The sequence below is a fragment of the Paenibacillus sp. LC231 genome, from assembly GCF_001860525.1.
Lineage (GTDB): Bacteria > Bacillota > Bacilli > Paenibacillales > Paenibacillaceae > Paenibacillus_AQ.
Window position 1 is genome coordinate 57,252 of sequence record NZ_JFOM01000015.1, and the last position, 56,111, is coordinate 113,362.

General features: G+C 47.9%; 71 protein-coding genes and 1 pseudogene (1 of these 72 only partly in view). 59 read left to right on the forward strand and 13 right to left on the reverse strand.

Features of this window, described 5'->3' with window-relative positions; genetic code table 11:
* The 11 genes from AK95_RS10290 to AK95_RS10340 all read left to right on the forward strand — a co-directional run.
* Nucleotides 1-1,056: the 3' portion of a LamG-like jellyroll fold domain-containing protein gene (locus AK95_RS10290; RefSeq protein WP_235613078.1), read on the forward strand. The gene continues 237 nt to the left of window position 1, outside the view; 1,056 of the gene's 1,293 nt are visible here — the last part of the coding sequence; the start codon falls outside the window, past its left edge; it ends in the stop codon at nt 1,054-1,056.
* A gap of 148 nt (nt 1,057-1,204) precedes the next feature.
* On the forward strand, nt 1,205-1,693 hold the full coding sequence (locus tag AK95_RS10295; RefSeq protein ID WP_071220464.1) for an NUDIX hydrolase: 489 nt from the start codon (nt 1,205-1,207) through the stop codon (nt 1,691-1,693).
* 83 nt (nt 1,694-1,776) lie between these two features.
* Entirely contained in the window at nt 1,777-2,316 is a 540-nt protein-coding gene (locus AK95_RS10300) for a YfiT family bacillithiol transferase (protein ID WP_235613079.1), read from the forward strand.
* 136 nt (nt 2,317-2,452) lie between these two features.
* Nucleotides 2,453-2,920, forward strand: coding sequence for an NUDIX domain-containing protein (locus AK95_RS10305; RefSeq protein WP_071219883.1), 468 nt, complete (start codon nt 2,453-2,455; stop codon nt 2,918-2,920).
* 61 nt (nt 2,921-2,981) lie between these two features.
* Nucleotides 2,982-3,569: a hypothetical protein gene (locus AK95_RS10310; RefSeq protein ID WP_071219884.1), complete on the forward strand. Its 588-nt coding sequence runs from the start codon at nt 2,982-2,984 to the stop codon at nt 3,567-3,569.
* 40 nt (nt 3,570-3,609) lie between these two features.
* The gene (locus AK95_RS10315) at nt 3,610-4,290 is read left to right on the forward strand and encodes an HAD family hydrolase (protein ID WP_071219885.1); all 681 of its coding nucleotides are present in this window, start codon (nt 3,610-3,612) and stop codon (nt 4,288-4,290) included.
* Nucleotides 4,291-4,334: 44 nt separating this feature from the next.
* Entirely contained in the window at nt 4,335-5,216 is an 882-nt protein-coding gene (locus AK95_RS10320; protein ID WP_071219886.1) for an alpha/beta fold hydrolase, read from the forward strand.
* A 17-nt stretch (nt 5,217-5,233) separates the two neighbouring features.
* Entirely contained in the window at nt 5,234-5,746 is a 513-nt protein-coding gene (locus tag AK95_RS10325) for a hypothetical protein (protein WP_071219887.1), read from the forward strand.
* A 33-nt stretch (nt 5,747-5,779) separates the two neighbouring features.
* Nucleotides 5,780-6,466, forward strand: a complete 687-nt coding sequence (locus AK95_RS10330) for a class I SAM-dependent methyltransferase (RefSeq protein ID WP_071219888.1) — start codon at nt 5,780-5,782, stop codon at nt 6,464-6,466.
* A gap of 103 nt (nt 6,467-6,569) precedes the next feature.
* The gene (locus AK95_RS10335) at nt 6,570-6,755 is read left to right on the forward strand and encodes a hypothetical protein (protein ID WP_235613080.1); all 186 of its coding nucleotides are present in this window, start codon (nt 6,570-6,572) and stop codon (nt 6,753-6,755) included.
* Nucleotides 6,756-6,916: 161 nt separating this feature from the next.
* Entirely contained in the window at nt 6,917-7,393 is a 477-nt protein-coding gene (locus tag AK95_RS10340; protein ID WP_071219890.1) for a GNAT family N-acetyltransferase, read from the forward strand.
* Between the two features lie 156 nt (nt 7,394-7,549).
* Here the strand turns inward: AK95_RS10340 and AK95_RS10345 are convergent, their stop codons facing one another.
* From AK95_RS10345 to AK95_RS10355, 3 genes are all read right to left on the reverse strand, one after another.
* Nucleotides 7,550-7,948, reverse strand: a complete 399-nt coding sequence (locus AK95_RS10345; protein ID WP_071219891.1) for an SRPBCC family protein — start codon at nt 7,946-7,948, stop codon at nt 7,550-7,552.
* On the reverse strand, nt 7,945-8,274 hold the full coding sequence (locus AK95_RS10350) for an ArsR/SmtB family transcription factor (protein WP_071219892.1): 330 nt from the start codon (nt 8,272-8,274) through the stop codon (nt 7,945-7,947). Before AK95_RS10350 ends, AK95_RS10345 begins: the two co-directional genes overlap by 4 nt.
* Nucleotides 8,275-8,449: 175 nt before the next feature.
* Nucleotides 8,450-9,157, reverse strand: coding sequence for an FAD-dependent oxidoreductase (locus tag AK95_RS10355; RefSeq protein ID WP_071219893.1), 708 nt, complete (start codon nt 9,155-9,157; stop codon nt 8,450-8,452).
* Between the two features lie 248 nt (nt 9,158-9,405).
* On the opposite strand from AK95_RS10355, the gene AK95_RS10360 reads away from it, so the two are divergent.
* On the forward strand, nt 9,406-9,600 hold the full coding sequence (locus tag AK95_RS10360) for a hypothetical protein (protein ID WP_071219894.1): 195 nt from the start codon (nt 9,406-9,408) through the stop codon (nt 9,598-9,600).
* A 22-nt stretch (nt 9,601-9,622) separates the two neighbouring features.
* Here AK95_RS10360 and AK95_RS10365 read toward each other — a convergent pair whose 3' ends face one another.
* The gene (locus AK95_RS10365; protein ID WP_071219895.1) at nt 9,623-10,372 is read right to left on the reverse strand and encodes an MBL fold metallo-hydrolase; all 750 of its coding nucleotides are present in this window, start codon (nt 10,370-10,372) and stop codon (nt 9,623-9,625) included.
* 333 nt (nt 10,373-10,705) lie between these two features.
* Between AK95_RS10365 and AK95_RS10370 the strand changes: the two genes are divergently transcribed.
* From AK95_RS10370 to AK95_RS10440, 15 genes are all read left to right on the forward strand, one after another.
* Nucleotides 10,706-11,491, forward strand: coding sequence for an ABC transporter ATP-binding protein (locus AK95_RS10370; protein WP_071220465.1), 786 nt, complete (start codon nt 10,706-10,708; stop codon nt 11,489-11,491).
* A 51-nt stretch (nt 11,492-11,542) separates the two neighbouring features.
* Entirely contained in the window at nt 11,543-12,622 is a 1,080-nt protein-coding gene (locus tag AK95_RS10375; RefSeq protein ID WP_071219896.1) for a winged helix DNA-binding domain-containing protein, read from the forward strand.
* A 20-nt stretch (nt 12,623-12,642) separates the two neighbouring features.
* On the forward strand, nt 12,643-13,086 hold the full coding sequence (locus AK95_RS10380) for a DinB family protein (protein WP_071219897.1): 444 nt from the start codon (nt 12,643-12,645) through the stop codon (nt 13,084-13,086).
* Nucleotides 13,087-13,135: 49 nt separating this feature from the next.
* Nucleotides 13,136-13,474 carry a YrdB family protein gene (locus AK95_RS10385; RefSeq protein WP_071219898.1) on the forward strand — a complete coding sequence of 113 codons (339 nt, stop codon included), beginning with the start codon at nt 13,136-13,138 and terminating at the stop codon, nt 13,472-13,474.
* Between the two features lie 38 nt (nt 13,475-13,512).
* Nucleotides 13,513-14,094, forward strand: a complete 582-nt coding sequence (locus AK95_RS10390; protein ID WP_071219899.1) for a histidine phosphatase family protein — start codon at nt 13,513-13,515, stop codon at nt 14,092-14,094.
* A 230-nt stretch (nt 14,095-14,324) separates the two neighbouring features.
* A complete protein-coding gene (locus AK95_RS10395) occupies nt 14,325-15,245 on the forward strand; it encodes a Gfo/Idh/MocA family protein (RefSeq protein WP_071219900.1) in 921 nt (306 codons plus the stop codon).
* Nucleotides 15,246-15,434: 189 nt separating this feature from the next.
* Nucleotides 15,435-15,911, forward strand: a complete 477-nt coding sequence (locus AK95_RS10400; RefSeq protein ID WP_071219901.1) for an NUDIX domain-containing protein — start codon at nt 15,435-15,437, stop codon at nt 15,909-15,911.
* Between the two features lie 23 nt (nt 15,912-15,934).
* On the forward strand, nt 15,935-16,354 hold the full coding sequence (locus tag AK95_RS10405) for a VanZ family protein (protein ID WP_071219902.1): 420 nt from the start codon (nt 15,935-15,937) through the stop codon (nt 16,352-16,354).
* 244 nt (nt 16,355-16,598) lie between these two features.
* The gene (yqeK, locus tag AK95_RS10410; RefSeq protein ID WP_071219903.1) at nt 16,599-17,222 is read left to right on the forward strand and encodes a bis(5'-nucleosyl)-tetraphosphatase (symmetrical) YqeK; all 624 of its coding nucleotides are present in this window, start codon (nt 16,599-16,601) and stop codon (nt 17,220-17,222) included.
* A 51-nt stretch (nt 17,223-17,273) separates the two neighbouring features.
* Nucleotides 17,274-17,522: a hypothetical protein gene (locus AK95_RS10415; RefSeq protein ID WP_071219904.1), complete on the forward strand. Its 249-nt coding sequence runs from the start codon at nt 17,274-17,276 to the stop codon at nt 17,520-17,522.
* A 178-nt stretch (nt 17,523-17,700) separates the two neighbouring features.
* Entirely contained in the window at nt 17,701-18,324 is a 624-nt protein-coding gene (gene yqeK, locus AK95_RS10420) for a bis(5'-nucleosyl)-tetraphosphatase (symmetrical) YqeK (RefSeq protein WP_071219903.1), read from the forward strand.
* A 51-nt stretch (nt 18,325-18,375) separates the two neighbouring features.
* The gene (locus AK95_RS10425; protein ID WP_071219905.1) at nt 18,376-18,663 is read left to right on the forward strand and encodes a hypothetical protein; all 288 of its coding nucleotides are present in this window, start codon (nt 18,376-18,378) and stop codon (nt 18,661-18,663) included.
* Between the two features lie 35 nt (nt 18,664-18,698).
* The gene (locus tag AK95_RS10430; RefSeq protein ID WP_071219906.1) at nt 18,699-19,103 is read left to right on the forward strand and encodes an RDD family protein; all 405 of its coding nucleotides are present in this window, start codon (nt 18,699-18,701) and stop codon (nt 19,101-19,103) included.
* Nucleotides 19,104-19,203: 100 nt separating this feature from the next.
* Nucleotides 19,204-19,848, forward strand: a complete 645-nt coding sequence (locus AK95_RS10435) for an HAD family hydrolase (RefSeq protein ID WP_268801966.1) — start codon at nt 19,204-19,206, stop codon at nt 19,846-19,848.
* A gap of 195 nt (nt 19,849-20,043) precedes the next feature.
* Nucleotides 20,044-20,325, forward strand: coding sequence for a hypothetical protein (locus tag AK95_RS10440; RefSeq protein WP_071219908.1), 282 nt, complete (start codon nt 20,044-20,046; stop codon nt 20,323-20,325).
* A gap of 34 nt (nt 20,326-20,359) precedes the next feature.
* Here AK95_RS10440 and AK95_RS10445 read toward each other — a convergent pair whose 3' ends face one another.
* The gene (locus AK95_RS10445; protein ID WP_071219909.1) at nt 20,360-20,953 is read right to left on the reverse strand and encodes a TetR/AcrR family transcriptional regulator; all 594 of its coding nucleotides are present in this window, start codon (nt 20,951-20,953) and stop codon (nt 20,360-20,362) included.
* A gap of 154 nt (nt 20,954-21,107) precedes the next feature.
* On the opposite strand from AK95_RS10445, the gene AK95_RS10450 reads away from it, so the two are divergent.
* From AK95_RS10450 to AK95_RS10465, 4 genes are all read left to right on the forward strand, one after another.
* On the forward strand, nt 21,108-21,542 hold the full coding sequence (locus tag AK95_RS10450; protein WP_071219910.1) for a DUF6526 family protein: 435 nt from the start codon (nt 21,108-21,110) through the stop codon (nt 21,540-21,542).
* A gap of 32 nt (nt 21,543-21,574) precedes the next feature.
* On the forward strand, nt 21,575-22,072 hold the full coding sequence (locus tag AK95_RS10455; protein WP_071219911.1) for a DUF6022 family protein: 498 nt from the start codon (nt 21,575-21,577) through the stop codon (nt 22,070-22,072).
* On the forward strand, nt 22,065-22,457 hold the full coding sequence (locus AK95_RS10460) for a DUF6220 domain-containing protein (protein ID WP_083397585.1): 393 nt from the start codon (nt 22,065-22,067) through the stop codon (nt 22,455-22,457). Before AK95_RS10455 ends, AK95_RS10460 begins: the two co-directional genes overlap by 8 nt.
* Nucleotides 22,458-22,609: 152 nt before the next feature.
* Nucleotides 22,610-23,488 (forward strand): HAD-IIB family hydrolase, encoded by an 879-nt coding sequence (locus AK95_RS10465; RefSeq protein WP_071219913.1) that lies wholly within the window; start codon nt 22,610-22,612, stop codon nt 23,486-23,488.
* Nucleotides 23,489-23,512: 24 nt separating this feature from the next.
* On the opposite strand, the gene AK95_RS10470 is transcribed toward AK95_RS10465, so the two are convergent.
* On the reverse strand, nt 23,513-24,382 hold the full coding sequence (locus AK95_RS10470) for a LysR family transcriptional regulator (RefSeq protein ID WP_071219914.1): 870 nt from the start codon (nt 24,380-24,382) through the stop codon (nt 23,513-23,515).
* Between the two features lie 146 nt (nt 24,383-24,528).
* Between AK95_RS10470 and AK95_RS10475 the strand changes: the two genes are divergently transcribed.
* From AK95_RS10475 to AK95_RS10510, 8 genes are all read left to right on the forward strand, one after another.
* Nucleotides 24,529-24,876, forward strand: coding sequence for a DMT family transporter (locus tag AK95_RS10475; RefSeq protein ID WP_071219915.1), 348 nt, complete (start codon nt 24,529-24,531; stop codon nt 24,874-24,876).
* Nucleotides 24,876-25,190 (forward strand): DMT family transporter, encoded by a 315-nt coding sequence (locus AK95_RS10480; RefSeq protein ID WP_071219916.1) that lies wholly within the window; start codon nt 24,876-24,878, stop codon nt 25,188-25,190. The genes AK95_RS10475 and AK95_RS10480 overlap by 1 nt, the downstream gene beginning before the upstream one ends.
* Before the next feature lie 142 nt (nt 25,191-25,332).
* Complete coding sequence (locus tag AK95_RS10485; RefSeq protein WP_071219917.1) at nt 25,333-27,027, forward strand: M3 family oligoendopeptidase; 1,695 nt, start codon at nt 25,333-25,335, stop codon at nt 27,025-27,027.
* A gap of 136 nt (nt 27,028-27,163) precedes the next feature.
* A complete protein-coding gene (locus AK95_RS10490) occupies nt 27,164-28,045 on the forward strand; it encodes a GNAT family N-acetyltransferase (RefSeq protein WP_071219918.1) in 882 nt (293 codons plus the stop codon).
* A gap of 38 nt (nt 28,046-28,083) precedes the next feature.
* The gene (locus AK95_RS10495) at nt 28,084-28,650 is read left to right on the forward strand and encodes an NUDIX hydrolase (protein WP_071219919.1); all 567 of its coding nucleotides are present in this window, start codon (nt 28,084-28,086) and stop codon (nt 28,648-28,650) included.
* A gap of 42 nt (nt 28,651-28,692) precedes the next feature.
* Nucleotides 28,693-29,703 (forward strand): phosphotransferase enzyme family protein, encoded by a 1,011-nt coding sequence (locus AK95_RS10500; RefSeq protein ID WP_071219920.1) that lies wholly within the window; start codon nt 28,693-28,695, stop codon nt 29,701-29,703.
* 39 nt (nt 29,704-29,742) lie between these two features.
* Nucleotides 29,743-29,955, forward strand: a complete 213-nt coding sequence (locus tag AK95_RS10505) for a hypothetical protein (RefSeq protein ID WP_071219921.1) — start codon at nt 29,743-29,745, stop codon at nt 29,953-29,955.
* Between the two features lie 12 nt (nt 29,956-29,967).
* Nucleotides 29,968-30,666, forward strand: a complete 699-nt coding sequence (locus tag AK95_RS10510; RefSeq protein ID WP_071219922.1) for a cyanophycinase — start codon at nt 29,968-29,970, stop codon at nt 30,664-30,666.
* Between the two features lie 107 nt (nt 30,667-30,773).
* Here AK95_RS10510 and AK95_RS35310 read toward each other — a convergent pair whose 3' ends face one another.
* Entirely contained in the window at nt 30,774-30,944 is a 171-nt protein-coding gene (locus AK95_RS35310) for a transposase (RefSeq protein WP_481855830.1), read from the reverse strand.
* A gap of 435 nt (nt 30,945-31,379) precedes the next feature.
* Between AK95_RS35310 and AK95_RS10525 the strand changes: the two genes are divergently transcribed.
* The 3 genes from AK95_RS10525 to AK95_RS10535 are packed head-to-tail and all read left to right on the forward strand — an operon-like array spanning nt 31,380 to nt 33,005.
* On the forward strand, nt 31,380-31,733 hold the full coding sequence (locus AK95_RS10525) for a DUF952 domain-containing protein (protein ID WP_071219925.1): 354 nt from the start codon (nt 31,380-31,382) through the stop codon (nt 31,731-31,733).
* Nucleotides 31,734-31,775: 42 nt separating this feature from the next.
* Nucleotides 31,776-32,072 (forward strand): antibiotic biosynthesis monooxygenase family protein, encoded by a 297-nt coding sequence (locus AK95_RS10530; protein WP_071219926.1) that lies wholly within the window; start codon nt 31,776-31,778, stop codon nt 32,070-32,072.
* Between the two features lie 21 nt (nt 32,073-32,093).
* Nucleotides 32,094-33,005, forward strand: coding sequence for a phosphotransferase family protein (locus AK95_RS10535; protein ID WP_071219927.1), 912 nt, complete (start codon nt 32,094-32,096; stop codon nt 33,003-33,005).
* A 30-nt stretch (nt 33,006-33,035) separates the two neighbouring features.
* On the opposite strand, the gene AK95_RS10540 is transcribed toward AK95_RS10535, so the two are convergent.
* Complete coding sequence (locus AK95_RS10540; RefSeq protein WP_071219928.1) at nt 33,036-33,251, reverse strand: hypothetical protein; 216 nt, start codon at nt 33,249-33,251, stop codon at nt 33,036-33,038.
* A 71-nt stretch (nt 33,252-33,322) separates the two neighbouring features.
* A complete protein-coding gene (gene clpP, locus AK95_RS10545) occupies nt 33,323-33,919 on the reverse strand; it encodes an ATP-dependent Clp endopeptidase proteolytic subunit ClpP (protein ID WP_074961827.1) in 597 nt (198 codons plus the stop codon).
* Nucleotides 33,920-34,083: 164 nt separating this feature from the next.
* Here clpP and AK95_RS10550 point away from each other — a divergent pair, with 164 nt between their 5' ends.
* From AK95_RS10550 to AK95_RS10575, 6 genes and pseudogenes are all read left to right on the forward strand, one after another.
* Nucleotides 34,084-34,818: a sigma-70 family RNA polymerase sigma factor gene (locus tag AK95_RS10550; RefSeq protein ID WP_071219930.1), complete on the forward strand. Its 735-nt coding sequence runs from the start codon at nt 34,084-34,086 to the stop codon at nt 34,816-34,818.
* 223 nt (nt 34,819-35,041) lie between these two features.
* Nucleotides 35,042-35,521, forward strand: a complete 480-nt coding sequence (locus AK95_RS10555; RefSeq protein WP_071220466.1) for an 8-oxo-dGTP diphosphatase — start codon at nt 35,042-35,044, stop codon at nt 35,519-35,521.
* Nucleotides 35,522-35,541: 20 nt separating this feature from the next.
* Nucleotides 35,542-36,252 carry an HAD family hydrolase gene (locus tag AK95_RS10560; protein ID WP_071219931.1) on the forward strand — a complete coding sequence of 237 codons (711 nt, stop codon included), beginning with the start codon at nt 35,542-35,544 and terminating at the stop codon, nt 36,250-36,252.
* Nucleotides 36,233-36,658 carry a metallothiol transferase FosB gene (gene fosB, locus AK95_RS10565; protein ID WP_071219932.1) on the forward strand — a complete coding sequence of 142 codons (426 nt, stop codon included), beginning with the start codon at nt 36,233-36,235 and terminating at the stop codon, nt 36,656-36,658. Before AK95_RS10560 ends, fosB begins: the two co-directional genes overlap by 20 nt.
* A 45-nt stretch (nt 36,659-36,703) precedes the next feature.
* Nucleotides 36,704-37,289, forward strand: a pseudogene (gene pgsA, locus AK95_RS10570) (CDP-diacylglycerol--glycerol-3-phosphate 3-phosphatidyltransferase).
* A 210-nt stretch (nt 37,290-37,499) separates the two neighbouring features.
* Nucleotides 37,500-39,635 carry an Ig-like domain-containing protein gene (locus tag AK95_RS10575; RefSeq protein ID WP_071219933.1) on the forward strand — a complete coding sequence of 712 codons (2,136 nt, stop codon included), beginning with the start codon at nt 37,500-37,502 and terminating at the stop codon, nt 39,633-39,635.
* Nucleotides 39,636-39,731: 96 nt separating this feature from the next.
* On the opposite strand, the gene AK95_RS10580 is transcribed toward AK95_RS10575, so the two are convergent.
* The 4 genes from AK95_RS10580 to AK95_RS10595 are packed head-to-tail and all read right to left on the reverse strand — an operon-like array spanning nt 39,732 to nt 44,782.
* Nucleotides 39,732-41,180: a methyltransferase domain-containing protein gene (locus AK95_RS10580; RefSeq protein ID WP_071219934.1), complete on the reverse strand. Its 1,449-nt coding sequence runs from the start codon at nt 41,178-41,180 to the stop codon at nt 39,732-39,734.
* A 1-nt stretch (nt 41,181) separates the two neighbouring features.
* Nucleotides 41,182-42,072: a glycosyltransferase family protein gene (locus AK95_RS10585; RefSeq protein WP_235613081.1), complete on the reverse strand. Its 891-nt coding sequence runs from the start codon at nt 42,070-42,072 to the stop codon at nt 41,182-41,184.
* A complete protein-coding gene (locus tag AK95_RS10590; protein WP_071219935.1) occupies nt 42,069-43,676 on the reverse strand; it encodes a glycosyltransferase in 1,608 nt (535 codons plus the stop codon). Before AK95_RS10590 ends, AK95_RS10585 begins: the two co-directional genes overlap by 4 nt.
* Complete coding sequence (locus AK95_RS10595) at nt 43,673-44,782, reverse strand: glycosyltransferase (protein WP_162487564.1); 1,110 nt, start codon at nt 44,780-44,782, stop codon at nt 43,673-43,675. Before AK95_RS10595 ends, AK95_RS10590 begins: the two co-directional genes overlap by 4 nt.
* Before the next feature lie 225 nt (nt 44,783-45,007).
* Between AK95_RS10595 and AK95_RS10600 the strand changes: the two genes are divergently transcribed.
* The 11 genes from AK95_RS10600 (at nt 45,008) to AK95_RS10650 (ending at nt 56,080) form a co-directional block, all read left to right on the forward strand.
* Complete coding sequence (locus AK95_RS10600) at nt 45,008-45,334, forward strand: alpha-helical endospore appendage domain-containing protein (protein WP_071219936.1); 327 nt, start codon at nt 45,008-45,010, stop codon at nt 45,332-45,334.
* A 455-nt stretch (nt 45,335-45,789) separates the two neighbouring features.
* Entirely contained in the window at nt 45,790-46,122 is a 333-nt protein-coding gene (locus AK95_RS10610; protein ID WP_071219938.1) for an alpha-helical endospore appendage domain-containing protein, read from the forward strand.
* Between the two features lie 38 nt (nt 46,123-46,160).
* Nucleotides 46,161-49,502: a beta strand repeat-containing protein gene (locus AK95_RS10615; protein ID WP_083397586.1), complete on the forward strand. Its 3,342-nt coding sequence runs from the start codon at nt 46,161-46,163 to the stop codon at nt 49,500-49,502.
* A 211-nt stretch (nt 49,503-49,713) separates the two neighbouring features.
* Nucleotides 49,714-50,601, forward strand: coding sequence for a PhzF family phenazine biosynthesis isomerase (locus AK95_RS10620; protein ID WP_071219939.1), 888 nt, complete (start codon nt 49,714-49,716; stop codon nt 50,599-50,601).
* 61 nt (nt 50,602-50,662) lie between these two features.
* Nucleotides 50,663-51,208, forward strand: coding sequence for an STM3941 family protein (locus AK95_RS10625; RefSeq protein ID WP_071219940.1), 546 nt, complete (start codon nt 50,663-50,665; stop codon nt 51,206-51,208).
* Nucleotides 51,205-52,134: a phosphotransferase family protein gene (locus AK95_RS10630; RefSeq protein ID WP_071219941.1), complete on the forward strand. Its 930-nt coding sequence runs from the start codon at nt 51,205-51,207 to the stop codon at nt 52,132-52,134. The genes AK95_RS10625 and AK95_RS10630 overlap by 4 nt, the downstream gene beginning before the upstream one ends.
* A 119-nt stretch (nt 52,135-52,253) precedes the next feature.
* The gene (locus tag AK95_RS10635) at nt 52,254-52,865 is read left to right on the forward strand and encodes a hypothetical protein (protein WP_071219942.1); all 612 of its coding nucleotides are present in this window, start codon (nt 52,254-52,256) and stop codon (nt 52,863-52,865) included.
* Nucleotides 52,866-52,924: 59 nt separating this feature from the next.
* Entirely contained in the window at nt 52,925-54,139 is a 1,215-nt protein-coding gene (locus AK95_RS10640; RefSeq protein WP_071219943.1) for a glycosyltransferase family 4 protein, read from the forward strand.
* Nucleotides 54,140-54,161: 22 nt separating this feature from the next.
* Nucleotides 54,162-54,335 (forward strand): hypothetical protein, encoded by a 174-nt coding sequence (locus AK95_RS34110; RefSeq protein WP_162487565.1) that lies wholly within the window; start codon nt 54,162-54,164, stop codon nt 54,333-54,335.
* A 23-nt stretch (nt 54,336-54,358) separates the two neighbouring features.
* Nucleotides 54,359-54,928 (forward strand): methyltransferase domain-containing protein, encoded by a 570-nt coding sequence (locus tag AK95_RS10645; RefSeq protein WP_071219944.1) that lies wholly within the window; start codon nt 54,359-54,361, stop codon nt 54,926-54,928.
* A 21-nt stretch (nt 54,929-54,949) separates the two neighbouring features.
* Nucleotides 54,950-56,080 carry a class I SAM-dependent methyltransferase gene (locus AK95_RS10650; RefSeq protein WP_071219945.1) on the forward strand — a complete coding sequence of 377 codons (1,131 nt, stop codon included), beginning with the start codon at nt 54,950-54,952 and terminating at the stop codon, nt 56,078-56,080.
* Nucleotides 56,081-56,111: the final 31 nt, after the last annotated feature.

The window sequence follows — 56,111 nt, forward strand, 5'->3', positions numbered from 1 at the left end:
CATAACATCGATTTACGAAAAGGACTCGTACTTGAGTATTTGTTCGACGGCAATGTGAGAGATACCAGTGGGGAGGGACATCATGGGCGACTAGAAGGCGGGAATTATGGCGAAGACCGCTTTGGCCGAAAGGGCGGGGCTTTAGTGTTGGATGGCGGAAGTCATTATGTCCGGATCGATCAACCGCCCATTCTTGTGAATGATGCTTTTTCAGTATCCGTATGGTGTTATTATGATGCACACAAGATCCTCCGTGGATGGAATAGCGCGATTGTCTCGCAAGATGGCCATCACCAGAACCGGGCGATGCAGCTTAGCACGAAGGATGAGTATATTACGTTCCATGGTTTCCTTAGAGAACCGGATCTATCGATGAACACCAAGATCGTGAAGGAGCACTGGTATCATGTGGTTATAACCTATGAGGAATCCCGTTACCGTATGGTTGTCAATGGCCGTCTCGTTGCTGAGCGTACAGGCAGTTTTACACCCTATAATAAAGAACCGATGTATGTAGGTAGAAAATCAACCGATGAACCGTATTTCTTTTTCCAAGGGCGTATCGACGACCTGCGGATCTATAATCGTGCCATGCAGGACCGTGAGATCGAAGCCCTCTATCTTGAAAGTGGTTATAAGCCTGCCCCAATGCCGCATGTGGAGTCTGCGGAGGAGCCCATTCCGGTTCTTGAGGGATTGGACGACATCCGTATGATATTTACAAAAGATACCATTGACTCAGCGGCTGACTGGTATACCCGAAATTTAGGATTCAACATATTGATGCAGGAAGAAAGCTTCTTTATCTTAACGTTGTACAACAGCCCGAATATGATATTGGAATGCGTGAAAGCAAGGGAGCTGGAGTCTGGACATGAGGCCTCATTTATATTCAAAACCAATCGGGATATCGTAGAACTGAGCTCTTATTTATCTGCCGCTGGTGCGAGAATTGAGCAAATTCGGGACGAAGGCTTCGCATGGTTTCTGGATTTTATGGATCCTTATGGACAAGCTTGGATCATTATGCGCGAGAAGGGGAGTCATTTGAGTTGAAGTTGTAATAACGTCGTGCGATTGCGCGTTATGCCCGTTAACGGTAGAATGATGTTAAGTAGTTGATATTTCATCCAAGAACCCTCCTCATGGTTAACACCAAAGGTGGGTTTTGTTTATTTATGATCAAGTGCAGAGGAATGAGGATATGACGGAAAATGGAATTGTGCTCGTGGTTAGCGTGACCCTTGTTCAAGGGGATCAAGTGCTTATCATTCAAGAAAATAAACCTTCGGTGCGGGATACCTGGAACTTCCCGGGAGGGCGCATCGAGCCTGGGGAAGCTATGCATGAGGCGGCTATAAGAGAAGTGAAGGAAGAGACGGGATATGATGTCCATTTGACAGGAACCACAGGCGTGTATCCATTCATAAGCAGTTTGAATCACCCTGTGATCATGTTCCATTTTACCGGAAAAGTGGTGGGAGGCTCGCTACATTTGGGAGCAGGCGAGATTAAGGATGCCCGGTGGGTCACACTGCCTGACATCTTAGCTGATCACAGCATGAAGATCAGGGATGTCGAAGTCATGAGACAGATCGTTGAGAATCTCAGGAATGGCGTCCACCACTCGCTTGAATTGTTTCATCCGTCTTTGCTTCTAACTTCGAGGTCATCGCATATTCATAATGCTTAGCGGATTATTTCGTATTATTTTTTGCTGTGGAACACAGTTCTTTCGTATGGGAAGATACGATGATGTATCAAGGAGGTAAGGAAGTGGCCAGCATCCGTTTTCCCCTGGGTTCCTTTGAGCCAAAGGTGGAGCCGACATTGGAGGAGAGGCAGAGGTTTATACAACAGATACCTTCAATCGTACCAACGCTCCGGCAAATCATAATGAAATGCCCCCTTTCCCAGCTGCATATGCCTTATCGTGAAGAGGGCTGGAGTATTCAGCAAATCGTGCACCATCTGGCTGATAACGACATGAACGCATACTTGCGATTTAAACGTGCATTGACCGAGGATGAGCCGATGGCAAACTCGTACCGAGAGGATTTATGGGCTGAACTGAGTGATTACACGGAGGTTCCCATTGAGAACTCGCTTACGCTTCTGGAAACACTTCATTTTCGTTTTCTTATACTGCTTAAGGACTTACGGCCCGAGGATTTCAAAAGAACCATGAGAACTCAACTGCTCGGCAGCATTACACTGGATATCGCGTTGCAGCGATTTGTGTGGCACAACCAGCATCATATCGCGCAGATAACATCCATATTGAACCGTGAAAACGCGAAGTTACATAAGGAGTGAGCCCAATTGAGCTGGAGATCCAAGTATGCTTATGGAGGCATTGTGTTCAATCAGAATCAAGAGGTCCTCATGAGAAGTCCGCGCGGCCATTGGGGCGGCTATTATTTTATTAGAAATCCAAAGGAGCTATCAAATCATGGGAATGTCAGATTACTATAAGGATCTAAGAGAAAAGATCGGAGACCAGCTAATATTCATGCCGTCCGTTGCGGGCATTATCCGTAATGATCAGGATTTTGTTTTATTTGGAAGAAAGCATCACGAAGATGTATGGGGACTTGTGGCCGGTGCCATCGAGCTGGGAGAATCCCCGGCAGAGGCGATGGTTCGCGAAGCGAAGGAAGAAACTGGGCTAGATGTCGTACCTGAACGAATCATTGGGGTATATGGCGGAAAAGAACGCCGATATACGTACAGCAACGGACATCAAGTGGAGTACCTCACGATTGTGTTTGATTGCCGCATCATTTCGGGTAAGTTGGATCGTGAGAATAACGAGTTTGCTGAACTCGTGTTCTTTCCGGAGGATCAGCTGCCACCCACGGCTTTAAAATATCCGGAGCATATTTTCTTCAAAGCGAATGGAGAGCGGGCTCATTTCTGATAGAAAGCATAACAGATTGAAATCTAAAACGTACGCATGAACTTCCTGGGAGGTGGCGTCTGTGTCGGAGAGAATGGAAACAAGATGGAATCCGCATGCTGCCGTTCTTGGTTTAATCGTAGGCATATACGTTGTGATTTACGCCGGAGTAATCATCCGGTTGATTTACCACTATCATGTTGTGTTGTCTTTCGTATCGGTCGTTCTGGTTTCTTTGCCTGTGCTGTTGCTGCTGTTCATTCTGTACCTGATATTCAAAGCATCGAGGAGCAAGTTACATTCCATGCATTATTGGTCGACTGGCATTATCGGGGTACTTCTTCTATCTTTTTCAATCTACGCCCTAAGTTACAACCAATCACAACACTACTTCGATTACAACCGTTGGGTTGGTTATCCCGAACAAAGATCGATGATGGTGGACGATTTTTTACAGAAACATGATTTGATCGGTTTAACTCAGGGGGAAGTGTTGGACCGTCTGGGTGCAAACGACAATGCCAAATGGAATGCCGCTGACGATAAAGCCGTGTATGATCTTGGAGCACTGCGAAGGGCCGATTACAAGAGTGAGGGTCTCTTTATATACTTTGATGATCGTGGCTATGTCAAAAGCTATGAGATCTTACCGGATAGGAAATACAGATGATTTCCCTTCCCTGGACAAGACAATAGAAAGCAGGTCCCCTATGACGTTAAAAGCGATAATCTTTGATTTGGATGAGACACTAACGGACAGAAGGTCGGCGATTGACTCGTTTATTGAGCGATTGATTGCCAGGTATTTCCCGGACTCCGATGAAGATGCTCAGTTTAGGATAGCCAAGCGATTTAAGGAAGCCGATCAGAACGGCTACCGGGATAAGCGTGAAGTGTATAAGATGCTGGTCGAGCATCTTCCGTGGGAGAATCCGCCTACGGTCGATGAATACCTGACATTTTTCAGGGAAGCTATCCCGCTTTGTATCCAGCCGATGGATCAGCTGTTTCCTGTACTTCGTCATTTGAAGTCTAAGGGGCTGAGGCTTGGCATCATTTCGAATGGAACCGCCCAAGTTCAAGAGGGGAAGATCCGTCAATTGGGTATACGCGAGTACTTCGATTCCATCGTGATTTCCGAAGAGGCTGGCGTCAAAAAACCGGATCCCAGGATCTATAGGAAGGCTTTAGATTTGTTAAACGTACGGCCATCAGAGACGTGGTTCGTCGGCGACCACCCGCATAACGATATCATCGGAGCAGCACAATGCGGAATCAAACCCATATGGTTTACGCGAGATGGAAATTGGAACTACTCTGAAGAAATAAAGCCATATCGGACGATACACAAGCTGGAAGAATTGATTCATATGTATGCCGAACACGATTGAGGGCTAGCAAAAAGGTAAAGTCCAGTGTCTTGGAGGTGCAGTTAATGAAGCGATTTAAAAGCGATAATGGACAAAAGCTCGTCTATGAATCCTATGACCGCCTGATGGCAGGATGGACGGTACCTTACGAGCAGCACCATATATCCACCTCGTACGGGATGACACACGTAATAACGGCAGGTTCATCGGATCTTCCCCCGCTGCTGTTATTGCATGGAACGGGCGATAACGTCGCCATGATGTGGATATATAATGTGGCGGAGTTATCCCGGAATTTCCATATCATCGCCGTGGATAATATCGGAGGTTCGGGAAAAAGCGAGCCGAATGACCGGTATGCACATGACTTTAATCAGGCAAAATGGCTGGACGAGATCCTTGAGGCGATGAATGTTGACGCAACCTATATTGCCGGCGTATCCTATGGAGCTTATCTGGCCTACCATTACGCCATTGTCAGACCGGATCGGGTAAGAAAAATTGTATGCTTGGCTGGCGGCATTGCCGGAAGTCAATCTGAGCTGATGAGCAAAATGATGCGGGCTTTTCTACCGGAAGCATTGTTTCCTTCAGAACGGAGTGTGCGTAAACTGCTTCGCAAGCTGTGCGGTACGAATGCAGATGCATTCGAGAACCATACCGACCTTATGCAGCACTGGTTCTACTTGCTGAAGCACTTTAACAATCGCTCCATGATGAAACACACTATCACAATCCATTCGTCTGCCGACATTCAGACTATACGCAGCAAGACATTGTTCGTTATAGGTGAGCAGGATCTGCTTAGTTATTATCCGAAGGCGGTTGCCAGACTGGAGGCGAATGGGATGCGGTACCGCCTCGTTCCGGGCGCGGGCCATGCGATCAATCACGAGATGCCGGACCTTGTTCATGAAGAGATAATAGGCTTTTGCAAGGAAGCTTGAGGGGAGGGGGATGAACATTGAATTTAAAACGATTCATCTGGCTGTTTATAAGTGCGCTTCTCTGTCTGCTGGTGGTTCTATTCGGGAATGCGATGACACCTAAACTCGGCACGAGTTCGGGGAATGGCAATCCTGCCATTCTGCTGTTCATCCCTCTGAGCATACTTTTTCTTGTTTTGGTGAATCAATGGATTCGTGTCTTCAAAGGTTTGAAGATGTCACTCATCTCGTTAAGTTTGTTGATCTTTACCCTGGCTGGCTATATCATAGCGGGTTACGTATATCAGCTCCGAAGACTCGAAATCTATAGACAAATTCAAGCGGAGGCATTCGAATCAGAATATGGTAAAGTCGATTGGGCTCATATCGAATCCATTACGTCCGGTATTTTATCGATACATATGAATAATCAATTCTTTAATGTAAACACGTACTTCATGATGATGGCCTTTTCGCTTTTACTGTGCTTTTTGTACAAGTTGATTGAAGGATTCATAAACAGAAGTCAAGGAACCTCTGCGGAGAATTAAATCAGTAATCTAGGTGGATAGGAGGAGCATGGTATGTCAACAAACGGGATTTACGATAAGCAGGCCGAAGCTTATGAGGCCATGATTAGCAAGCAGCCTGACTTAGCGGGAGTTATTTATGAAAAAAAACCATACGAGGGGCTGGATGTACTTGATTTGGGGGCAGGCTCAGGACGATTATCTATGCTGCTAGCTGGAGACGTCAGATCTTTGATATGTACTGACATAGCGCAGCCGATGCTGGATATTTTGGATGATAAATTGTCTGAAGCCTATAATTCTCGTAATTGGACGACCGTAGTCGCTGATCATCGCAGCCTGCCGATTGATTCATCGAGTGTGGATCTGATCGTATCGGGCTGGAGCATTAGTTATCTGGCCGATTTGAGTCATGACGATTGGCGTGAGAATCTTGAACTTGTCATGACAGAGCTGCAGCGAGTATTGAGACCAGGCGGGACGATTGTGATTCTGGAAACGATGGGAACCGGAACGGAGACACCGAATCCTCCCGATTTCTTAACGGGTTATTACGAACAGTTGGAGCATCAATATCGATTTAACCATCAGTGGATTCGAACGGATTATGTTTTTGAAACAGTTGAAGAAGCGCTGCATCACACGGGATTCTTTTTCGGAGAAGAGCTGACGGACAAGATTCAGGCGAACCAATGGTCAACCGTGCCGGAATGCGCGGGGATCTGGTGGAAGCATGTTTAGGTTAGGACGGTGATGTGGCCTCGTGGAATTTCTAATGTATGTGGTCTTGTTTATTCTTAACATTTCGATATACAAGTGGATTTTCAGAAGGATTTTCGATGATGTGGATGATCTGAAGCAGTCGGTAAAGTATTCGTTGACGCCGGATATCATCTCCTTGTTCCGCAGACGTTTTTGGAAGGATCAATTTGGAGAGCTGAAGCTGACCGTATTCTATTTTTGTTGTTTAGGGATCTTTGTCATAGAGTGCGTGGTATTGACCAAGGTGGTTGACGTGATCTTTCAATGAATTAGCTATCATGGGTTGAACGGTTACGTACCGCTGAATCTGTGGTAGAATTGCGAAGGACAATAACCCAGACACATTCTACTGGAGAAGCAGGGAACGTATATTAGCCCTGCTTTTTTGATTTGAAGATGTTTGCTAATGGATCATAAGGAGAATAGAGAATGCCAACGATGATTACAAAGTCATTTGATCAAGAAATGCAGCGATGTTTAAGTGAAATTACATCGGCTTATCATGCAGGGGAACTGAGCACGATGGACCTAGCGGAATTACCGGAAGAAATCTATATCATTGAGGTGGAAGATGAGATGGTGGGGTACGGAGTCGTGTGGGAATACGATAACGGGAAGCAGCTCATCCAGAAGGCCGAACAAGATTATTTTAGCGCCGATGAGCGGTATTTGGAGAAGGACTTCTATATTGATGTCAAGAACAAGAAGGATTTTATCTTTATCCAAGCCTTGGATGTACTCAAAGAATTCGAAAACAAAGGGTATGCGGCTTCCTTCGTGAACTGGCTCAAAGCAAAGTATCCTAACAAAAAAATGTATGTCTATACCCTGGAAAAATCACGGAATTTCTGGTTCAAGCAGAATTTCGAGATTCTAGGAAGTACGGCATGGATGACCTTTAATTAAGGTATCTTGCAGCATCAAAATTATTCGAGGGAAGTTCATTGCGTTCTTGACCCGAAACGATAAGCGTCAGTTGATCCAAAGTAGACATTAAGATAAACCGGCTGCAAACATGCAGCCGGTTTATCTTGATTCGAGTCAAGCAGGGTTGAACGCCTGTTATTGATCCAACGCGTTTTCAAACTTGCCGAACCACTCACTCCAGCCATATCTGGCGCCTTCGAGTCCATGAACATGGGAGAAGCCCGTTTGTTCGAGATGAAGGTTAACCTTGCCGTCGCCTAAATCTTGCAGCGTCCAGGTGACGGTATGCCGCTCGTCTCCGGTAGCCCAAGAATAGGACAACCGGTTGGGCGGTTCTACGATAAGTACTTCGCCGTCAACGATTCCATCCCAATATTCGGACGGCTCATGACGAAACTGAAAACGATGTCCAACGATAGGCTTAAAATCATTTTCCGTGATCCACTTTGCCAACTTACTTGAATCGGTTAAGGCAGCCCAAGCCTTCTCGATCGATGTCGTGTACTGAAAATCCATGGATAAGATTAAACTCATTCTTCTTCCTCCTCGAACAGCTGGTTCAAGCGCAGCATATTTGTAGTCCAGTATTTGCTGTAGAAAGCCACCCAATCTTGAACTTCTCTAAGCGGATCGGGGTTTAGCTTAAATCGCGTTTCTCTGCCTACTTTCCGGTCGAGCACCAGCCCGGCCTCTTTAAGGATGGTCAAATGCTTGGATACCGCTGTACGGCCCATTGAAAATTGTGCCTTTAATTCATGAAGCGGTTTCTCCTCTGCCTGTGATAACAGATGAATCAGTTGACGCCTAGTGGGATCTGCAATCGCGTCAAATACATCGCGGGACGGATGATTCTCAATCACGACAACCCTCCTAAAAGTCTAATTTTGTTGTTAGTCATCTAATGATGGATGAAGGGACCGCCGTTAATTTCACCACCTCTGCTTCATGATTTTATAAGTGAAATTTTCAGATATACCTGGAAATGACGATCACTCGATTAGAGAGTTAGTGTTAATCTCTAATGTTCATTCTAAACTAATACCCAAAAAAGGCATCCTTTTTGATATTTCGCTTAGAAATCTGATTATTTTGCAAATGGGTGGAAATAGAATCTACCAATGACTTCGGACCCGCAATAAAGTATTTTCCATTGTTTTTATATAAGGTATTAAACGTATCGATTTCCTGATGCAAGTCATCTCTTGAATCAAGATAAGTCACAGTTAATGAAGGATGGTTAGCCATTTCATCTAGCTCATTCTTGAAGATATAAGACTTTTTGCCATCCAAATAGAGCAGCTTTCTTTGCTTCCCGTCATGATTCCCTTCTGCCTCTAATTGTTTAAGGATCGACCGAAATGGTGTGATTCCAATTCCGCCTGCGATCAGAAGCGTAGGACTGTTATCCTGCAAGTAAAAAGAACCGACAGGGCCGCTCATTTTAACTTTCATTTCCTGTTTTAATTCTAATAGAGCTTTTTTAAAATCACTGGGATCATCGCTGATACGCGTTGTTATTTTAACTATATTCTCTGTAGGAGCAGCTGCCAAGCTGAATGGTTTTGTAGGGTTTTTTATGGTCTTATGAGTAATGCTGAACAAACCATACTGCCCTGCCTTCCAGGTTAAATCTTTGTCTCTTTCAAATAGAAAAGAATAGACATCCTCTGATTCTTTGCGGCTTTCTATAAAGGATAGTTCTCTCTTCTTGAATATGGAGAACATATCTTGAAAAAAACTCATTTTCCCATCTCCCTCTTATAACGTTATCGGTAATGCAATCGCTATATCTTCATCCAAACTTCTAATTGGACACCATTTAGTGATACTTTGATTTTAGGCCACCATTTGGTGTCGTGTCAATGACATATTTCAACTCCATATGATCACGGTCTGCGTAGGGGGGAAGATACCAGTTTTACGGGTCTTGACGGCATTGCATGTTACATCATAGCTCGCAGAATTGAAGTTTTGACTAATCAATATAGCTTATGTTATGTACGAAGGTTACTCGGGCGGTTGGACAGTATCATCTTGCGCTGGAACCCGCGACGGGACTGCTCGATGATCTCTCGTATGCTATGCATCGTCAGGCAGCGGCCGAAGTGCCGGCCGGCGGTACGTATTCGTGGTACCTTGAGATTAGCTGGATCGACGAACAGAAGAAAGAAGTGATGTCTTCTTGATCGACCGTGGACCGACAAACGCTTAAGCAAAAGCCAATTCACGAATGCGCTGGTTGGGATTGTCCGTAAATAATCCGCCGTGGTAACAGATCACGTTACGGATATCATAGTGAGTGAGCTTCTGCAAGGAGAGCTGGGCTAAAGCCAAATCAAAAGTGGTTGCCGGATCCGGCCCGATTAGTTGTCCCTCTCTGACGTTCAGCGCATCTGCTGCAATCAGGGTTTTGCTCGGTATATGATATAAGCTGATATGGCCGGGGGTGTGGCCAGGCGTATGGATCACGATGATACCGCCGCCAAACGGCAGCTCCTCGCCGTCGCGCAACATGCGGTTCACTGGTGCTGTTGGAGGGTTCTCCAGCGTGTGTTTAAACGCGTTCCTCCACTCCGGCGGCACGTTATCCGGCATCGAAGCCAGCGCTTGCGTAATGGCCTCGGGCGATAGTTTGACAGGCCTTGTATCGCCTTCGATATAAGGCTTTTCGATTTCGCTGGCGAACACTTCAGGGGCGTGGTTGCTGTGCTGGATCATGGCCGGCAAACTGCCGATATGATCCAAATCCTGGTGTGTTATAATAATTTTGCTTACATCCTGAACGGAAATACCGATGTGCGATAACTGCTCCTGAATGAGCGGGAACTGGCCGGGATAGCCGGTATCGATAAGCACCAAATTCTGATGATCCCATAGGAATGTCGGATGGATCGTTTCGATTCGTCCCATCATGGCCGCTGATATGTTCAGCGTATGAATGCCTTGATCGATTAACATGTTACATACCTCCACTATATAGGGATTTCTTCTCCCGATTTCAACTTCCAGAGTAGACTGAGCAGAAGTAGATTATCAAATCAGCAAAAACATGTAAATAGAAAAATATTATATCATAATACAAAAATAATTATTTGTCAATAGATAATTCCTAGACCAGGATCCTCGTTAATATATGAAATGTCCGGCCCGGATACATAACACGCTTCCAAGTCGTAGTCTGCTCACACGGCTGGATTTCATCTCGCTATTGAGGAATATGTAATTGCTGGTATAATCCTTGAAAAGAGAAACGAAGTGACGCAGCAGATTGAAGAAGGAGAGGGAGCAGTGATGAATACGACGATTGCACTGAATAACGTAACCTGGCAACGGGAGCAGAAGACCGTTCTTACAGGCGTGGATTGGACCGTACAGCAAGGAGAGCATTGGGCGGTTCTTGGGCTGAACGGCTCCGGAAAGACAACCATTTTGAATATGATTAACGGATACATCTGGCCAACCAGCGGTACGGTTTCGGTGCTCGGGCATCTCTTTGGCAGGGTGGATTTAAGAGAATTGCGTAAATCGATCGGCTGGGTCAGCTCCTCGCTGCAGGAAAGAATCCGACCGAGTGAGTCTACATTGGATGTCGTGATCAGTGGCAAACACGCTTCGATTGGCCTGTATCAGAAGGTGGATGAAGCAGACCGGGAGCAGGCCGAGCAGCTTATGAAGGATTTCAATTGTATTCATCTGCTGGGTCGTACATATGAAACTTGTTCGCAAGGGGAGAAGCAGAAGCTGCTGATCGCCCGGGCGCTTATGGCTTCGCCGAGGCTGTTGATACTGGACGAGGCCTGTAACGGACTCGATTTTCTGTCGAGGGAAGCGCTGCTGTCCAGCATTACGGCACTGGCTTCAAAGCCCGATGCGCCGACCCTGCTGTTCGTTACGCATCATATCGAAGAAATACTGCCGATCTTCTCGCACTCATTACTCATCCGCCGGGGCACCGTATTCGGGAAGGGGCGTTCCAAGGATATGCTGACCAGCGACAATTTGACCTCGTTCTTTGAGACGCCGGTCGAGGTGAGCTGGCAGAATGATCGGGCCTGGATGTCCATTCCGGACTTATAATGAACGCATTAAAAGCTCGCGGGATATTCATGACCTAGGAGAGTGACCATTGTGCCAAATCGTATCATAGCGAATCAAAGGCTGTTCAATCAAGGGATAACAGGCATGAAGCATGAAACTCCGGAGGAAGCCGTCAGAAGTCTCGGCGCTGTGCAAGCCCAGGATTACCACCAAGCGGTCTGGGGAATCGGTCTCCGTTCGCAGTCCGCCAAGATATCCGATGTGGAGCAGGCCCTGAACGATCGCAAAATCGTGTTGACCTGGCCGATGCGAGGGACGATATTCTTCGTACCGTCCGAGGACGCAAAGTGGATGGTGAAGCTGACGGAATCGCGCTTTCAAGCGAATGACAAGAAGAAGCAGGCCGAACTTGAGCTTGACGAAGGTACGCTCTATCGATGCCGAACCATAATTGGCGACGCGCTGAGTGGTTGCACACCCGTATCCCGTCCCAGACTGATGGAACTGCTGGAGGAAGCGGGGATCAGCACCAAGAACGGCCGCGGTTATTATATTCTTGGATATTTGGGACGGACAGGCATGATCTGTTTCGGTCCGCATGAAGGCAAACAGCAGAGTTTCGTGCTGCTCGATGAGTGGGTCCCGAATTCAAGGGAGCTGACGCTCGAAGAATCGCTGGGGGAGCTGGCGCTTCGTTATTTTACCGGTCACGGACCCGCAACGATTCAGGATTTTGCCTGGTGGGTCGGGTTAACGCTGACGGAAGCTAAACGAGGCTTTGAGGCGGTCAAATCAGATCTTCGTTTAGATTTTGTCAACGGCACGGAATACTGGAGCTCTGTTACTGCGCCGGCAGCATCCGCTAATACGGATTCGGCGGTCTTGCTTCCGGGATTTGATGAATATTACCTAGGTTATAAAGACCGGAGCGCGATCATAAATTCAGATGACGATGCCAAGATCGCTCCGCATCGCAACGGGGTTTTTCAACCGATGATGGTGGCAGGAGGGGAAGTGGTCGGTGTCTGGAAGCGGGAGATCAAGCGCAGCGGCATCGAGATCACGTTATGTCCGTTCTCGCCGTTGGGCGATCGAGCAGAGGAGTTTCGGGAGGCGGCTAAGCATTACAGTGATTTCATGGAAATGCCGATTGGACGAGTAGAATCATGAGTTTGAAGGAGGAATAGCGTATGGAGTCCATCATGAAGCTGGAATCATTGATTACCGAAATGACAGAGATTGTAACGTCGACTAATGAGGTGGAGTTCAATCTGAAGCTTGCGCCTGATAAATGGTCCAAGAAGGAGATTCTGGGTCACCTTTGCGATTCGGCGGTCAATAACCATATCCGGTTTGTGAAAATCTTGCTATCCGATTATCCGATCGCCATTTCGGGGTACGCGCAGAACGATTGGGTCCGGGTGAACGATTACCAGGATCAATATGATCAATCGGAAGTGTTGTCACTGTGGCAGCATTTGAACCGGATGATTCTGCGTGTCATGCACAAAGCCGATTCATCAGATTTTCAGAAAAAATGCGTACTGCCCGATAAAACGGAGGTCACACTGGAGTGGTTGTTTAACGACTATGTGGATCATATGATCCATCATCTGGAGCAAATTGAGCTGTGATTACTGCATTGGAAATGGGTGTACAACAGGAAACGAAAGGTGCTCCAATATGTTCAAATTATGGAATCTTGCTATTCGATTTATTCTGGAATTGATCCTGTTATTTTCGATAGGTTACTGGGGCTTCCACTACGGTTCCGGGCTCATGGCACAGGTCGGACTCGGTATTGGGCTTCCGCTGCTTGCAGCCGTCGTCTGGGGAATGACCATCTCTCCGAAGGCAAGGATCAAGCTGCCGCTTGCCGTGGTACTGCTTATCGAATTTCTTATATTTGCAACCGCGGTGGCATGCCAGATTTATTCGAGTTTTATTGCGTTTGCCATCGTTTTTGCCCTTGTGGCTCTGGTCAACCGCTTCATCGTGATAAAATGGAGAATGCAGCCGTAGCTTATTGCAGAAATAGATGGGGATGCACCCTGCGGGAGGTGGATGAAACGGCTACCATCGGCCTTATTAGACATGGGATAACGGATTGGAATGTTCAGAATAGGGCCCAGGGACGAAGCGATATTCCTCTTAATGCTGAGGGGAGGCAGCAGGCCCAACGAGTAGCTGAACGCTTAAAGAGAGAGTCTTGGGACATTATCATCTCAAGTCCCCTGATCCGTGCGCGAGCTACTGCGCAGATCATTGCTGAAGGAATCTCTGTTCTTGATATCATGGAAGATGAGCGGATCTGCGAGGTCGATTGCGGACATATTGAAGGAACAACAGAGGAAGAGCGATTGCTGACCTGGGGACACTCCTGGCGAGAAATGGACCTAGGAATGGAGCGATATGAGGATGTCGCCGAGCGGGGAACTCGGTTTTTGGAGGAAATTATGCACGCATATGAAAACAAGAATGTTCTCGTTGTGAGTCATGGCGCCGTCATTGGATTATCGCTGCAAAAGCTGCTGCCTCAGCGTTTTACAGCTACCTATATGGATAATGCCTCCTTAACTCTTCTAACCAAATCCAACGGTGAATGGAATTGCCCCTTATTCAACTGCACGATGCATTTATAAGTCCGTTAGAAAGACTGCTAACGTCGGGTAATCAGATGGAGGCGGTCTTTTTGTATTGGATCCAGGTTCGGGGTTAAAAGACGAATTAAAGTCACGTCCTTTAGTCGTTCAGGATGATATGATGGTTGAAAGAACAGCCAGTGCCCGGCTGCTGGATATCCTTAGTAACGCAGTGAAATGGAAAGCCAGCGTAATCATCTAAAATGCTGAAGGTAAAGGAGAATGAACTTATGACTTTGAAGATCGGTATGATTGGGTTGGATACATCGCATGTCTCCATTTTCTCGAAAATGCTGCATGACAAGACGCATCCCTATCATGTTCCCGGCGCACGGGTTACGGCGGCATTTCCCGGAGGATCTCCGGACTTCGAGCTTAGCATAAGCCGGGTGGAGGGGTATACGAAGGAACTCGCAGCATGGGGAACTGAAATATTGGATTCTCCGGAAGACGTCGCCAAACAGGTTGATGCCGTCATGCTCGAAGCGGTTGACGGAAGATCGCATCTGTCCTTGTTTCGCGCGATTGCTCCTCACTGCCAAATGGTATTTATCGATAAGCCGTTTGCGGTGAGCAGTAAGGACGCAGTGGAAATTGCCGAACTGGCGGAGCAGTTTCAGGTTACTGTTATGAGCAGCTCGTCACTTCGATATGCGCAAGGACTTCAGGATGAATTGGCTCGTGGCGGTGTCGGTGATATCATTGGCGTGGACTGCGCTGGACCGCTTCCCCTTCAACCGACGCAGCCGGGATTTTTCTGGTATGGAATCCACGCGGCGGAGATGCTTTACCGCGTTCTCGGACCCGGATGCGTAAGCGTTCATGTCGCCGCGACTGAAATGCATGAGGTATTAACAGCGGTTTGGAATGACGGGAGGATCGGGACGATTCGAGGCAACCGTGCAGGCAATGATCGCTTTGGGATGACCATTCATCGCACGGAGACCAGCAGCTTTGTGGACATCATGGCGCATCACAAACCCTATTATGCGAGTCTGCTGGAACAGATCATGAAGATGTTCACGACAGGTGTCTCGGATGTTCCTTTATCTGAGACGCTGGAGATCATTCAATTTCTGGAGGCTGCGAATGTCTCCCGCAAAACGGGTGAAACCGTGAGAGTGGATGAGAACGATCGAACAGGACGATAACGGAACAGACGCCATGTGAATCCCTGAGGGATGGAGGTTGTTGGGGAGGTCGATGTGACTCGCCTCGCCTGATGACCTTTTTGACCTGCAATTATACATAATATTTCCATGATAGCCTCGTTAATTGTATGATAGACAGATCAAGAAAGTTCAGCAGCTATTCGTTAGCCGTGTGGAGAGGTGGTTAAGATGACATATCATATTCGGGTGAGACCGACAGCGTTGGTTTTTCAGAATGAGCATGTTTTGTTGGTTGAGTATGTAGATGAGAACGGATTGCATTACAATTTGCCGGGGGGCGGGGCCGAGCCCGGAGAGTCAATCGCAGAGGGAGCTTTGAGAGAATTGTATGAGGAAACCACGCTGGAAGCGCAGACTGGGCCTGTTGCATTTGTGTACGAGAATGCTCCGCATAAACAGTCCAGAGATAACATATCGGGCATCCATACGTTATACGTAGTATTTGAATGTTATCCACATGAAGGATCGTCCCCCAAACTTCCGGCTGTTCCAGATCCGAATCAAACCGACGTGAAGTGGATTCCAATTGAGCAGCTGGATGACATTGTTTTATATCCGAACATTAAGAAGCACATTAAACAGTACGCGCAGGAACGCCGAAATATTGACATGATCGAGGATTACGTATTGGACAAATATGTGTGAATTAAACGTAACAGGAGACTTTCATGAAATCGCATGTCAAAATGATCGCCTTGATCCTCCTCATCGGCTACACCATGTTGTTAACTTACTGGATGATTTGGGGATTCGGGAGGACCACTCAACCGGAAATCAGTTATAATCTGGTTCCATTCACGACGATGGCAAGCTATTTTCCCATTCGCAGTTTGAGCTCATTGATCAATATCGTTGGAAATATCGCTGTATTTGTACCCTTTGGAGTACTCATTCCGCTTGCATTTCAAATTCGATTTCGTAAGATGCTAGCCTACTTTTTGACCGGGTTATTTGTGCTCGAAATGACACAACTGATCTCGCGGCGAGGAAGCCTGGATGTGGATGATTTTATATTGAACTCGATAGGTTTTACCATGGGCTATGGTTTGATTGGGGTCATCATGAAATCAAGGGGCAGACAACCGTAGCTGCATATTTCGATCATTCCTAAAATAGTTTATAACAGGCAGCAGAATGGCTTAACTACGATGTAGGGAAGTTATTCTGTTTTTTATGTGTGGCTGATTTTGTTCTGTTAACGTTACATTCTCTACTTGAGCTGGATAACAGCCATGTGGGGAATTGTGGAAAAAAACTATTGTTCGATCAGGAACCGAAGCTTACAATGATATGAGGTGCTGGAAAATGTTGTGTGGAAAGGTGGGATCTACAATGAAGAATTCCGTGATTAGTAAACTGACTCATGGCATAGAGTGTACACATAACCTAAGGGATGATGTGGAAGCTTTTCTCATCAAGCATGGGGAGCAGGAAACGTTCGAGCATATCATGAATGTAGTTCGAGAGGCGTTAGCCATCGCACCGTTATTTGATGTCAGTCCTGATGCAGCTCGGAAGGCGGCTCTGCTGCACGATATCAGCAATGCGATTCCGGTGAGCGAAATGAAGGATGCCGCAGAAGAATGGTCCCTTCCCATTATGGAAGAGGAGCATCGATATATCAGGATCATTCATCAGAAGCTTTCCATGGAAATGGCTCAGCGTTTCTTCGGCTGCGCCTCACCTGACATATTGAACGCGATTGAATGCCATACAACGTTAAAAGCCGGGGCAAGCCCATTGGATAAGGTTTTATTCGTTGCGGATAAGATCTCTTGGGAACTTGAAGGCGATCACGCCTATCAAGCGGAGATGCGCAATAAACTGAGCGAACTGGATTTAGACGGAGCGGCGCTTGTGTATTTGGACCATGTATGGAATCAACGTGACAAAATGAAATTGGTGCATCCGTGGTTAATTGCAGCTAGAAGTGAGCTAATTAACCAAAGGGTATAATCATTGCGCACCCGGATGCAGCCACCGATAAGAGGAAGGATTGCACACCCTATGAACAATAAAACGATGGGCATTATTTTTATCTGTATCTCGGCTTTTTTGTACGGCATCCGGTACTTAACGGCCGCGATTGCGGGGATAAATACCCCCTGGACGTTTGAGGATTTGTTATCGGAAATTGGAAAAGGGCCGTTGATATTCAGCATCATCAGTTTGATTCTCGGTATCTTATGCATCAGTGTCCCGATCATTCCTAAAATAGTTTATAACAGGCAGCAGAATGGCTTAACTACGATGTAGGGAAGTTATTCTGTTTTTTATGTGTGGCTGATTTTGTTCTGTTAACGTTACATTCTCTACTTGAGCTGGATAACAGCCATGTGGGGAATTGTGGAAAAAAACTATTGTTCGATCAGGAACCGAAGCTTACAATGATATGAGGTGCTGGAAAATGTTGTGTGGAAAGGTGGGATCTACAATGAAGAATTCCGTGATTAGTAAACTGACTCATGGCATAGAGTGTACACATAACCTAAGGGATGATGTGGAAGCTTTTCTCATCAAGCATGGGGAGCAGGAAACGTTCGAGCATATCATGAATGTAGTTCGAGAGGCGTTAGCCATCGCACCGTTATTTGATGTCAGTCCTGATGCAGCTCGGAAGGCGGCTCTGCTGCACGATATCAGCAATGCGATTCCGGTGAGCGAAATGAAGGATGCCGCAGAAGAATGGTCCCTTCCCATTATGGAAGAGGAGCATCGATATATCAGGATCATTCATCAGAAGCTTTCCATGGAAATGGCTCAGCGTTTCTTCGGCTGCGCCTCACCTGACATATTGAACGCGATTGAATGCCATACAACGTTAAAAGCCGGGGCAAGCCCATTGGATAAGGTTTTATTCGTTGCGGATAAGATCTCTTGGGAACTTGAAGGCGATCACGCCTATCAAGCGGAGATGCGCAATAAACTGAGCGAACTGGATTTAGACGGAGCGGCGCTTGTGTATTTGGACCATGTATGGAATCAACGTGACAAAATGAAATTGGTGCATCCGTGGTTAATTGCAGCTAGAAGTGAGCTAATTAACCAAAGGGTATAATCATTGCGCACCCGGATGCAGCCACCGATAAGAGGAAGGATTGCACACCCTATGAACAATAAAACGATGGGCATTATTTTTATCTGTATCTCGGCTTTTTTGTACGGCATCCGGTACTTAACGGCCGCGATTGCGGGGATAAATACCCCCTGGACGTTTGAGGATTTGTTATCGGAAATTGGAAAAGGGCCGTTGATATTCAGCATCATCAGTTTGATTCTCGGTATCTTATGCATCAGTGTCCCGATCATTCGTAAATGGCTAGCGGAAGACCTGAACCAGATCAAGGATAACTGGAAGGAGCTTGACCAGCCGGACAATGCAGATAGGAGTCCATAACAGAATGTTATCTAGAATTTTAAGGAGGAATCCTCATGGGCGAAAACCAAGTTGCAGGCTTTTGGATCCGGCTAGGCGCCAATCTTTTGGATGGAATCATCGTGAGCCTTCCGTTATGGATCATAGCAGGGATTATCACGGGAGATTTTGAGAATGAGCCGATTTCTAATTTGATTTACAGTCTGTATGCATTGTTGGTCCCCGTGTATTGGAATGGTTATACTATCGGCAAGCGCATATGCGGCATTCGCATTCGAAAATTCGATTTTCTTGAGCCACCGGGCATTGGAACGATGCTTCTCCGCAACCTTGTAGCGGGAATCGTGTATGCACTGACGTTTGGAATTGGACTTATCGTGAGCATCTTTATGGTAGCGATGCGCGAGGATAAGCGTTCCCTGCACGATTTTATCGCGGGTACGGAAGTTGTGTATGATTAGGAGATGAACGGGTTACCCAAATCTGGATTGCTGTCGGAGCGGCAATTCAAGGCGTTTCCATGATTGGAGTTGATTAGATATCGCGTTTACGTTAAAAGGCATTGTTTTTGATATGGATAATACGCTGCTGCATTCCAGCATTGATTTTGGCGCAATGAAGAGGGATATCTACGCCTTTCTGTGCAATCACAGAATCTTGCCCCAGGGTATGTCCATGGACACCCACACTACCTCTACCATCATTGCTGAAGCCATGAATACAGGGCTGCTGTCGGAAGATCTTCGTCACGCGATGTGGGATATTGCCAAGGAACATGAGCTGAGAGGGATGATGGATGCAAATCTTGAAGCGGGTGCAAGAGAGCTTGTTCAGCGATTGCACGGGCAGCTGATTCTTGCCATTGTGACAAATAATGCGGTGGAAGCAGCAATGGCTGCTCTAGAAGAGAATACGATTGCGCATTATTTTGATCTCATTATTGGCAGAGAGGCCATGGGTTTGTTAAAGCCGGCACCCGATGGATATTTGGAGGTACTGAAGCATTTCCCTCATACATCCCCGAAGGAATGGTTGTCTGTCGGAGATGCCTGGGTGGATGGCAAGGCCTCCGAGAGCGCCGGAATTCCATTTATCGCCTATCGCGGGGACGTCGCGAGAATGAACAGCATGGGTGTTTTTCCATTTGCGGAGATCCAGCATATACAAGACGTTATAGGTTATCTTCAGCCGCGTGCCATTAAATAAATCTCGGAGGTGGACTCCCGTAGTAGGCGTGAGACGATTCGTAGAGAGACCAGAGGGGTATGAAACAACCGGATATGTTAGGATGAATTTTGATACGGCCATCGAAATGATAAAGGCGATTGAAGGCCGCGAGGAACGGATTGAGGTCATTCGCAGAGCCGGTATTTTGTCGGGCAGGTTGGGCGAGGAAGCGGAATGAAGTGGTATTTGTCCCACTTGTCACTAAATCTGTTTGTCTGCGTCACTCTGTTCACCCTATACAGCTTCATGTTTCCGCCAGAGGCAGGAAGTCCTTTTCAGAGATTGTGGTTTGCTGCGATTCTCCTGTTGTCGCCAGTGGGTATCCTGTTAGCGCTCGTCAGCAGAAATCGAGACAAACTCACGCGAATCCATATCACAGCCATTGTAGGCCATTCCGTGATGCTGCTATTTCTCTTTCTGTACATGACACTGGGGTACCTGATCCTCGGTGTCTAAGGTTACCAGAGGACAAGTCATGCCTGCCCTCCTATTATTCGTTCCCAATGCCTAGAAACAAAGTATCCAACACCCGATGCACAAACACATTCTGTTCTTCATCGGACAAGGGCCGGCCTAGAAAGTTCAATTGAAATGCATATTGAAAGCAGCTTCCTAGCAGCATGTCCGCAGCGGATCTCGGATTAACATGTTCCGATAATCTCCCAAGTTTCTGTTCTTCAAGCAAATAGGACTCAACTGCTTCATTTGCCCGGTGGGGTCCTTCATTCCGAGCTGTGAAGCCTTCCCGGTGCTGCGCTAACAGTCCTGGTTCAGAGAAGATGGAGCTGATCAGAGGCATGGATTGATAGTAATCCGATACGCCCGCTCGAGCCACTTTTTCCAGATTACTTCGCACGGTTTCTTTGCCGATCAGTTCCCTCAGGGACATGAGCGCCTGCATAACATTTTTTAATTGTCCGCGTAGAATGTGAAGGTACAGATCGTCTTTGCTCTTAAAATGATTATATAGTGAGCCTTCTGAGCACCCGGCGGTTTTGGCGATTTCTTTGGTTGTTGCTTTGGCCAGTCCATGTGTACGAATGACGAGTTCCGCTGCATCGGCTATTTTACTTTTTAAATCCAAAATAATCCCTCACTCTGTTGACTTTGTTATGGTTCCACTTTATTATGAGTGTGCACTCACTCATTGTCAAGACATCACAGCTTGAATGAGGTGGGAGACATGACGCTCAATAATGAGTGTGCACTCACTCACAAATGAGAAAGGAGGTATTCCAATGAAAAATCAATCTTACAGCAACCATGAAAGACATGTACCCGCGTTTCATTTTTTCCTTGTACCGCTTAGCTTTGTTTTGGTCGTCGCAGCATTCGTTTATCTGTTTGCGTCGAGTATGCGTGGAATATCGTTATTTACGTCATTACTTTTCATACTCATGTCATTCTCGGTGGTCATGACATTATTCCTCATCCGGCAGTTCGTATGTAAGGTGCAAGATCGGGTAGTTCGGGCAGAAGAGAATCTGAGACATTTTGTTATGACAGGCAGGCTTCTTAATCCAAGTTTAACGATGAATCAAATCATTGCGCTTCGTTTTGCATCGGACGATGAGTTTCTGACGCTGTGTGAGAAGGCTCTTAAGGAGAACCTGTCATCCAAAGATATCAAGCTCGCCATCCAGAAATGGAGAGCGGATCATCACCGAGTATAGCTCACTAAAGCAAAAGTAAAGGGGGATTGGCAATGGTCTTAACAGCGTGTTTAAACGAGTCCATGATGAAGGCTTTGGCTCATTACTGCCAGGGATATATGAATGATCAGTGGCTGAATGTATGGGAACAGAATCTGAACGAGCTTGAGGGCATTTTTCAAAATAGAGGAGACTACGCTTATGGTCTCTTTTGTTCCAAGCTTTTTCGTCCATTGGAAGCAGAGGTCTATGATGCGGGCTTAACCCCCAAACCCGTAATGCCGGGTGCCTTTCCACAATCCGAGGAGCTTTGGGGACCATGGGAAGAGAGGGAGAGGCGATTTTGGAGCGTGATTCACTATGATAATGGAAGAGCAATAGGTACCTTAATCACACGTTTCTTTCACGACCATACTGCCTTTCGTATTCCTACTGTGCCTCGAGTCTATGCCATTCCTCAAACCGAGCTGGCTGCAATTAAAGAGGTGATTTCTCATATGCAGCCGGAAGAATGGGGATCTATGAGTTGGGAGGATGAGAGGTATGCGTAAGTTAAACTTGGCTCAATTTTCCCGTGTTTTGTTTTTCGTGCTCGCTTTGATTTTCAGTGTTAGCGTTGCGCTTCAAGTTCTTATAGCCGGAATTGCACTGTTTGTGAATTCAGGAAGTTGGGCTGCCCATGTTAGCTTCGCAAGATATTTTGCTTTTATTCCTCTCATCATGGCAATCATGGCATGGATGGCAGGACTTTCAAGGCAGGTGCTCTGGAAGAGCATAGGTTTATTCGGAATGGTAATCGGGATGTTCTTAACAGCGGTATTTTCATCCCGGATCGGTTTTCTATCTGCATTCCATCCCGTCATTGCGATGATGTTGTTTTGGGGCAGCGTTGACATGATCCGATCAGGCAAAGGATTTAAAATAAATGTGGATTGAAGCGAAATAAGCAATTTACCTTTACCATCTCCATGTTAGACGTTGTATAATCATGGAAGACGCCAAATTCATAATAAGGACCCAGTCTTAGATAGCTACTCTACGGCTGGGTTTTGTCACATACTGGACGGCGAAGGAGGCATGGCTTCTTGATGAAGAAAAAAGCGTATATTACCGATCTGGACGGCACGCTGCTGCGTTCGGATCAAACACTATCACCTTTTACTACCAATGTTATGACAAACGCGCTGGAGCAGGACGTGATTATCACGTATGCCACTGCCCGCGGCTATATTAGTGCGCAAAGCGTTGTCTCGGAGATCCCCTGGAAGTACCCTCTGATTCTATATAACGGCGCTTTGATATATGACGGAGTGAATCGAACAGTAATCGATGGTTACTGGCTTGAACGGGACATCTCGAATGAGATTATCGACGTGGGAAGGAAGTTTGGTATTACTCCTTACTATTTTTCATTGGATGCGGACCATCGTGAGCGTGTTTTGCATGAGTCGCTGCGGCGAGAGGGAGAGAAGGCTTTTTATCAGAGCCGGCCCCAGGATCCGCGATTTATGGAAGTGCGGAGACTGAACTGCCCACCGGATTACCGGACGCTGGCTCTTACATACATTGGACTTTATGAGGAATTGGAGCCGATACGGTGCGGGGTTATGGAATTATACGGTGATGTGATTCATGCTCATATGATGCCGGATTACTACATCCATAACCATTTTTTTCTGGAATTCAGTCATGCCAAAGCAAACAAACGTGACGGGCTCCAATTATGGTCTTCCCATATGGGGATTGATCTGGAGAGCACGGTTGTCTTCGGCGACCACATCAATGATGTGGGGCTGTTTGAAGCCGGAGGCACCCGGATCGCGGTACGAAACGCGCATGAAAGGATACGGCAGCTGGCTGACCATATTATTGACTCGAATGAACTTGATGGCGTCGCCCATTATATCCGGCAACAGATGGAACAGTCAGGAGTGGATACCTTTATATCCACTCTGGGAGGACAATGATGACGATACATCACGTTACACCCATTACTTAGAGCTCGTGCTTTTATCGAAATTAACTTTAACCAGCTCGGCAAAAGCGGAAAATGCCTTGTTCCTGAACCGGTCGTTGCGCCGGATCAGGCTTGTCGAGGTATGCCGGAAGGCTTCCGGGATGGAGAAGCTGCCCATATTCGCAAATTCTCCACTCAAGACAGAGGTGGGGAGCAGCGTAGCGGCAAGACCTGATTGTACGATGCCTAATTGGGTCTCTAATGATGAGACTTCGATCATATTCGTCATCGGAATCCCTTCGCTTAACAGCCAGCTTTCGAGGATGCTTCGAAACGGGCATCCCGCCGGAGCAACGGCCCATTTGGTCACCGCCAGATCGGGAAAGGGCTGTTCCTTCGACTTGGTCAGCAGTTTGACCTCATCCTCTTCGATATAATCGGCAACCAGCTTCGGCGGAATGTTTCCCGTCACAAATGCCCCGTCCAGCTGATAGTTTAATACTTGGGTAATCAGCTCCGAAGAGCTGCCGGTCAAGAGCGATAACGTGACGTCCGGGTACATGGTTTGATAGTCCGACAAGGATTTAATGAAATGTCCGCAATGCACCGTATCCACGACGCCAATGGTTAAAGAACCGCTTGGATAAGGCGTTTCCTGTACAGCACGCATCGCTTCTTCAGACAGATTAAGAATGGTGCACGCATAGTCCTGGAACGTTCGCCCTTTTTCCGTTAAGGTCACTCCATTGGAGTGTCGGTTGAATAAGGGGACTCCCAGTTCATTCTCAAGCTTTTTGACACGGGCCGTAACATTGGACTGCACATACCCAAGCTGCTCCGCAGCGCGGGTGATATTCCCTTCCTCTGCAATCCTTAGAAAAACCTTCAGATCGGTAAGTTCCATCTAAACCCTCCTTTCTCTCCTTCAGTCATCACTAAAAATGATGACATCATTATTATTTATCATTATACGGTATGCCATTTTTAGATTACAATCACAACTACACCATGAATGTGTTCATACAAATACAGAGTGGAAGGATGTTGGAGATGAAAAAGGCATGGTGGCTCTTACTATTAGCGGGGGCACTGGAGGTTGTATGGGTATCCGGTTTGAAGCATTCCGATACCTGGTGGCAGTGGATCATTACCATCGCTTCGATTATATTCAGCTTCAAAGTTTTTTTGGACTCTGCTGCTAAACTTCCCATCGGTACGGTATATGTGATCTTCACCGGACTGGGGACAGCCGGTACGGTATTAGTCGAGATCCTTCTGTTTGGCGAGCAGGCGAATCCCGTCAAGCTGCTGCTGATTGGTATGTTGGCTGCAGGGGTGCTCGGACTCAAACTGGTCACGAAGGATACGGATAATCAGGCGAAGGAGAGTGGTGCATAATGGAATGGATCGCTCTGATCGGCGCAGGGTTATGTGAAGTGTTGGGTGTGATTGCGTTAAGAAGGGTGAGCCTGACCCGCAGCTTGGGATCCTACATCTTTTTGGCCTGTTCGCTCGGTTCGAGTTTCCTGCTGCTGACGTACGCGATGGCCTTTATTTCCATGGGAACCGCTTATGCGATTTGGACAGGAATGGGGACGGCCGGCAGTACCTTGCTGGGGATGTTCGTATTCGGAGAACCTAAGGAAGGACGTCGGATATTTTTCATTGCTTTAATCCTGGCTTCAGCGATCGGCCTTAAGATTATAACGTAACCCATAGGGGCGTGCAGAATTTCATAGACCTGTGAAGGATATTCTGATTCGCATATAGAATTTAGATATAGTTTGGTGTTTTGAATCCGTGCGATCAGACGCCAGGATGCATTTTTTATATGGGAAAGGACAGGTGTATCTTATGAAATTCAGCGAGTATCGCTATGAACGCCCCGACGTAAAAGCTTTTGAGCAAAAGTTTAAAGAGCAGCTTAACGCTTTCACCTCCGCCAGCACGTATGAGGAACAGGATGAGGCGATGACCCGCATTAACAAACTGCGCAGTGAGATGGATACCCTGAGCCAACTGGTGTATATCCGGCACTCGATTGATACGAACGACGAGTTCTATAAGGCAGAGCAGGATTTCTTTGACGAGAACGGACCGGTCATCCAGGAATACATAACGGATTATTATCGGGCTCTCGTGGATTCGAAATTCAGAGCTCAGCTGGAGGACAAATGGGGGCGACAGCTGTTCCAATTGGCAGAGCTTTCCCTCAAAACCTTCAGTCCTGAGATCATCGAGGACTTGCAACAGGAAAATAAATTGACGACGGAATATTCGAAGCTGATCGCTTCCGCCAAAATTCAGTTCGAAGGCGAAGAGCGTACCCTGTCGCAATTGATTCCTTTCCAGCAATCGACGGATCGCAATATGCGTAAACGGGCAATGGAGGCGTCCAGCGGCTTCATGGCTGAGAACGAAGCAAACTTCGACCGTATCTATGACGATCTGGTTAAAGTGAGAACCAAGATTGCCAAGAAACTAGGATTTAACAATTACGTAGAACTTGGTTATGCCCGCATGGCCCGCACGGACTATAACGCGGAGATGGTGGCTAACTTCCGTAACCAGGTGCTGGAGCATATCGTTCCGGTTGCAAGCAAGTTGAAAGAGCGTCAGCAGAAACGAATCGATGTGGACCAACTGCTGTACTACGATGAGAACTTCTCATTCAAATCGGGGAACGCAACACCGAAGGGGGACCCGGATTGGATCGTCAACCATGGCGCGAAGATGTATGAGGAATTATCTCCGGAAACCCATGAGTTCTTTACCTTCATGCAGGAGAACGGCCTCATGGATCTGGTTGCCAAAAAAGGCAAGCAGAGCGGCGGATACTGTACCTATATCAGCGAGTATGGCGCACCGTTTATTTTCTCCAACTTTAACGGGACTTCCGGTGATATTGATGTGCTGACGCACGAAGCCGGTCATGCGTTCCAAGTATATGAGAGCAGAGGTTTCGAAGTACCGGAGTATGGGTTCCCAACCTATGAGGCGTGCGAAATCCATTCCATGAGCATGGAATTCTTCACATGGCCGTGGATGGACCGTTTCTTCGAGGATGAGGCCGATAAATACCGCTTCGACCATCTCGCAAGCGGACTGATCTTCATCCCTTACGGCGTAACGGTTGACGAGTTCCAGCACTTTGTTTATGAAAATCCGGATGCGACGCCGGCTGAACGGAAACAGGCATGGCGCGAAATTGAGCGCAAATATCTGCCGCACCGGAACTATGATGACAATGCGTATCTGGAGCAAGGCGGCTTCTGGCATAAACAGGGCCATATTTTTAGCACGCCGTTCTATTATATCGACTATACGTTGGCTCAAATCTGCGCATTCCAATTCTGGAAGAAGATGCATGAGGACCAATCCGCTGCATGGGCAGATTATCTGAACCTGTGCCGTCAAGGTGGAAGCAAGTCCTTCACCGAACTGGTGAAGGTGGCAGGTTTGATCTCCCCATTTGAGGATGGTTGTGTCACTTCCGTCATTGGCAGCATCGAAGCTTGGCTGGACAGCGTAGACGATGCAGCTCTTTAAATCGTAAATAAGCATGGCTAAGACATGCAGGAGAACATGAGTGAGTAAGACTCAGGTGTTCTTCCTGCATGTTTTTAATAGAAAGCATCTTTCATAGCCCCCCGCTTATTGCCCATAAATTAGGAGGATTATATCTATGATTACATATAAACCGTTAAGCGAGCTTCCGATTCGGGAAGTATCGGAGTTGTGGAATCACTCATTTGAAGGATACATGGTGAACGCCTCGATGCCGCTGGACCGCTTCATTGCCCGTATCGGAAGCGATGGTCTGTGCATGGAGAGATCGCTCGCTTGTTACATGGATGGCGTACCGGCCGGCATCGTCATGAACAGCTTTCGGGAGGAAGACGGCATTAAGATTGCACGTAACGGCGGGACAGCGATAGCTCCCGATTTCCGGGGGAAGGGAATCGGCAAAAACATGATGGAGAAAAACGAAGAGCTTTACGAAGAACAAGGCGTCCGTCGTGCCTATTTAGAGGCGATCAGCACAAATGCGCCAGCGATTCGTCTCTACGAAAGCGTTGGATATCATATCATCGACCGGCTGCTCATCATGACGAATGAACAGCCTCCGGAGCAGCAAGATGCGAAGAATACCCGTTCACCATATACGCTGGTCAGAGGCCTGGCAGCGGAGGCTGCATCTGTAGCCTTCTATCGATCCGGTGAAGTCTGGCAGACAGACGCTTCCAGTATCAAAGACGGCGAATGCGTCATTGTATATGAAGGAGAAGAACAGGTAGGCTTTGGTTTGTTTAAGCGGGTGTTTGATGCCTCAGGCAGTTTGGCAGCCATTACGCTGTTTCGCTGTGAGGCCGCTCCAGAACATCCGGATGCAGAAGCCGTGATGAAGACCGCGGTACTGGAGATGATACAACCCGGTTATGCCTGCAAGCGGTCCGCATTCAACATCCGGGCTTCGCATAAGGAACTGGTGAACGTGCTGCAGGAGCTTGGATTTACGAGCTCGATGGAGCAGGTGCTTATGGTTCATGAGTACAGCGCTACATAGGTTGAATGAATTCGTAAAGTTCGAAAGGAATTGCGTGCATGAGAAAAAACAAGGATATGAGCCTGTACCCGGCTCTCTCGAAAGATATTCAATGGGGCGTAGTCCGAGCCAGGTTTGCCTTCGGAGATGAAATCGAAGAATCGAAGGTCAGCAATGTCACGATTCTTCCGTTTGCCGGGGATCGCTGCATTATTTTTCAGGTAGCTGACGGAAGCTGGGAGCTTCCCGGAGGAACCCTGGAACCCGGCGAGTCCTATATGGAAGGACTTAGACGGGAGGTTAGGGAGGAGCTTGGTGCAGAACTCGAGTCGTTCCGGGTCTTCGGCCAGTTCCGTTGCGAATCCAGCAGCAAGACACCTTATCGGCCGCATATTCCCCATCCTCATTTTGTCAGATTGGTTGGATACGGGGATGTGCGCATCGTTGGGGAGCCGCTGAATCCAGAGGATGGGGAGCAAGTCATCGCGGTAGAGGCCGTTGATTTGGAGGAAGCCGTGAAGCGATTGGAGGAGACGGGCAGGCAAGATATAGCAGATCTGTACAAGCTGGCTTTTGCCATACGGCAAGAAGACCGTTCGATTCAACTAACTAACGATGAACCATGAGTTGCATGAGGGAACGCGCTTAACAGAAAAGAGGTGTAGACAGTGGAACACGTATTTCAGGAGCTGTTGCAGCATTATTTTCATGGACCTGTGCATTCGATCGATACCGTTCCTTTCGGCATGACGAATGAATCCCGAATTGTAGCAATGAACCAAAAGAAATACGTCGCAAGAATATACAATCGTCATACGAAGAATGAAGAGAGGCTGCGGTTTGAGGTTGAGCTAACAGCTTACTTGGAGCGTTGTTCCTTATCGTTTGACATTCCAGGTTTCGTCTCCAGTAAGGATGATGCGAAGTACGTGGTTATGTCGGACGGTTCCCTGGGCTCCCTGTCACGTTTTATCGAAGGAGAGGTCCCTGATCTATCCAGCATGACCGATGTGCTAAGTTACGGGCGGACAGTTGGGGAATTATCATATGCTCTTCAGCAATTCGAATCGGATTCCTTCGATGTGGTTTGTCCTGCGATTGCGTTCCACGATGTTTACAACCTCCATTCTCTATCGAATCAGACGAAAATTAATGAGTTTTTGGCATGCCCTCCTTTTGATATTGATGCTGAACAGATAGCTGTATTACAAAGATACTATGAATCTGTGTTTAACCATGCAGCTGAACTGAATGCACTGCCTAAACAAATGGTCCATCATGATATTTTAGTTTTTAATCTCTTGATCAATCCCCAGTCCAGGGAGATGAGCGGTGTATTGGATTTTGATTTTGCGGCTATGGACATACGGATATGGGAGCTATCCATTTGTCTGAACCATCTTCTTCAGCATGAGGACCAGACCTTGACAAAGGTCGAGCTTTTTTTAGATGAGTATCGAAAATATATGAGGTTAACTCGTGCAGAGATCCAGTGGATTCCCTATATCATGCAGTTATACTATGTTTCTTTATTAAGCATCTATGTCGGGCAGCATGTGGCCGGAAGGAACATCACCTCCTATTTTCACCTGATGTTGAAGCAACTTCGGATCAGAAAAGAATGGATGGAACGAAAGCAGCACGAGTTTGTTGAATTGTTGTATTCGAAATGTTTATGAATGTGTCACGCAAATTACTTCTAGGATGTGAACCACGCTGTGAGATTACCTTATAAAATAGGATATGCCGTTACATTGTTATGGCTGGTATGGATTGTCTACGGGTATGTGAATTACGATGCGATGGCAGACCGCGGCCAGCTCTCCATCGTCCTGCTGAGTGCCGTGATTGGCATTATTCTGCTTCCGATTTATTTTATATCCGTGCTGCTGTTCTATGTCTATAAACGAGGTCCGAAAAAGAAGAAATAAGGGGGCGTTACCTTGAGGGATCGATATCTATTTTTGCTTGGAGGAAATTCCTTTCAAACAGAGGCAAATAGACAATTTATAGAGCAAGCTGGCGGTCCCAACGCCAGAATTGTTTTATGCATTATGAACAGACCGGGCTGGGAGGAGTATGTTCCCCTGTTTCAGCAGATGTGGGCAGAATCAGGTGCCCAGGACATGCAGGTCATCGTTCCTGGCGAGGATGGAAAGCTGGACATGGAACAGGCTGAACAGGTGTTGTCACAGGCCACGGGGATATTTATTGGCGGGGGCAACACGGAGAAATACCATCACTTTTACGCGACCGGTCGTTTTAAAGAGCTGCTGATCAACTGTTATGAGAACGGCGTTCCCATTGCAGGAAATTCGGCGGGCGCCTTGATTCTTCCGGAGACCTGCCTCATCTCGCCACTGGATAATGAACAAAGCGTAATGCTGTTTAAGCAAGGGGTAGGGTTGCTTTCGAATGTCTTGATCAGCGTTCATTATACGGAGTGGAGCGACCAGTCCAATCTGCTGGAAGGTATGAGAACGAAGAAGGTGAAGCGCGGGATTGGCATCGATGAGCAGGCCTGTGCCGTATTTATCAATGGGCAGCTGGCTTATAGTTTGGGAGAAGCCGTCCATGAAGTAATCTTTGAGGATTTTGACCTGGATCAATATACGATTGTAAAGGGGCTGTCCCATAAGTAGGTGTACTCACTTGGCGGACGCTGAAGGTCTGGACTTTCTCCTGCAGATTCGCCTTGTGCTTGACGACCGCTTTGCAACAGACGAATGTGCAGCAGTTTGCATTGGCTTCAATCTTGGTGCCGTCGATATATGATGACTTTGGTGAGCATCTTGGGATGGTAGCTGTCTCGTCCGCCGCCGGGATAGGTGACCGAAAAGTTGTTGTCCTCGAAGCGATTAACCGCATCATGAACGACGCGAACAAGATGATGCGGACGAATGTCGTCCTCCGATTGCATTAGAGATGAGGATGGTTCATGGTATATTGAATGTACAAAGAAACCGTACCTTTGGTAAAGGGTGGTGGGTCACACTTCCATCTTACCGAGAAACGGTTTCTTTTCGTATGTCTAACGTATATTTTCGCACAACGAAGCGGAGAGGACGAAACGATTCCGGACAAGCGAGAGCGGTCGCCTTTGTCCCCGAATTTCTTCCTTGCCTTCAAACCATTCCAAGAAATTTGGGGGCAACAGCGATGGGAGGAACGATTCGTACACGGAGCGTCTCCTAACCGGAAAAGGGGCATCCCGCGATATCTAAGATCTTTTGGGACACACCCTTTTGTATACCATGGGAAGGATGCCATCTGACAACAATAAGAAAAGCATGGTTTTTTTAGCTCAAGTGTGTCAAGATAGTACGAAAAATAAGCGACTGGGGGAACGGACGGCATGATCTATCATATAATTTCTAAGGAAGCCTGGATGATAGCACGAGAGAATAGATTGTACGAGCCGCCGAGCTTACAGACGGACGGATTCATCCACTGCTCCACAGAGGAGCAAGTCAGCGGAGTCGCCAATACGTTCTACACAGGCAGGACGGATCTATTTGTTCTGGGTATCCAGGAAGATCAGGTGGAAGCGGAGATTGTATATGAGGACTTATATGAGATGAACCAATTGTACCCGCATATATATGGAGGGTTGAACCTGAACGCCGTCCAGAAGATGTATCGTTTTGAGCCGGATGAAGAGGGGGTATTTGCGTTTCAGCCTTCTGCCGAGCTTGAATATAGTGGATAGACCGTGATATGAATTTTAACTTGATACCAAGGAGGAAACGCAATGATACTCGAAGTGGCCATGCTGCAAGTGAAACCAGGACTTACGTCAGATTTTGAACGCAATTTCCAAATCGCCTCAGGGATCATATCCAAGATGGAGGGTTATATCCATCATGAGCTGAAGCGGTGCCTGGAGGATTCGCACAAATATGTTCTATTGGTAAAATGGGAGACGCTGGAGGATCACACGATAGGTTTTAGGGGGTCCGCCGAATATCAGGAATGGAAAGAATTGCTGCATCACTTTTATGATCCATTCCCCGTCGTTGAACATTTTGAAGATGTGTACATAAAGTGACCGTTAAGGCAGGTGTTGGAGATGAGCCTGGAGGATCTTATAAAAGAGGTTTACGGCAGCCCGCCGCTGAAGATCGAGCCCATGTCATTTGGCCATACCAATCAGGTATATAGTGTGACATTATCCGATGAGCAAATCATTCTCAGAACCAATGACAAGCCCGGCGTCTTGGAGCATACAGCGGACAATATTGCGATCCTCTCTTCATTAGGCTTGCCGGTACCGAGCGTGATTCGAACGGATGTATCCATGGAATTGGTCCCCTTTGCTTATATGATACTGGAGCATTTTCCCGGACGGGATCTCCGATATGAGCTTGAGGGAATGACGCATGAACAAATGACTGAACTTGCCCAGCAGATCATTTCATACCAACGCAGCGTGTCAGAGCTTCCCCGAGGCACCGGATTCGGATGGGTTCCAATTGGAGAGCAGGGACCCTTCTCATCCTGGACTCAGATCATCGATCGTGATATCCGCCGGCATATCGATCACATAATCGATGATGTTACTCCGGAGACTATCCTCCAATTGCAAAAAATGAAGCAGCGTTACACGCCTTATTTTGACCAAGTGGATCCCATCTGTTTCCTTGATGATCTTACGATCAAGAATGTAATTGTGGCCGAAGGCAAGCTTCAGGGTATCGTTGATTTTGATTGGGTCTGCTACGGGGATCCGCTGTACATGATCGCCCTCACCCAGACGGCGGTGGTCTCCGATATTGGAGAGCAGGGGATGCCCTACGTGGAGGCATTATGCAGGCATTGGGGAGTGAAGCAAGAACAGCGGGCGCTGATTGATTTCTACTCTGTTATTCATGCCCTGCAGTTTATCGGCTTTCATAAAAAGGAGCAGAACGATGTCTGCAAACAGCGAATGCTCTCATTCCTATTAGAAAAAATCAACCGCGATGCAAACAGAACCGCATGAGCTTAAGGAGCCAATGCGGTTCTTGTTATCTTATCGGGAGGTTGGTGCAAATCCCACTCTTGGTTTGTCTCGTTCCTTGGTATTCACGGAAACGTAACGGATTGCGGTTAACGGTACATACAGCATCTCATATTCATCCTGGTACCGGATAAATTGATCGCCTACTTCCTCCAGCGTGCCGTTCCGCACATAGCTTCCATCCGTAAAATAAATGCTCACTTCCTGATTCAGCAAACTTTTCAGCATATACGGTTCACTCCTTGTGAATAAAATAGAGTATCGGGTCTAACGGATCATGGCCATTATATCGATTGGCGTCACAGTTTCGTGACGATATCGTCAATGATTCCGTATTCCTTCGCTTCTTCCGCCGACATAAAATAATCCCGCTCCATATCCTTTTCGACGCGTTCGACGGATTGACCTGTCCGCTCGGATATAATCTGTGCCAGCTTCTCACGGGTTTTCAGGATGCGTTTTGCCGTAATGGCAATATCGGTAGCCTGCCCCTGCACACCACCCAGCGGCTGATGGATCATGATCTCGCTGTTCGGCAGCGCAAGTCGTTTGCCTTTGGCCCCGGCCAGCAGCAGGATCGCGCCGTAAGAAGCGGCAAAACCGGTGCAGATGGTGTTGACTTGAGGTTTGATAATCTGCATGGTATCGTAAATGCCAAAGCCCGCGGATACCGAACCGCCCGGACTATTGATATACATGTGGATATCCTTCTCAGGATCCTCAGCCGCCAGAAACAACAGCTGTGCGATAATACTGTTCGCGATGGCGTCATCGATGGCTGCACCCACAAACACGATCCGATCCTTCAGCAATCGGGAATAAATATCGTAAGATCGTTCGCCCCGGTTGGTTTGTTCTACAACATAAGGAACAACATTCATGGTTTCATCCTCCATATTCGTTAGGTTTTCAGGTTTCAGCAAGTAAACGAAGAGGCAGCCGCAAAAGATACGGAGAAACCACGAAATAAATTGTTCGAAAATCAAAGTAACGAAAAGATAACTTCATTCGTTTACATATAAGATATCTTTATCGAGATTAGGAAAGGAGTTGGCTTCCGATGACGATATTTCGACCAAGCGTTACCCCACCGGCTGATCTGAGCTTGGAGGAAATGAATGCTACCCTGCACAGATACTGTCTGTCCCTTACAAACTCCTCATGGGATTCCGATGATCTGGTGCAGGACACTTGGATCAAGGCACTGGAGCATATGAAGCAGCGGAGCCATGTCAACCCCGAAGCGCTGCTGCTTCGGATTGCCAAGAATACATGGATTGACCGGGTTCGCCGGGATCAGACCTATAGACGGATTCTGGAAGAGAAGCTGGAACATGTTTTGCCTAGGGAAGAAGCGTCGAACGAGGACAGCAAACTGGACATCGAGTTCGCTTTTCAATGGCTGCTGGAACACTTGTCGCCCCTGCAGCGAACGGTGCTGGTGCTCCGTGAAGTGTACGAATATTCTGTTTCGGAAACTGCGGTGAAACTGAAAACGACGGAGGGAGCGGTGAAAGCGGCCCTTCATCGAGCTCACAAAGTGCTGCAATCGCTGGATCCGGAGGAAGAGGAACTTGAATTGGCTATGCCGGAAGACGAGGTGATGACCCTGAATCTTCAGGCATTGGCAGAGGCATACCAATCCGGGGACGTTGAAGCGGTCGTGAGACTTATTCAATGGAATAGCAGTGAAGCATCAGCCATCGGTTGCATGGTTCCGATGCAGGTTGAAACTCCGAGCGCAAGTTATATGATGTACGGCGGATATTCGTCCGACATGAGAATGGCTGCGTAAAGCGAAGATTTAAGCAGGTTGATCATACACTTATCGGGAAGGCCGGAGCAGAAGCTGCTCGGGCCTTTTTTTGATGCAGATTCACAACCTTGAGTTTGAAAAAGACCGGCATGAATCTCCGTTCATCATATCGTCATTCAGCGCTTCCGGATGTATACTATAAACCAAGTAGAACCGTTAGGAATGAGGGGTTAGGTTGCAGACCGAAGTGAAATTGTACACCATGTGCATGATACAAGACGGAAGCAGCGTTCTGCTGATGAACAGACCGGATGCCAAAGGGTTTCCCGGATATATTGCGCCCGGAGGCAAAGTGGATTTTCCGGAAAGCATTGTAAACGGAGCCATTCGGGAGGTGCGGGAAGAAACCGGCTTGATTGTAAAGGACATCGTCTATAAGGGCCTGGAGGAATCGTGTGAGCCGAATACAGGTCTACGGTATATGGTGTTTAATTATTTGGCCACTTCCTTTGAAGGGGAATTGCTGGAGCATCCACCTGAAGGAGAGCTGTTATGGGTGGACCGGGAAGAGGCATTAAAGCTGCCCATGCAGGATTGGTTTAAACGCCGGTTTCCGTTGTTTTTTGAAGAAGGTACGTTTGAATTAAGCGAGATTTGGGACGAGAAGACCGGGATTGTTCTGGATGAAACCATTAAACGGTATCCGGCGAAAACACCTCAGGCGGCAGGGATCGTTGATTAACGAAGGGAGCTGTGTTTCATATGGTCAGGGCGGTGTTCTTCGATTTATTTGAGACGTTAATTACGGAATTCGCAAACGGCAAGCGGGTGTCCAAGAGGTCCTATGATTATAGGAATAGACTCGGGTTATCCGAAGCGGAGTTTAAACGGGAGTGGAGCATCCGGTTTGAGCAAAGAATGAATGGTCATTTTCCCAACTATCATGCCGCGATCCGGGATATCCTTGATTCCCGTGGTTTACCCTATCATCAGGAACACGTAGAGTTTCTCTATCAGTCGAGAGTCGGCGAGAAGAAAATCCCTTTTAATACGATATCGAATGAGATCTGCAGGATGCTGGAGCTTTTGCGTGAAAGGGGTCTGAAGGTGGGCTTGATCAGCAATTGCTCGGAAGAAGAGGTGATTTCTTTTGGCCAGAGCGGATTGGCGCCTTACTTCGATGACGTTATCTTCTCATATGAAGTTAGGGTAGCCAAACCGAACCCGGAAATCTATCGAATGGCTTGTGACCGATTGGGCGTAACACCACAGGAATCTCTGTTTATCGGGGATGGCGGTTCAGATGAGCTGAGAGGCGCCAGCAATGCCGGTCTTAGGCCATATCACGCCTATTGGTTCAACACGTTTATTGAGAGCGAGTATGAGAAGATCCATCAACCGCTGCAAGTGCTGGATCTTATCGAATCTTCTATTAAAAAGGAGTCGCCCAACAATGAAACTGCAGGCTATTAACCATCTCTGTTTTTCTGTTTCGGAATTGGAACGGTCCATCGCTTTTTATAGGGACGTATTTGAAGCCAAACTGCTGGTTAAAGGGAGAAAGCTGGCTTATTTTGATCTGAACGGACTGTGGATTGCTTTAAATGAAGAAGATGTCGACAGGAGCACCTCGAATAGAACATATACGCATATTGCCTTTACTATGGAAGAGGAGGAGTATGAAACAACGCTGCTTCGTCTGCAAGCGCTCCAGGTGGAGATTCTGCCGGGAAGGGCAAGGGACGAGAAGGACAAGAAGTCGATCTACTTCCTGGACCCGGATGGGCATATGTTCGAGTTTCATACGGGCTCCATGAATGACAGGCTGGACTATTACCGCGCGGATAAAGAGCATATGACCTTTTACGATGCCGAATAGTTAGGGGAACGAACGATTCCAATTGCAGATCGAGGAGATGAGCCGATGAATCTTGCCAACAAAATAACGATAGCCAGAATAATGTTGATTCCATTATTTATTCTTTTTTTTGCCGAGTATCCGCTATGGCTGACCGAGAACAGCCGCTTCTTCGGATTTATTCATGTTTATGGAACCTACATCGCGCTGGGCGTGTTCATTCTTGCTTCGGCTACGGACAAGCTGGATGGTTACATCGCGAGGAAATAATAATCAAATCACGAATCTTGGAAAACTACTGGATCCGCTCGCAGATAAACTGCTCATATCGGTTGCCTTAATCATGATGGTTCAATCAGGGATGGTCGCGACATGGATTGCCGTTGCCATCATTGCGCGGGAATTTGTGATCACAGGGCTTAGGATGGTTGCATCCGAGCAGGGAATCGCATTGTCCGCTGACAGTCTCGGCAAATTGAAAATGGTACTTCAGGTGATAGCCATTGCAGCGGTATTGCTGGATAATTATCCGTTTCAGCTTGTCACTATGATTCAAGTGGATGAAATTCTCATGCTTGCAGCAGTGGCCTTGACGATATATTCGGGCATTCACTATCTGTTGAACAATTATAAACTCATAAAATTGAGCTGATCTAAGCAGGATGAGCGTTATCCCGGCTTGCCTGATAGGAACAGCTGTCCATTTTATCACGCCGGATTTTTTTCGAGATCCGGTGCTGGGAAAACATCCTACTTTGTGCCTATTTTGGCGTCAGAAGGTAACGATTTCATCCGGGACTGTCGATATAGAGATAGACTGAAAAAAAGCCTGAGAGACAGAAGGTACAAAGGAGAGAAATAAATGAGCTTAAACAGAAAGACAACGAAGATGTTTCTTGTCGTTGTGATGATGTTGGCGATGGTTTTTCCAACCAGCGTATTCGCCGCCTCCGGGGACGTAACGTCGATTGAATTTGATACGAACGAGAGCAAAATTTACTTAACCGTTAATGAAACTTCGGAACAACTTCGAGTATTGGCTAACATTGAAGGCTCTTCTACGAAGAAGGATGTAACCAATGAGTCGACGTGGACTTCGTCCAACACGAGAATCGTAAAGGTTGACGGTGGACTCATCATTCCACTGGAAAAAGGTACAGCCCGAATTACGGCAAAATACAAGGGCGCGATCAAGACGATTGACGTCGACGTTAAATTTGCCATTGACGAGTTTAAACTGGATCAGCCTGATAAAGTGGAGCATAAGCTTGGAACGGAAGGTCTAATCGTTAAAGCATTGGCTGACGGAACGAATGACGTGACCACGGAAGCGAAATGGACCACTTCCGATGACAGCGTTGTAAAAGTAAGCAAAGGCGAACTGACCCTTGTAGGTTTGGGAAGCGCAACCGTGACTGCGGAATACAAAGGGCTTAAGGCTTCTTTTACGGTTAAAGTCGTTGCGCCTTACCAAAAGCTTGCGATCGTGCCGGGCGAAGATCAGGAGCTCTTGGTTGGCGATGCGCCTGTTGAGCTGAAAGTATTCGCTAAGCAGTCGGAGACCGATACAGGTATGGACGTGACGGATAAGATAGAGCTTAAATCATCCAATTCCTCCGTAGCTACGATTGAGGATGGCAAGCTAAAGCCGGTTGCGTTGGGTAAATCTACGATCAGCGTGAGCTATCTGGGTTCAACGGCCAAATTGGATGTGTATGTGCGCAATCCTTATGAAGCTTTGATTCTGGATCAGACGGATTTCGTCAAGAATCCGGTTCTGTTCATGAATGATTCGATTACGGTACAAGCCAAGGTTCGCAATGCGGCATCGCAATCCATTGACGTGCCTGGGGAATGGACTTCATCCAACCCGCTGGCCGTATCCGTTAATGGTGGCGTGATTACAGCGAGAGCTTCGGGAACTTCCACCATCAAGGTGAGTTACTTGGGAATCAGTAAAGAATTCACGGTAAAAGTATATCCGACTGTGACCAAGTTTGAGGCAGCCGAAACGGAAGTGGATGTGCTGAAAGGCGAATCCAAATCCTTCCCTAAAGTGACAGGAACGCTTCTGGACGACGAGAAAGAGGACTTCAGCAGTGCGGTTAACTGGACTTCCAGCGATGAGAAAGTGGTAACGACCGAAGACGGCAAAATCAAAGCCATTGACGCGGGTACAGCAACGATCACCGGTAAGATCGGTTCCAGATTAGTAGCGACGGTGCCGGTTACCGTCAATGAAAAAGTGCTGGTACTTCTGCCGGATGTAGAAGAGTATCAGCTGGTTATGGGAAGAAGCATTGCGCTGCCGAAAGTAAATGCTGTATTTGAAGATGGCACGGAGAGCGATGTGACCTCTTCCGTTGAATGGTCACTGACGGGCTCTGCGGCTGTCATTAAAGACGGCGCGATCAAGGGATTAACGAAAGGCTCGACCACGCTGAAAGGCACTTACTTGAATAAAGAAGTCAAAATTCCGGTCGTGGTTGAACAGGAAGTTGTGAAGATCGTTGTGGAGCCGGAGAATATCGACCTCAACATCAAGAAATCCAAATCGATTAAAGTTACAGGCTATTACAGCAACGGCAAAACGGTTTCGCTCTCATCCAAGATGAATTGGAGTTCTTCGGACACTGCGATTGTGACAGTATCCAGAACCTCCGTTAAAGCGGTTGCCGAGGGAACGGCTACGATTACGGGTTCTTACCAAGGCAAAGAGGCTATAGTCAAGGTAAACGTAGTTCCGAAATTAAAGAAATTGATCGCCAGCGAGAAGAAACTGAACTTGAAGCCCGGTGACGTCAAAACCGTTACGGTTACGGCCGAATTCGATACCGGCGCGAAAACAAATGTTGGAGACACCGCCGTTTGGACAACCAGCAACTCCAGCGTTGCCAAAGTAACGAACGGACGTATTGAAGCGATCGCGAAGGGAACCGCCCGCATTAAAGGGCAGTACAATTCAAAGACCGTATCCATCACCGTCTCTGTCAAATAGGACAACAGATTAGCAGCAGCCCGGCTTTTTAGAAGCCGGGCTGCTGTCTTTTCTAAGAGGGTTCTGCAGTTAGCTGGAAGTCAAAATACCATGCTGCTATTTTTTAAGAAACCAGGCAAGCAGATGTCCATTAAATACTTCTAGCGATTTCACATGAAAATCCGTCACTTCCGATAAGACATACAATTCGTCGATCGTATAATATTTCATCTCTGCATCGATAAACCCGTCGCAGGTCCGGTAGTAAGGCATATGGAGGAGATCCGGATCGGAATGAGCAGGGGCAAAGTGCCGTTTCCATGGTGTAGAGATGAGCAGGCTGCCGCCTGGCATCAAACTTTCATGAATTTTGCGGAGGACCGGTATGGGATTGTAATTCATATGCTCAAGCACTTCCGTAAACAGAACGACATCGTATCGATCGTTTCCCGGAATATCCTCAGCTTCAATATTGCATTGGCTCCATCGGATCCCATAATCCTGCTCCAGCTCCACGGACCAATAATCCGCGATTCGATCCAGACCGTATGCTTGGGCTCCGGACAGGACGCTGTACATCAAGAGTGTACCGTAAGCAGCGCCAATATCCAGTACCTTGGTGCCTCGGTTTACAAGCAGCGAGTCCAGAGTCTCGAGCAGCGGAAACCAGTAGCTGGCTTCCTCATTCTTGTAAACAGACAAGTAGTGACTCTCGTTCCGCTTAACATGATAGGAGGAGATGATCGCTTGGGCGCGGGACAGTTTCTCTTCAGGCGATTGCTTATGATAAAGGGGGTGATTCCATTGATTCTCGGCAGTTTCGGGTAACGTTCCCACCATTCCAACGCTGACGAGCAGGTATCCAGGCACATTGCGCTTCTCTTGTTCCGGGAGTCCATGATACCACATCGTCAGCCAATGCTTGACGGTCTGGGAATCCCGGATAAAATCAAGGAAATCCAGACTGTCCAAGAAGCCGATGCTGCTCTCCTCGATAAACGTTATTCCGCATCGCTCAAATGAATCCTTGAAAGTAAAGGCTGGGCGCTCCATACCGTACATCCAGGTGCCGAGCTGTTCCGCGGCTTCTTTACCTGCACGGTAAGGCAAACACTCCGCAAAAGGGGTGAGGACTATAATCGTTCCTCCCGGTTTGGTGACCCGCATCATTTCTCTCAAAATCGTGATCTGCTCGTCCTCTTCAAAATGCTCAAGAACACCTGCATTCCAGGTTATATCGAATTGCTGGTCGGGAAGCTGCATTTCCCTAATGTCGGAGTGAACAAAGGTACCCGGAACCTTGGCCTTATAAAATGCGCTTCGGCTGTTGAACAGGGCATTCTCGGAATAATCGACTAAAGTTACTTCTGCATGCTCAGCCGCCAGACGAAGCGAAATTTTGCCTGTCCCCGAACCAGCCTCAAGTATGCGTTTGCCCTGAATGCCTCCTGATACCTCCATGATCTTATCGTATATGGTTTGGCTCAATGAATCCCAATGATAGGATACCTCCCGGGACGACCATAGCTGGTCCCATATCAACTTCTGCTGCTCATCCTGTAGCATATTATTCGCTCACTCCTTTGTGGTCTGGCGTAAATTTCCGAAACAGCTGGAGGAATCCCTCGGAGCCATGGTGAATATCAGCCAGTTCCCTTAATCCGTAGGCCCCATATTGATGAAACAAGCCGTTTTCGTTCTTGGAAAAATCAATATATTTGTCCGGAAGCGACATGCGCTGCGCCATCGTTGCGTGGTATACCCAGGATTCCAGGCAGCACTTCGGCCTCCATTTCGTTCGGGTTCCCATGTAATAACGCATGCCCAGCAGCAGGCTATCATCCTCATACCCTTGCTTGCCGGATAGGAAACGGGGATCATACCCGCCAATCTCGCGCAGTATATCCGCTCGGTGAACGACCGGATGCACGAATCCATCCGCGGTGCCTTCTCTTGGGAGCTGCTGAAGCGTTTCGCAGATCCCTTCCGGTGTATCCGGCAGAAGAATGTACGCTCCCAGCGGCTGCAGTTCCCCGCTCGAAGTAACAATGCCGGGTGAAACCATGGGCTCGTCTGTACGCTCCAGATAGCGAAGAAGGGGGGCGTACCAGTTCGGCGGAAATATCATATCGACATGAATTTCAGATAAGTATTCGATTTGCGGAAAGTGCTCCCATATAAACTCAAAGCATGCTTGCCTGGCTGCAGCGATGCCAATATTCGTTCCGTTCCCGCGAATCATAGCGGATATGCCTTGTGTTTGCAGCCAACCGTGCAGTTCTTCATTCGTTAGGCACCCTTGATTAAATAGAACTGTCACGTGATCTTGGGAGCGCTGGAGACTGCCCAGCGCCAGGCTTGCCATATCTAAATCGTGCTCGCGTGAGCTCTCCCGGATGAATAATGGCATTGTATGAATAATCCGCATGTCCATCGCTTTCTTGCCACCGCTGCTCATGATTCCACCCATTCAACCAGTGATGGCGACTCATCCAGGATGGAGTCGTACTGTTCCTTCCAGCCGAATTTCGCTTCAGGATCAAGCTGTCGATAGCGCTTGTATTTCTCAAGCCTGTATTCCGGTTTGGCCCACCCGTAATGTTTAAGACGAATGGCGGACAGATGATGTGGGAGTTCGAATACATTTGCCGGAAACCTTCCACAGTGCTGAGCCGTCTCTTTCCAGTAATAATGTACTTCGGGATGGTAACGCAGAAGAAACGGGCGATAGGTTTTATGTGAGCTCCAATAATTATCATCCCGGTAATGGGTTTCATTCCAGAAGTCATAGAGCCGGAAGCAATACAAATCGAATTCTTGTTGTTCAAGCATAGCCGGAAGCTCGCCCACAAAGGCGGATTCGAACCATTCGTCTGCATCAAGATTCAGGATCCATTCGGGATGAACGTTCAAAGTTTCACGCCACTGCAGTTTACGGAGCTCGATTTCATTGTGAAACAGGGAAGATTCGTTGCGGATCAGCCGCAGCGGAATTCCCTTCAATATGTCCATGCATACATCGAGTGTATTGTCTGTACTGGCATCATCAATAATAACGGCCTGATCAATATAGCAGCGATGCTGTTCAAGCGCTTGCCGCAAATAGCGGTTGCCTTCATTTCGCAGTACTATCGTAAGGGTGAGAGATGGGCGGGCAGTGCCTGCAGCAACTGTGACTTTTCGAAGGCAGCGCACTTCATGTTCTTCAAATTGACTAAGCTTAACCTCAGGGATGGACGAAATCTCCTCTGTTGCCTGCAGAAACAGCTTGGCATTGTGAAGGTCACTTTCACGGTAAATGTGATAGGCCGGATAGTGAGTATCTACATATAAGGTAAAGCCCAGCGCGGCGGCCCGGATGCAGAAATGCCGATCCTCCCCCCAAAAGGATAAGTTATAGATGCGTTTATAGTTAACTCCACGCAGGAGCGCCTGGCGATGGATTAATGTGCAGGCTCCGAGCCCGCCCACTTCATATACTCCCGGCTCCGTTAACCGGCTGACAAACTGCTGGTAACGCTGCTCCTTCTCTGCTTCATCCAACGTTTCGCCTGCGCTTTGTTCGTATTGGATATATTCATCCTTTAGCCATACCTGGGGTTGGGGCCGTGCATCTGGCTGCCAACGTGTCCAGAAAATTTCTGAGATGATCTCTTTATTAATTGCGACGAGATGGTTCAATGTTTGAGGCGTTAGCAGCAGATCCGAATCGACGAGGAACAAATAGTCATAATGTAAATCAAGCGCGTATTGAATGATTTTGTTCTTATAATCAGCTACTTTCCAAATTAACGGTTCATTCCAATAATGCGTTGTCTCGTTGCGGATATAATCGTAATCGTCGCTATGAGCGTTATGGATAACAACATGGTTTGTTTCCCTCATAAATCGGCTCAGATGTGCGCTGGATAACTCATCGTTGTTGTCATCAATAAAGAAGTAGCTCACATCAAGATGATCGTATTCCAGCCGGCGTAATGAAGTCAGAAAATAGTCCAGGATTTCAGGCTTTTGCCGTACGGGACTGCCGATCAGAACACGTCTGCGTTCCTTGGCTGTCATGGACTCGGCCTTTCTTGGTCATTTTGAAGCTCCTGCAGCTTGTTTTGAAAATATTCCTGGTTCGCCAGTATCGTCTCATCACCTGGGCGATAGACAAGCGCCTGCTCATTATGCTGATTGGCAAGAGCATGGGCTCCGATCCGGTCGTAACAAACGGCCAATTGCAGGTGAGGCAGCCAGGTGGAGAAGGAGGGGTTGTGAAATCCCATATAACCCGGAGGCAGCTCTAGCTCGGTCGCCAGTTTATACCAGTAAATGGCCGTATCGTAGTTGTTTTTCACGAAAAAATGGTAACCAATGCGGCAGCAGAATTCGGACCGCGGTGGCGCATAATGCAAGGATCTGATAGAGGATTCAAAAGAGGCTTGCCCGTTTCCGAGTTCGTGATGGCAATCGGATAGCCTGCTGCAGGCCGTGAGTATATCCTCAATCCAACCCTGTTCCGTATGTAAAAATTGTTCGTAATAATCAATAGCTTTCTCGAATTGGCCGTGATCCTTCAATTCATTCGCATAATAGAATAAATCTCGTGGCGTGAACGATTCGCCAGCCTCCTCACGCTTCTCGTAGATTCTAAGATTCCGTCCGGTATCGGGGTCATGCTTCGAGCTGAGATGGGTAACCGCGATATCGCTATTGATAATATTGCCGTAGACCTCTAGATACTCATGGACGGGTCCGATCCATCGGAAGCCTCTGTTTCGCTTCACAAGACGGTTGCGCCGGAGACTGAAGGTGACATTGCCAAATTCGTCCGAACTTAAATGGTAGAGCATGGTTACGGAATCGATGCCGGATGTAAGGTTTTCTTTAAGCGTTTTTAACTTGAGCTGGTCTTCTTCCAGCAGTATGTCGTCAGCATCGAGCCACAGGATATAGTCCTGGGTAGCCTTACTAAAAGCGAAATTACGCGCAGCCGAGAAATCGTCAATCCACTCAAAATCAAAGATGAGCTCTGTAAAGGATTGAGCGATTTCTTTTGTACGATCGGTAGATCCTGTATCGACAATGATGATCTCATCCACGATGTCGGCAACACAGGATAAACAGCGGTTTAACACGAGTTCCTCGTTTTTTACGATCATGCACAGGCTGATAGTGTTCAATGAAATTACCCCCATGTATGGTTTTGATTCATAACAATATGCCAGATATATATTCAAGTCAGTTTACGAAATGAACCGGGGATCATCAAATATAAGCCTTTCTATCCATAAATGACGCATATCGCCCCTGTTACCTCAATATTCTTAATCATAAATGGGGATAGATTATTCTGGGATCACATTCACTTCATGTGCCGTAATCATTCCACGAGGAGGGGCTTAAGCATGAGCATGCCGCAGATTCCCGAAGAGAGTTTTAGACCGACCAAAGAAGAGGTAGTCATCGATTTGTTAAAATCGATTGCGATGGAGGAAAACGCGATTGCCCATTTGCTTCATGCCGAAGCCGAGAAGATTCAAGCTTTTGTGGGTCATCATCACCGCATTTCGGTTGAGCCTTCCCATGCGGACCTCATAAAATTGAGTGGCCAGGTGACTCAGCTGCTGGATGTGATTGTGATGAAGGAATGGTTGCTGCTGCGAAAATTGGAAAATGTCATGGAACTCAATGACCCCGGACATGGCTGGGACGACTGCAATGATGGGGAATAGGGACAGACTGAAGCACACACTAGAAAATGAACTCAGCCGGACGCTAGCAGAGGTGCTTTTTCCATCGCTATTCGAGCTTAATCAATCATTCCATCGATTCTTGGATTCCGTGAACGACCTTCGGCAGCTGATGATGAAGAGTGAAAAATCTCGTTTACATCCATCTTCGGACACTCATGCCGTTTCTCAGTTTCTATATATCTATCAGCAGAAAATAAATATAGGTTTACCTTGGCTAAATAAGGCAGAACGGGCTCGTTGGAATCCCGTCAGAATACATACGCTGCTGCTCTCCATACAATTGACAGGTAAAATTGATCCGGTGCTGAATCAGCATTTATGGAATGCACAGTCCACGAAACGCTCCCCGTTTCCCTCACCGCCCTACCTGCTTAGATCCGTGTATTCACCAAGCAAAACCCAAGATCATAATAAAGAGGAAGGCGGTGAGATGTTTGTCTAAGGCCCATTCGTCCAACCCGGAATCCGTGGCGCAGAGAGAGCGAATTCATACGATCATGCGTCTGCTCTCTACGATCGCTATAGAGGAGATGGCACTGGCTCATATCGTTAACGCAGAAGCCGAGAAAATTCAATATGTAGCGGGGACTTTGCATCCTGCGATGGAAACGTTAGAGGTTCTATCTGTTCATGATCTATTCGTCATTCAAGATTCAGTTCGAAAAATGATGGAGGATGTGCTGTTGAGGGAAGTGATGCTGCATATGAAGTTCAGTAACATGCTGGACGCACTGGAGACCAACAGAATACATACGCAGAGTATCTGATAAAACTCAGGCTTGCATACGAGCGGCGGAGGTGCTGAATGCCTGAAGATAACCGTTCTAAAGTCACTCCGGCTCCTTTTAAGTCAAAGGACCAAGCGATAAATCACTTACTTGCTTCCATCGCGATGGAGGAGTTAGGGTTGAGTTATGTCATTCATGCCGAGGGAGAAAAGCTTCAGTATGTCCTTGGAACGATTCCGGGGTTAGCGGATTCTCCAGCAACGGTTCAAGACCTATTAAAAGTGAATGAAAGCGTTAGGCATACGATTCAGGAAATTACAAAAAAGCAGTGGTTACTACAGTGTAAATTGGACAACGTGTTATCCGGCTTGATTACGCCAACGGGTTGGCATTGTGGGGCAAAGGAAGTATGGGGTGCGACCGGGCCGACAGGAGCTACAGGTGCCACAGGTCCAACCGGGGTTACGGGTGTGACGGGTGCTACTGGAGCAACTGGAGTAGCAGGCGCGACAGGAGAGGCAGGAGCAACCGGGGCAACAGGAGCGACAGGTGCGACGGGTGCAACTGGAGATCCGGGAGTAACAGGACCGACAGGGGAAGTAGGAGCAACCGGGGCAACCGGTGCAACAGGCTCGACGGGAGCCACGGGAGCAACGGGTGCAACTGGAGATCCGGGAGTAACAGGGCCGACAGGGGAAGTAGGGGCGACCGGGGCAACAGGAGTGACGGGCGTCGCAGGAGTAACGGGTGTTACCGGGGCAGCGGGGGCAATGGGAGCGACAGGAGCTACAGGTGCTACTGGAGTCACGGGTCCAACAGGAGATCCGGGAGTAACAGGGCCGACCGGGGAAGTAGGGGCAACCGGAGCAACAGGAGTGACGGGCGCTACCGGAGCAACCGGGGCTATAGGAGTCACCGGAGCATTGGGTCCAACAGGAGATCCGGGAGTAACAGGACCGACCGGGGCAACAGGGGTAACGGGTGTAACTGGAGACCCGGGAGTAACAGGACCGACAGGGGAAGTAGGTGCAACCGGGGCAACTGGAGTAACAGGAGCAACTGGTGTAACGGGAGCAACTGGCGTTACGGGAGTAACAGGGCCGACAGGGGCAACAGGTGTGACAGGAGCAACGGGGGTAACAGGTGTGGCCGGGGCAACAGGTGTGACGGGTGCTACGGGAACAACGGGTGCAACCGGGGCTACGGGTCCAACTGGAGATCCGGGAGTAACAGGGCCGACCGGGGAAGTAGGGTCAACCGGGGCAACAGGAGTGACGGGCGCCACGGGAGCAACAGGTGCAATAGGTGCAGCCGGGGCAACGGGTCCGACAGGAGAAGTAGGGGCAACAGGGGCAACCGGGGCAATGGGAGCAACAGGTGTTACCGGAGTAACGGGTCCAACAGGAGATCCGGGAGTAACAGGACCGACAGGGGAAGTAGGAGCAACTGGGGCAACAGGTGTGACGGGAGCCACGGGAGCAACGGGTGTAACGGGAGCAACAGGGGCGACCGGAGCAACAGGAGGCACAGGAGCTACTGGAGTAACAGGAGCAACGGGTGCAACTGGAGATCCGGGAGTAACAGGACCGACAGGGGAAGTAGGAGCAACCGGAGCAACAGGAGTGACGGGCGCTACGGGAGCAACTGGAGTAACAGGCGCGGCAGGAGAGGCAGGTGCTACCGGAGTTACAGGTGTGACGGGCGCCACGGGACCAACGGGTGCGATAGGTGCAGCCGGGGCAACGGGAGCGACAGGAGGCACAGGAGCTACTGGAGTAACAGGAGCAACGGGTGCAACTGGAGATCCGGGAGTAACAGGACCGACAGGGGAAGTAGGAGCCACCGGAGCAACAGGAGTGACGGGCGCCACCGGAGCAACCGGGGCTATAGGAGTCACCGGAGCAACGGGTCCAACAGGAGATCCAGGAGTAACAGGACCGACAGGGGAAGTAGGAGCAACCGGGGCAACAGGGGTAACGGGCTCTACGGGAGCAACGGGTGAAATAGGTGCAACCGGGGCAACTGGAGTAACAGGAGCAACTGGTGTAACGGGAGCAACTGGCGTTACGGGAGTAACAGGGCCGACAGGGGCAACAGGAGCGACTGGCGTGACGGGAGCCACGGGAGCAACGGGTGCAATAGGTGCAGCCGGGGCAACGGGAGCGACAGGAGCAACGGGTGTAACTGGAGATCCGGGAGTAACAGGACCGACCGGTGAAGTAGGGGCAACCGGTGCAACAGGAGCAACTGGCGCTACAGGGGTAACTGGTGCGACGGGGGCAACAGGAGTGACAGGAGCAACGGGAGTAACAGGTGAAATAGGTGCGGCTGGGGCAACGGGAGAAACAGGAGCCACCGGAGTAACAGGAGCTACAGGTGCTACCGGAGTCACGGGTACAACTGGGGTAACTGGTGCGACGGGGGTTACAGGGGCAACAGGAGCGACTGGCGTGACGGGAGCCACGGGAGCAACGGGTGAAATAGGTGCAACCGGGGCAACGGGAGCGACAGGAGTGACGGGCGCTACGGGAGCAACGGGGGTTACAGGAGCAACAGGCGTGACAGGAGCGACAGGTGCTACCGGAGGAGCAGGTGTAACAGGACCCACAGGGGAAGTAGGAGCGACCGGAGCTACAGGAGCCACGGGAGCAATAGGTGCAACCGGTGCAACAGGAGCAACTGGCGCTACGGGGGTAACTGGTGCGACGGGGGCAACAGGAGCCACGGGTACAACCGGTGCAACAGGAGTGACGGGCGCCACAGGAGCAACGGGTGTAACGGGAGCAACCGGGGCTATAGGAGTCACCGGAGCAACCGGTGTAACAGGACCGACAGGAGAAGCAGGTGCAATCGGAGCTACGGGAGCAACAGGAGCAACTGGCGCTACGGGAGTAACAGGCACGACCGGTGCAACCGGCGCGACAGGTCCGAACTTTGCAACGACAGGTTTTTCTGCTTTTCAAACTGCTTTGTCAGTGACTACGTCTGCGCAGCTTGCAAATTGGACCGTGACGGCGCCCTATTATCCGGATCCAAGTTTTAATGCAACAACAGGGACCTTTACGGTACCTGCGACAGGAAGATATGCGATTAAGGCTACGATAAATTATTCTACATCAGCAGCAGTAACCGTATCTCTTGGAGCGGGAATCAATCCGGCTTTTACTGTACGCAGGACTTCGCCGACTGTCACGGATTTAATCAGTGGATTGTTTCCACTGTTGAATGTCAACGTTGCCTTGGTTCTAACCTTAAGAGCGGTTCTGGGGAATGGCGCTGTAACCTTGGCTGGCGATGTACAATTGAATGCAGGCGATGTGGTCGGCTTGTTCTACGACGCCAATGGTCTCGCCATTTCGCTAAACCTTGGAGGAGCAACTTCATCTGGTATTGTCTGGTCGATATTCAGATTATCCTAATTTGAAGAGCAATGGACATCAAAACTGGCCATCCTTGGTCGGTTTTTTGATTACGTATAGTCCCTGACGTGGGTTCGGATAGGCATGAGGTTTATCAGATGAGGGATGTTGTTTGAAATTTGGTCTGGATTTAACATATCCCCTAATGGTAAAATCTTCACTAATTTGGATAGCAAATCATAGACGGTGCAGAAAGAAGGGGCAGAGGAACATGAAATCCATAAACGTGCTTCATTACGATGCATTCTCCGTGCAGCCTAACAAGGGGAATCCTGCTGGTGTGGTTCTGAATGCAGATGATCTGACAGAGGAAGAGATGCAATCCATCGCTCGAAGCGTTGGATTCAATGAAACCACCTTTATCTTACAATCAGAGCAAGCAGATATCAGATTGAGGTATTTTACTCCCGGCCATGAAATGAATTTATGCGGCCATGCCACCATGGCCTCCATGTATGCTTTAAAAACCAGGGGAGTGCTGCCGGAAAAAGAAACCGTGTGGATTGAGACCAAGGTGGGCAGTTTGCCTGTAGAATTTCAAAATGCCGAGGGCCGGTTAACCATGAAGATGAAGCAGGATCACCCTCAATTCATATCCTTCGAGGGAGATGTAGACCGTCTAGCATCATCCATAGGTCTGAAACGTGACGATTTGGACTTAAGTATGCCCATCGTCTATGGAAGCACGGGAATCTGGACATTGTTGGTCCCGATAAAAGGGTTGGATCATTTTGACCGGATGGTGCCTGATAATGCAATGTTTCCGGACATTTTAACCGAAAACCCCAAGGCCTCATTGCATCCCTTTTGCCTGGAAACGATGGATGCGTCTTCGTTCATGCACGCGAGACATTTCTCTTCGCCGTATTCTGGTACCATTGAAGACCCGGTAACCGGAACTGCATCGGGGGTAATGGGGGCTTATTATTTGACTTACCTGAACCCTGAGTTATCCTCCGCTCGATTTAGTATTGAACAAGGCCAGGAAATGGGGAAAGACGGTAGAGTGCATGTTCATGTGAACCGTCGTAAAGAGACCATGGATGTCTATATTTCCGGTACGGCGGTGTTTGTAAAGGAATTCCAGGTTTGCTATTGATGGATGACCATCGAATGATAGAGTCATCGACATAAGTTAATTCATACAAGGAGTGCGACTCATGCAGGTACAAGAAGAAATAAAGATTTATCCTAAGGTAACCAAAATGCTAGTGGGCTCTTTGGCGTTTGTGCTGCTAGGCAGTGGATTGGTATACGGCGGGGTGACGTCGGACAACATGGTTATCGCCATTGTCGGAATCATCTGTGCGTTGTTTTTTGGGGCGGGACTGGTGTTTGCCGTCGCCAAGCTGTTCCAATCGGCTCCGGCACTCTTGATCCATAAGGAGGGGTTCGTCGATAAATCCTCTTATGTGAGCGCAGGAGCCGTCGCGTGGGACGAAATTAAAAATATTCATATCTATCAGATAAAGAATGAGAAATTCATAGGAATTGAAGTTTATGATCCTGATCATCTGATGTCCAGGCACCCTGCCTGGAAGCGGAAGCTCATGCGTATGAATAAAGGCATGACGGGCTCTACGATTCATATTTCTGCATCGAGTATCTCCGCTAATGTATACGAACTGTTCCCCTTGTTGTATCGAAGATGGAATGCGTCCAAATCGAACCCGGATCATATGCTGAAGGAGGAGAACATGTTATGAGGACATTTAAGCCGGAAATGACTTTGGATATGGCGGTAAGCCATCTGAAGCATATTGAAGGGGAATCGGTAATGAATGTCACCCCCATCGAGATGGGGGAACTGAGCAAGGTGTTCAGTTACCGCAAGGGCGATGCCGATTATGTCATTCATTTTAAGGATAATGAGCATAGCCTTCATAAAGTGTTCAAAATCTACGATATGTACGGTGAACAATCCTTGCCCATTCCCCGAATCCACAAGGTAGGGAGAGTGGAGAATATTCATTTCTCCATTTCGGACAGAGTATCCGGAACGCCGATAAGTGCTCTTGAACCGACGCAAATTCGAGCGCTCATCCCCGACATTGTCCATCAATTCATGCGGATCCGTCAGGTACATGTCGCGGATTCCCATGAGGGTTACGGCTGGATTACCCCGGAAGGCAAGGCTGTCCATCGTTCATGGCTGGACTACATCACGTCTGTTTTCGATGAGGAGCAAGAAGGCTTCTACCATGGGTGGCACAATCTGTATGAGAACAGCTTTCTGGAAAAAGAGTTTTTTGAAGAAATCTACCAAACGATGATCGAACGGGTTCGCTATTCGCCTCCGGAGCGATATCTTGTACATGGAGATTTCCATTTGGGTAATATGCTGGGAGAGAACGAGAACGTTACGGGGATCGTGGATTGGGAGATGGCCATGTTTGGCGACTTCATGCTGGATGTTTCTGTTCTTCATATGTGGTACCCGATGCTGGAGTTTCCAAGTAGGCTGCAGCAAGCCCTGGAGCAGCAAGGCGTAAGTATTCCATATTTTGAGGAGAGACTGTTAGGCTATCAACTGTTCAAAGCGCTGGACGGACTCCGTTTCTATGCGAAGAAGGATGATCCCCACAGCTATCAGTTTATGAAAGACAAAATTATATCTCTATTAAATCGATAGATCCCTACGGGGATCTTTTTTATGAGAGAAATGTGTGAAACGGTATAGTTAACTGACGAGTCCAGAATGATTGGCCAAGAATATAATGGACTAGGTTTAGTTGAAGGGTGGGAACGTCAATGCAGCATACCGATCGGGTAAGGAGCCGTGTACCGGATGGCACTCTAATTAGGGGCTTGTATTCTGCTGTTTATTTGGTTGAGCAAGGCAAGAAACGGCCCATTAGCGATATGGCGACTTTCCATTCGTACGGATTTACCGCGAAAAGTATGGTGGAATTGAATGAGTCGGTACTCGAAGAAATGGAGACCGGGTCACCCGTGAATATATCCGGGGATTTCATCCTGAACAGTCCTTCAACCCTTCTGGTAAAAAACAGCGGATCGGAAATCTATCTGTGGAGCGATCGGCGTCTCCATCCGATTATTTCCCACGAAATGTATCACAGGCTCCATTTTAATTATTCCAGCGTTGTCATCTTGCCGGACGAACTAATCGCTATACTCCCTCAAGGGGATATGATTCATGATGCATCCTTGCTCACGTCTTTTCTTATTAACGGCAGAGTATACAGCGCTCCGAATGGGTCGATCTACTATGGGGAGCGGCATATGCTGCGAAAAATCGGAGGACCCGCCATCTTTGCTTTCTATCGGTGGAGAGTTGAAGAGATTGTTCATTTAACAAGTGAAGAGTTCCACAACTGCCAAATAGGGGAGCCGATCCTGTAAATAATTTCGCAGTATTAGAAGCTGTTTATGACGAAGTTTTTTCGGAAAGGGTGGGGTGCTTGAAGATATTGCTCGTGACGATATTCCTGATTCCTCATGTCGGTGGACTATGGAAGTACATGCTGCAGATCAAGCAGGGGCTTGAGGCACTGGGGCATGAGGTCGACATGGTCGGTGACAGAATTGATTGCTTTTATGTGTATGGAGATGATAACCGGAAGGTGTTCAAGAGTCATTATAAACCGATGTTGGAGGCGAATCTCCCAGCAGCATCCCCAATATTCTCGGATAATTGGGTCAGACATGCTGAATCTGAGCGGTTATGTTTGGAGCTAACGCTTTCTTATTTGGACCTGGAGCAATACGATGTCATCCATGCACAGGATGTGCTGGCTGCGGCAGCCGTCAGTCGTGTGAAGCCAGCGGGCATACCCTTGGTAACCAGCATTCATGCTTCCGTGGCACTTACTATTTTGAACATGGTCCAAAATGATCAAGGGATTAAACCTTCCAGCCCATTACTCGTCTGGAATTATTATAAATCGATTGAGAATATCGGGGGCTCATCCAGCGATCAGTTGCTTCTGGCTTCCGAATGGCTGAGGGATGTCGTGGTATCGTACTTTGGTCTGCCGGTATCCCGGATCTCATTGATTCCCTATGCGATGGATATTCCAAGCTTCGAAGACAGGTTGAAGAAAGAGCACGAACTGACTCGACCCATGGACAAGAAAGTGATCATCTGCACCTCCAGACTCAGTCATGAAAAGGGCATTCACGTGTTGTTGGAAGCCTTGGGCAAACTCCATGCCTTTCGACAGGACTGGGAGTGCTGGCTTGTTGGAGACGGAGATCAGCGTGCATTGTACGAATATCGCGTTGGTCAGTTGGGTATGACGGGGGCAGTCCGTTTTTGGGGCTCGCGTGACGATGTTCCTGCGTTGTTAGGGCTGGCAGATATTTTTGTTATGCCAAGTCTGATGGAGACCCTCTCCTATTCTGTGATGGAGGCGCAGATTGCCGAATTGCCGATCGTTTCTTCGGATGCGGGCGGTCTTAAGGAAGCGGTACAGCATGAGGTGAACGGCCTTCTCTTTCAGACCGGGAATGACGATATGCTTACTGCACGTCTGAATATGTTGCTGGAAGATGAAGCGTACCGAAGGCTTCTAGGTAAACAAGCGCGGGAATGGGCATTGGCTCATCGTGGTCTGGATTGCATGGTGAAGCGGGTATTGGAGGTTTATCAAAAAGAGATAAGCAAGGCCCAGTAACCTAGGAAAGGGAGGAAGGACCATGCATTTGATAGAGGTACCCGGAGACCAGTACAGTCATCTGTTTCTGGTCAATCATTTCCCTTCGTCTTTAATGGTGAATCAAATGGTGTGGGAGCAAACAGTAAGCCGGCTTCCTAAGGATTATTTCATACCGGATTACCGGATTATTAATATGATGATGAATATGAAATAGAATGATCGAATGGAGGTATGGGAATGGGAACATCTAACTGGCAGAATTTATCTTTTTGTGTGGATCTGATCCGGTATGTATCTCCGAAGTCCGTACTGGATGTCGGCGTTGGATTTGGCCGTTGGGGAATGATCTGCCGTGAATATTTGGATGTTTGGGAAGGGCGCGTATTCCGCACATATTGGGATACGCGCATCGAAGGGATTGAAATCTATCCGGTCAATATTGATTCATATCATTCCTGTTTCTACAATATCATCCATGTTGCGGATGCGTTCGATCATGTACAAGCGGAGGTTCAGCCAGGACAATTCGATCTGATCATTCTCGGTGACGTTCTGGAGCACTTTACAAAGGAGCGGGCGCTTATCCTGCTGCAGACCTGTATTGAAAAATCCCGCTTCGTTCTGCTGAATATTCCGATTGGAACTGACTGGCCGCAGGGAGCAGTGTACGGTAATGATTTCGAAACCCATTTGAGCACATGGACAACGGAGGAACTGGATCTGTTTCCCGTAGTCGACAAAAGGCATTTTAAGGATTACATTAACCGTGATTTCTCCACGTATTTGTTTTCGATGCCAGGCAAGTAGGCTAGAAGGGAGGTTTGCGCGATGTCATCTGAATCACATTTGCAGACCATGGTCACGAAAGTACCGCTGGAATTGTTATTTACGGATTTCATAGAAGAGGAACATAAAGCCGAAATTCCAAACTACACGGAAGCCTGGTATGAAGTTCATACAAGATATGCCGATCTTCCAATTATTCGGTTGTCACCCCATTTGCAATTGTACCGTTACCTTATGAATCAAGGGGGGGATCCGAAGTTGTATCTGGATTGGCATACCTCCATATATACCACCCGTGATATGAAGGTACCTATCTCGGATTATGATCTATTGGAACAGCGGCGCTTGCAATATCGCACGATGAATGCCTTGTTCGCCAATGATAAGGAGCATTTCAACGAAGATCCGATTTTGGTCCAATATAACAGGAAAGGCGGTTATTTTCGTTTGAAAGACGGCCACCATCGAGCCATCTTTCAATATCTCAGCGGAGTTAGGCACGTCCCCGCCCGAATGACCGTTCGCGACTATGAGGAGTGGCAGCATACGGATGCTGTGAACCAGGTAACCGAGGTCTTCTCCCGCCATCTTCGAACCCTGATTTATACACCGATTTTGAATCCTTACTTCATGCATTTGAAAAGTGAACGGGATGATGTCTATCCGACCCGTATGGATCTGATGATGGAGTATCTGGGTTCCTCATCCGTTCGAGGAAAAAGGGTAATCGATATCGGCTGCAACATCGGATTTTATGCCAGACACTTTACACGTCAGGGGGCAATCGTTACCGGTTATGAGCCAATGGCTGAGCATTACGAGCTGGCGAGGCAGCTGAACGTTCTCGAACGAGTTCATTTTGATCTCAAGGAGGAGCGGTTTGAACGCTCAAGTCTTACGGAAACATATGATATCGGGTTGCTTCTAACCGTATTCTATCATGTGATGGACGATCTGCCGGCGCGGGAAGCATTTCTGAGGAAATTAGACCAGAGTGTTACAGGAGTTCTATTTTGGGAATCCGGGGCCGAGCCGGAGAAGGAAAAGGCTATTTTGCTTAGGGGGACGCATTTTGACAGATATGAGAAATTGGGGGATACCGAAGGGACCGGGAAGAAAAGAGAATTTGGTGTTTTTCAGAAATCATCATACAAATCCGGCAGCGCTATATGAATGGAACATCTTCTATAAGGAAGGTGTTTTC

Coding starts and splice junctions, on each gene's coding strand:
- AK95_RS10295 (WP_071220464.1), top strand. CDS start 1,205: ATGACGGAAAATGGAATTGTGCTCGTGGTTAGCGTGACCCTTGTTCAA.
- AK95_RS10305 (WP_071219883.1), top strand. CDS start 2,453: ATGGGAATGTCAGATTACTATAAGGATCTAAGAGAAAAGATCGGAGAC.
- AK95_RS10315 (WP_071219885.1), top strand. CDS start 3,610: ATGACGTTAAAAGCGATAATCTTTGATTTGGATGAGACACTAACGGAC.
- AK95_RS10320 (WP_071219886.1), top strand. CDS start 4,335: ATGAAGCGATTTAAAAGCGATAATGGACAAAAGCTCGTCTATGAATCC.
- AK95_RS10330 (WP_071219888.1), top strand. CDS start 5,780: ATGTCAACAAACGGGATTTACGATAAGCAGGCCGAAGCTTATGAGGCC.
- AK95_RS10340 (WP_071219890.1), top strand. CDS start 6,917: ATGCCAACGATGATTACAAAGTCATTTGATCAAGAAATGCAGCGATGT.
- AK95_RS10345 (WP_071219891.1), bottom strand. CDS start 7,948: ATGAGTTTAATCTTATCCATGGATTTTCAGTACACGACATCGATCGAG.
- AK95_RS10355 (WP_071219893.1), bottom strand. CDS start 9,157: ATGAGTTTTTTTCAAGATATGTTCTCCATATTCAAGAAGAGAGAACTA.
- AK95_RS10360 (WP_071219894.1), top strand. CDS start 9,406: ATGTTATGTACGAAGGTTACTCGGGCGGTTGGACAGTATCATCTTGCG.
- AK95_RS10365 (WP_071219895.1), bottom strand. CDS start 10,372: ATGTTAATCGATCAAGGCATTCATACGCTGAACATATCAGCGGCCATG.
- AK95_RS10370 (WP_071220465.1), top strand. CDS start 10,706: ATGAATACGACGATTGCACTGAATAACGTAACCTGGCAACGGGAGCAG.
- AK95_RS10380 (WP_071219897.1), top strand. CDS start 12,643: ATGGAGTCCATCATGAAGCTGGAATCATTGATTACCGAAATGACAGAG.
- AK95_RS10385 (WP_071219898.1), top strand. CDS start 13,136: ATGTTCAAATTATGGAATCTTGCTATTCGATTTATTCTGGAATTGATC.
- AK95_RS10395 (WP_071219900.1), top strand. CDS start 14,325: ATGACTTTGAAGATCGGTATGATTGGGTTGGATACATCGCATGTCTCC.
- AK95_RS10400 (WP_071219901.1), top strand. CDS start 15,435: ATGACATATCATATTCGGGTGAGACCGACAGCGTTGGTTTTTCAGAAT.
- AK95_RS10405 (WP_071219902.1), top strand. CDS start 15,935: ATGAAATCGCATGTCAAAATGATCGCCTTGATCCTCCTCATCGGCTAC.
- yqeK (WP_071219903.1), top strand. CDS start 16,599: ATGAAGAATTCCGTGATTAGTAAACTGACTCATGGCATAGAGTGTACA.
- AK95_RS10415 (WP_071219904.1), top strand. CDS start 17,274: ATGAACAATAAAACGATGGGCATTATTTTTATCTGTATCTCGGCTTTT.
- yqeK (WP_071219903.1), top strand. CDS start 17,701: ATGAAGAATTCCGTGATTAGTAAACTGACTCATGGCATAGAGTGTACA.
- AK95_RS10425 (WP_071219905.1), top strand. CDS start 18,376: ATGAACAATAAAACGATGGGCATTATTTTTATCTGTATCTCGGCTTTT.
- AK95_RS10430 (WP_071219906.1), top strand. CDS start 18,699: ATGGGCGAAAACCAAGTTGCAGGCTTTTGGATCCGGCTAGGCGCCAAT.
- AK95_RS10440 (WP_071219908.1), top strand. CDS start 20,044: ATGAAGTGGTATTTGTCCCACTTGTCACTAAATCTGTTTGTCTGCGTC.
- AK95_RS10450 (WP_071219910.1), top strand. CDS start 21,108: ATGAAAAATCAATCTTACAGCAACCATGAAAGACATGTACCCGCGTTT.
- AK95_RS10455 (WP_071219911.1), top strand. CDS start 21,575: ATGGTCTTAACAGCGTGTTTAAACGAGTCCATGATGAAGGCTTTGGCT.
- AK95_RS10460 (WP_083397585.1), top strand. CDS start 22,065: ATGCGTAAGTTAAACTTGGCTCAATTTTCCCGTGTTTTGTTTTTCGTG.
- AK95_RS10465 (WP_071219913.1), top strand. CDS start 22,610: ATGAAGAAAAAAGCGTATATTACCGATCTGGACGGCACGCTGCTGCGT.
- AK95_RS10470 (WP_071219914.1), bottom strand. CDS start 24,382: ATGGAACTTACCGATCTGAAGGTTTTTCTAAGGATTGCAGAGGAAGGG.
- AK95_RS10475 (WP_071219915.1), top strand. CDS start 24,529: ATGAAAAAGGCATGGTGGCTCTTACTATTAGCGGGGGCACTGGAGGTT.
- AK95_RS10480 (WP_071219916.1), top strand. CDS start 24,876: ATGGAATGGATCGCTCTGATCGGCGCAGGGTTATGTGAAGTGTTGGGT.
- AK95_RS10485 (WP_071219917.1), top strand. CDS start 25,333: ATGAAATTCAGCGAGTATCGCTATGAACGCCCCGACGTAAAAGCTTTT.
- AK95_RS10490 (WP_071219918.1), top strand. CDS start 27,164: ATGATTACATATAAACCGTTAAGCGAGCTTCCGATTCGGGAAGTATCG.
- AK95_RS10495 (WP_071219919.1), top strand. CDS start 28,084: ATGAGAAAAAACAAGGATATGAGCCTGTACCCGGCTCTCTCGAAAGAT.
- AK95_RS35310 (WP_481855830.1), bottom strand. CDS start 30,944: ATGCAATCGGAGGACGACATTCGTCCGCATCATCTTGTTCGCGTCGTT.
- AK95_RS10525 (WP_071219925.1), top strand. CDS start 31,380: ATGATCTATCATATAATTTCTAAGGAAGCCTGGATGATAGCACGAGAG.
- AK95_RS10530 (WP_071219926.1), top strand. CDS start 31,776: ATGATACTCGAAGTGGCCATGCTGCAAGTGAAACCAGGACTTACGTCA.
- AK95_RS10535 (WP_071219927.1), top strand. CDS start 32,094: ATGAGCCTGGAGGATCTTATAAAAGAGGTTTACGGCAGCCCGCCGCTG.
- AK95_RS10540 (WP_071219928.1), bottom strand. CDS start 33,251: ATGCTGAAAAGTTTGCTGAATCAGGAAGTGAGCATTTATTTTACGGAT.
- clpP (WP_074961827.1), bottom strand. CDS start 33,919: ATGGAGGATGAAACCATGAATGTTGTTCCTTATGTTGTAGAACAAACC.
- AK95_RS10550 (WP_071219930.1), top strand. CDS start 34,084: ATGACGATATTTCGACCAAGCGTTACCCCACCGGCTGATCTGAGCTTG.
- AK95_RS10555 (WP_071220466.1), top strand. CDS start 35,042: ATGTGCATGATACAAGACGGAAGCAGCGTTCTGCTGATGAACAGACCG.
- AK95_RS10560 (WP_071219931.1), top strand. CDS start 35,542: ATGGTCAGGGCGGTGTTCTTCGATTTATTTGAGACGTTAATTACGGAA.
- fosB (WP_071219932.1), top strand. CDS start 36,233: ATGAAACTGCAGGCTATTAACCATCTCTGTTTTTCTGTTTCGGAATTG.
- AK95_RS10575 (WP_071219933.1), top strand. CDS start 37,500: ATGAGCTTAAACAGAAAGACAACGAAGATGTTTCTTGTCGTTGTGATG.
- AK95_RS10580 (WP_071219934.1), bottom strand. CDS start 41,180: ATGCTACAGGATGAGCAGCAGAAGTTGATATGGGACCAGCTATGGTCG.
- AK95_RS10585 (WP_235613081.1), bottom strand. CDS start 42,072: ATGAGCAGCGGTGGCAAGAAAGCGATGGACATGCGGATTATTCATACA.
- AK95_RS10590 (WP_071219935.1), bottom strand. CDS start 43,676: ATGACAGCCAAGGAACGCAGACGTGTTCTGATCGGCAGTCCCGTACGG.
- AK95_RS10600 (WP_071219936.1), top strand. CDS start 45,008: ATGAGCATGCCGCAGATTCCCGAAGAGAGTTTTAGACCGACCAAAGAA.
- AK95_RS10615 (WP_083397586.1), top strand. CDS start 46,161: ATGCCTGAAGATAACCGTTCTAAAGTCACTCCGGCTCCTTTTAAGTCA.
- AK95_RS10620 (WP_071219939.1), top strand. CDS start 49,714: ATGAAATCCATAAACGTGCTTCATTACGATGCATTCTCCGTGCAGCCT.
- AK95_RS10625 (WP_071219940.1), top strand. CDS start 50,663: ATGCAGGTACAAGAAGAAATAAAGATTTATCCTAAGGTAACCAAAATG.
- AK95_RS10630 (WP_071219941.1), top strand. CDS start 51,205: ATGAGGACATTTAAGCCGGAAATGACTTTGGATATGGCGGTAAGCCAT.
- AK95_RS10635 (WP_071219942.1), top strand. CDS start 52,254: ATGCAGCATACCGATCGGGTAAGGAGCCGTGTACCGGATGGCACTCTA.
- AK95_RS34110 (WP_162487565.1), top strand. CDS start 54,162: ATGCATTTGATAGAGGTACCCGGAGACCAGTACAGTCATCTGTTTCTG.
- AK95_RS10645 (WP_071219944.1), top strand. CDS start 54,359: ATGGGAACATCTAACTGGCAGAATTTATCTTTTTGTGTGGATCTGATC.
- AK95_RS10650 (WP_071219945.1), top strand. CDS start 54,950: ATGTCATCTGAATCACATTTGCAGACCATGGTCACGAAAGTACCGCTG.